This window comes from Rhizobium sp. 10N427 (assembly GCF_056394605.1).
In genome coordinates this window covers 1-54890 of sequence record NZ_JBFTID010000009.1, presented here as the reverse complement: position 1 = coordinate 54890, position 54890 = coordinate 1, and the positions used below count along the sequence as shown (strand labels likewise).

General features: G+C 61.1%; 56 protein-coding genes and 3 tRNA genes (1 of these 59 running past the window's edge). 31 read left to right on the top strand and 28 right to left on the bottom strand.

From position 1 onward, the window contains the following. Positions 1–1002, top strand: the 3' portion of a protein-coding gene (locus tag AC1DIJ_RS19410) for a GNAT family N-acetyltransferase (RefSeq protein WP_162706060.1). The gene continues 732 nt to the left of window position 1, outside the view; the window shows 1002 of its 1734 coding nt (coding positions 733–1734); the start codon falls outside the window, past its left edge; it ends in the stop codon at positions 1000–1002. Here the strand turns inward: AC1DIJ_RS19410 and AC1DIJ_RS19405 are convergent. From AC1DIJ_RS19405 to AC1DIJ_RS19395, 3 genes are all read right to left on the bottom strand, one after another. Continuing rightward, positions 999–2294 (bottom strand): DNA polymerase IV, encoded by a 1296-nt coding sequence (locus AC1DIJ_RS19405; RefSeq protein WP_112389694.1) that lies wholly within the window; start codon positions 2292–2294, stop codon positions 999–1001. The two genes, AC1DIJ_RS19410 and AC1DIJ_RS19405, sit on opposite strands and share 4 nt — an antisense overlap. 125 nt (positions 2295–2419) lie before the next feature. After that, entirely contained in the window at positions 2420–3085 is a 666-nt protein-coding gene (locus AC1DIJ_RS19400) for a hypothetical protein (protein ID WP_477831518.1), read from the bottom strand. A 2-nt stretch (positions 3086–3087) separates the two neighbouring features. Next, positions 3088–3396, bottom strand: a complete 309-nt coding sequence (locus AC1DIJ_RS19395) for a DUF3572 domain-containing protein (RefSeq protein ID WP_112389695.1) — start codon at positions 3394–3396, stop codon at positions 3088–3090. Positions 3397–3531: 135 nt separating this feature from the next. Between AC1DIJ_RS19395 and AC1DIJ_RS19390 the strand changes: the two genes are divergently transcribed. Together AC1DIJ_RS19390 and AC1DIJ_RS19385 are read left to right on the top strand one after the other, a co-directional pair. Further along, on the top strand, positions 3532–3903 hold the full coding sequence (locus AC1DIJ_RS19390; protein WP_003547430.1) for a response regulator: 372 nt from the start codon (positions 3532–3534) through the stop codon (positions 3901–3903). A gap of 18 nt (positions 3904–3921) precedes the next feature. Then, positions 3922–5295 (top strand): PleD family two-component system response regulator, encoded by a 1374-nt coding sequence (locus tag AC1DIJ_RS19385; protein WP_112389696.1) that lies wholly within the window; start codon positions 3922–3924, stop codon positions 5293–5295. A gap of 761 nt (positions 5296–6056) precedes the next feature. On the opposite strand, the gene rpmG is transcribed toward AC1DIJ_RS19385, so the two are convergent. The 5 genes from rpmG to topA form a co-directional block, all read right to left on the bottom strand. Beyond that, complete coding sequence (gene rpmG / locus AC1DIJ_RS19380) at positions 6057–6224, bottom strand: 50S ribosomal protein L33 (RefSeq protein WP_003587245.1); 168 nt, start codon at positions 6222–6224, stop codon at positions 6057–6059. A gap of 93 nt (positions 6225–6317) precedes the next feature. Further along, complete coding sequence (locus AC1DIJ_RS19375) at positions 6318–7502, bottom strand: MFS transporter (protein ID WP_112389697.1); 1185 nt, start codon at positions 7500–7502, stop codon at positions 6318–6320. A 274-nt stretch (positions 7503–7776) separates the two neighbouring features. Further along, entirely contained in the window at positions 7777–8235 is a 459-nt protein-coding gene (locus AC1DIJ_RS19370; RefSeq protein ID WP_112389698.1) for a DUF983 domain-containing protein, read from the bottom strand. Between the two features lie 18 nt (positions 8236–8253). Further along, entirely contained in the window at positions 8254–10623 is a 2370-nt protein-coding gene (gene rnr, locus AC1DIJ_RS19365; protein ID WP_112389699.1) for a ribonuclease R, read from the bottom strand. Positions 10624–10625: 2 nt separating this feature from the next. Continuing rightward, complete coding sequence (gene topA / locus AC1DIJ_RS19360; RefSeq protein ID WP_112389700.1) at positions 10626–13313, bottom strand: type I DNA topoisomerase; 2688 nt, start codon at positions 13311–13313, stop codon at positions 10626–10628. Between the two features lie 251 nt (positions 13314–13564). Here topA and AC1DIJ_RS19355 point away from each other — a divergent pair, with 251 nt between their 5' ends. Further along, a complete protein-coding gene (locus AC1DIJ_RS19355) occupies positions 13565–13744 on the top strand; it encodes a hypothetical protein (protein ID WP_112389701.1) in 180 nt (59 codons plus the stop codon). A 5-nt stretch (positions 13745–13749) separates the two neighbouring features. Here AC1DIJ_RS19355 and dprA read toward each other — a convergent pair whose 3' ends face one another. The 5 genes from dprA to AC1DIJ_RS19330 are packed head-to-tail and all read right to left on the bottom strand — an operon-like array spanning position 13750 to position 17986. Next, the gene (gene dprA, locus AC1DIJ_RS19350) at positions 13750–14895 is read right to left on the bottom strand and encodes a DNA-processing protein DprA (RefSeq protein ID WP_112389702.1); all 1146 of its coding nucleotides are present in this window, start codon (positions 14893–14895) and stop codon (positions 13750–13752) included. 1 nt (position 14896) lies between these two features. Further along, positions 14897–15517 carry a glycerol-3-phosphate 1-O-acyltransferase PlsY gene (gene plsY, locus AC1DIJ_RS19345; protein ID WP_112389703.1) on the bottom strand — a complete coding sequence of 207 codons (621 nt, stop codon included), beginning with the start codon at positions 15515–15517 and terminating at the stop codon, positions 14897–14899. 46 nt (positions 15518–15563) lie between these two features. Then, positions 15564–15731, bottom strand: a complete 168-nt coding sequence (locus AC1DIJ_RS19340) for a hypothetical protein (RefSeq protein WP_162706061.1) — start codon at positions 15729–15731, stop codon at positions 15564–15566. A gap of 12 nt (positions 15732–15743) precedes the next feature. Continuing rightward, on the bottom strand, positions 15744–17033 hold the full coding sequence (locus AC1DIJ_RS19335; RefSeq protein ID WP_112389704.1) for a dihydroorotase: 1290 nt from the start codon (positions 17031–17033) through the stop codon (positions 15744–15746). Continuing rightward, positions 17030–17986 (bottom strand): aspartate carbamoyltransferase catalytic subunit, encoded by a 957-nt coding sequence (locus tag AC1DIJ_RS19330; RefSeq protein WP_112389705.1) that lies wholly within the window; start codon positions 17984–17986, stop codon positions 17030–17032. Before AC1DIJ_RS19330 ends, AC1DIJ_RS19335 begins: the two co-directional genes overlap by 4 nt. A gap of 177 nt (positions 17987–18163) precedes the next feature. On the opposite strand from AC1DIJ_RS19330, the gene AC1DIJ_RS19325 reads away from it, so the two are divergent. Continuing rightward, complete coding sequence (locus AC1DIJ_RS19325; RefSeq protein ID WP_112389706.1) at positions 18164–19813, top strand: acyl-CoA dehydrogenase family protein; 1650 nt, start codon at positions 18164–18166, stop codon at positions 19811–19813. 3 nt (positions 19814–19816) lie between these two features. Further along, positions 19817–20434: a GNAT family N-acetyltransferase gene (locus AC1DIJ_RS19320; protein WP_112389707.1), complete on the top strand. Its 618-nt coding sequence runs from the start codon at positions 19817–19819 to the stop codon at positions 20432–20434. A 25-nt stretch (positions 20435–20459) separates the two neighbouring features. Here the strand turns inward: AC1DIJ_RS19320 and AC1DIJ_RS19315 are convergent, their stop codons facing one another. Beyond that, a complete protein-coding gene (locus AC1DIJ_RS19315) occupies positions 20460–21116 on the bottom strand; it encodes a TetR/AcrR family transcriptional regulator (protein ID WP_112389754.1) in 657 nt (218 codons plus the stop codon). Positions 21117–21227: 111 nt separating this feature from the next. On the opposite strand from AC1DIJ_RS19315, the gene AC1DIJ_RS19310 reads away from it, so the two are divergent. From AC1DIJ_RS19310 to AC1DIJ_RS19295, 4 genes are all read left to right on the top strand, one after another. Next, complete coding sequence (locus AC1DIJ_RS19310; protein WP_112389708.1) at positions 21228–22439, top strand: TCR/Tet family MFS transporter; 1212 nt, start codon at positions 21228–21230, stop codon at positions 22437–22439. Between the two features lie 133 nt (positions 22440–22572). Beyond that, entirely contained in the window at positions 22573–23223 is a 651-nt protein-coding gene (locus AC1DIJ_RS19305) for a TetR/AcrR family transcriptional regulator (RefSeq protein ID WP_112389709.1), read from the top strand. Between the two features lie 124 nt (positions 23224–23347). Then, on the top strand, positions 23348–23521 hold the full coding sequence (locus tag AC1DIJ_RS19300) for a hypothetical protein (RefSeq protein ID WP_477831517.1): 174 nt from the start codon (positions 23348–23350) through the stop codon (positions 23519–23521). Continuing rightward, complete coding sequence (locus AC1DIJ_RS19295; RefSeq protein ID WP_112389710.1) at positions 23518–23844, top strand: DUF6105 family protein; 327 nt, start codon at positions 23518–23520, stop codon at positions 23842–23844. Before AC1DIJ_RS19300 ends, AC1DIJ_RS19295 begins: the two co-directional genes overlap by 4 nt. Here AC1DIJ_RS19295 and ruvX read toward each other — a convergent pair. Next, complete coding sequence (gene ruvX / locus AC1DIJ_RS19290) at positions 23787–24275, bottom strand: Holliday junction resolvase RuvX (protein ID WP_112389711.1); 489 nt, start codon at positions 24273–24275, stop codon at positions 23787–23789. The two genes, AC1DIJ_RS19295 and ruvX, sit on opposite strands and share 58 nt — an antisense overlap. Positions 24276–24395: 120 nt before the next feature. Between ruvX and AC1DIJ_RS19285 the strand changes: the two genes are divergently transcribed. From AC1DIJ_RS19285 to AC1DIJ_RS19265, 5 genes are all read left to right on the top strand, one after another. After that, positions 24396–25100: a metal-dependent hydrolase gene (locus AC1DIJ_RS19285; protein WP_112389712.1), complete on the top strand. Its 705-nt coding sequence runs from the start codon at positions 24396–24398 to the stop codon at positions 25098–25100. A gap of 69 nt (positions 25101–25169) precedes the next feature. Next, complete coding sequence (gatC, locus tag AC1DIJ_RS19280) at positions 25170–25457, top strand: Asp-tRNA(Asn)/Glu-tRNA(Gln) amidotransferase subunit GatC (RefSeq protein WP_112389713.1); 288 nt, start codon at positions 25170–25172, stop codon at positions 25455–25457. A gap of 54 nt (positions 25458–25511) precedes the next feature. Beyond that, a complete protein-coding gene (gene gatA, locus AC1DIJ_RS19275; RefSeq protein WP_112389714.1) occupies positions 25512–26993 on the top strand; it encodes an Asp-tRNA(Asn)/Glu-tRNA(Gln) amidotransferase subunit GatA in 1482 nt (493 codons plus the stop codon). 101 nt (positions 26994–27094) lie between these two features. After that, entirely contained in the window at positions 27095–28201 is a 1107-nt protein-coding gene (locus AC1DIJ_RS19270; protein ID WP_477831516.1) for a glycosyltransferase, read from the top strand. Then, positions 28162–29694: an ArnT family glycosyltransferase gene (locus AC1DIJ_RS19265; protein WP_477831515.1), complete on the top strand. Its 1533-nt coding sequence runs from the start codon at positions 28162–28164 to the stop codon at positions 29692–29694. Before AC1DIJ_RS19270 ends, AC1DIJ_RS19265 begins: the two co-directional genes overlap by 40 nt. 78 nt (positions 29695–29772) lie before the next feature. On the opposite strand, the gene AC1DIJ_RS19260 is transcribed toward AC1DIJ_RS19265, so the two are convergent. Next, a complete protein-coding gene (locus tag AC1DIJ_RS19260; RefSeq protein WP_112389716.1) occupies positions 29773–30030 on the bottom strand; it encodes a YjhX family toxin in 258 nt (85 codons plus the stop codon). A gap of 288 nt (positions 30031–30318) precedes the next feature. Here AC1DIJ_RS19260 and AC1DIJ_RS19255 point away from each other — a divergent pair, with 288 nt between their 5' ends. Next, positions 30319–30828 (top strand): GNAT family N-acetyltransferase, encoded by a 510-nt coding sequence (locus tag AC1DIJ_RS19255; RefSeq protein WP_112389717.1) that lies wholly within the window; start codon positions 30319–30321, stop codon positions 30826–30828. Here the strand turns inward: AC1DIJ_RS19255 and AC1DIJ_RS19250 are convergent. Further along, the gene (locus AC1DIJ_RS19250; RefSeq protein WP_112389718.1) at positions 30825–31130 is read right to left on the bottom strand and encodes a DUF1294 domain-containing protein; all 306 of its coding nucleotides are present in this window, start codon (positions 31128–31130) and stop codon (positions 30825–30827) included. The genes AC1DIJ_RS19255 and AC1DIJ_RS19250 overlap by 4 nt on opposite strands. Positions 31131–31264: 134 nt before the next feature. Between AC1DIJ_RS19250 and gatB the strand changes: the two genes are divergently transcribed. The 5 genes from gatB to AC1DIJ_RS19225 all read left to right on the top strand — a co-directional run bounded on the left by gatB (position 31265) and on the right by AC1DIJ_RS19225 (position 34863). After that, on the top strand, positions 31265–32770 hold the full coding sequence (gene gatB / locus AC1DIJ_RS19245) for an Asp-tRNA(Asn)/Glu-tRNA(Gln) amidotransferase subunit GatB (protein WP_112389719.1): 1506 nt from the start codon (positions 31265–31267) through the stop codon (positions 32768–32770). Positions 32771–32831: 61 nt separating this feature from the next. Next, a complete protein-coding gene (locus tag AC1DIJ_RS19240) occupies positions 32832–33335 on the top strand; it encodes a GNAT family N-acetyltransferase (RefSeq protein ID WP_112389720.1) in 504 nt (167 codons plus the stop codon). A gap of 7 nt (positions 33336–33342) precedes the next feature. Then, complete coding sequence (locus AC1DIJ_RS19235; RefSeq protein WP_477831514.1) at positions 33343–33807, top strand: GNAT family N-acetyltransferase; 465 nt, start codon at positions 33343–33345, stop codon at positions 33805–33807. Positions 33808–33911: 104 nt separating this feature from the next. Continuing rightward, entirely contained in the window at positions 33912–34307 is a 396-nt protein-coding gene (locus AC1DIJ_RS19230; protein WP_112389721.1) for an NADH:ubiquinone oxidoreductase subunit NDUFA12, read from the top strand. Between the two features lie 118 nt (positions 34308–34425). Continuing rightward, positions 34426–34863 carry a DUF2155 domain-containing protein gene (locus AC1DIJ_RS19225; RefSeq protein WP_112389722.1) on the top strand — a complete coding sequence of 146 codons (438 nt, stop codon included), beginning with the start codon at positions 34426–34428 and terminating at the stop codon, positions 34861–34863. A 292-nt stretch (positions 34864–35155) separates the two neighbouring features. On the opposite strand, the gene aat is transcribed toward AC1DIJ_RS19225, so the two are convergent. The 5 genes from aat to AC1DIJ_RS19200 all read right to left on the bottom strand — a co-directional run bounded on the left by aat (position 35156) and on the right by AC1DIJ_RS19200 (position 38977). Next, positions 35156–35770, bottom strand: coding sequence for a leucyl/phenylalanyl-tRNA--protein transferase (gene aat / locus AC1DIJ_RS19220; protein WP_477831513.1), 615 nt, complete (start codon positions 35768–35770; stop codon positions 35156–35158). 6 nt (positions 35771–35776) lie between these two features. Next, positions 35777–37126 carry an acetyl-CoA carboxylase biotin carboxylase subunit gene (gene accC / locus AC1DIJ_RS19215; protein WP_112389724.1) on the bottom strand — a complete coding sequence of 450 codons (1350 nt, stop codon included), beginning with the start codon at positions 37124–37126 and terminating at the stop codon, positions 35777–35779. A gap of 10 nt (positions 37127–37136) precedes the next feature. Continuing rightward, positions 37137–37613, bottom strand: coding sequence for an acetyl-CoA carboxylase biotin carboxyl carrier protein (gene accB, locus AC1DIJ_RS19210; protein ID WP_112389725.1), 477 nt, complete (start codon positions 37611–37613; stop codon positions 37137–37139). A gap of 22 nt (positions 37614–37635) precedes the next feature. Then, positions 37636–38073, bottom strand: a complete 438-nt coding sequence (aroQ, locus tag AC1DIJ_RS19205) for a type II 3-dehydroquinate dehydratase (RefSeq protein WP_112389726.1) — start codon at positions 38071–38073, stop codon at positions 37636–37638. A 145-nt stretch (positions 38074–38218) separates the two neighbouring features. Next, the gene (locus AC1DIJ_RS19200; RefSeq protein ID WP_112389727.1) at positions 38219–38977 is read right to left on the bottom strand and encodes a DsbA family protein; all 759 of its coding nucleotides are present in this window, start codon (positions 38975–38977) and stop codon (positions 38219–38221) included. Positions 38978–39179: 202 nt separating this feature from the next. On the opposite strand from AC1DIJ_RS19200, the gene AC1DIJ_RS19195 reads away from it, so the two are divergent. Further along, entirely contained in the window at positions 39180–40337 is a 1158-nt protein-coding gene (locus AC1DIJ_RS19195) for an aminotransferase class I/II-fold pyridoxal phosphate-dependent enzyme (protein WP_112389728.1), read from the top strand. A gap of 209 nt (positions 40338–40546) precedes the next feature. Here AC1DIJ_RS19195 and AC1DIJ_RS19190 read toward each other — a convergent pair whose 3' ends face one another. Further along, the gene (locus AC1DIJ_RS19190; RefSeq protein ID WP_112389729.1) at positions 40547–43462 is read right to left on the bottom strand and encodes an Rne/Rng family ribonuclease; all 2916 of its coding nucleotides are present in this window, start codon (positions 43460–43462) and stop codon (positions 40547–40549) included. A gap of 733 nt (positions 43463–44195) precedes the next feature. On the opposite strand from AC1DIJ_RS19190, the gene AC1DIJ_RS19185 reads away from it, so the two are divergent. The 3 genes from AC1DIJ_RS19185 (at position 44196) to prfB (ending at position 49292) form a co-directional block, all read left to right on the top strand. Next, positions 44196–45359 (top strand): N-acetylmuramoyl-L-alanine amidase, encoded by a 1164-nt coding sequence (locus tag AC1DIJ_RS19185; RefSeq protein ID WP_477831529.1) that lies wholly within the window; start codon positions 44196–44198, stop codon positions 45357–45359. A gap of 241 nt (positions 45360–45600) precedes the next feature. Further along, the gene (locus AC1DIJ_RS19180) at positions 45601–48060 is read left to right on the top strand and encodes a penicillin-binding protein 1A (RefSeq protein WP_112389731.1); all 2460 of its coding nucleotides are present in this window, start codon (positions 45601–45603) and stop codon (positions 48058–48060) included. Between the two features lie 100 nt (positions 48061–48160). Beyond that, positions 48161–49292, top strand: a protein-coding gene (prfB, locus tag AC1DIJ_RS19175) for a peptide chain release factor 2 (RefSeq protein WP_112389732.1) whose coding sequence is annotated in 2 segments (ribosomal slippage) — positions 48161–48229 and positions 48231–49292 — 1131 coding nt in all. Because the reading frame shifts where the segments join, the coding sequence is not laid out codon by codon here. 54 nt (positions 49293–49346) lie between these two features. Here prfB and AC1DIJ_RS19170 read toward each other — a convergent pair. Continuing rightward, positions 49347–49667 carry a hypothetical protein gene (locus AC1DIJ_RS19170; protein WP_112389733.1) on the bottom strand — a complete coding sequence of 107 codons (321 nt, stop codon included), beginning with the start codon at positions 49665–49667 and terminating at the stop codon, positions 49347–49349. A gap of 236 nt (positions 49668–49903) precedes the next feature. On the opposite strand from AC1DIJ_RS19170, the gene AC1DIJ_RS19165 reads away from it, so the two are divergent. Continuing rightward, entirely contained in the window at positions 49904–50728 is an 825-nt protein-coding gene (locus AC1DIJ_RS19165) for a hypothetical protein (RefSeq protein ID WP_148194379.1), read from the top strand. A 118-nt stretch (positions 50729–50846) separates the two neighbouring features. On the opposite strand, the gene AC1DIJ_RS19160 is transcribed toward AC1DIJ_RS19165, so the two are convergent. Then, positions 50847–50922 (bottom strand) — tRNA-Thr (locus tag AC1DIJ_RS19160). 271 nt (positions 50923–51193) lie between these two features. On the opposite strand from AC1DIJ_RS19160, the gene AC1DIJ_RS19155 reads away from it, so the two are divergent. Continuing rightward, on the top strand, positions 51194–51967 hold the full coding sequence (locus tag AC1DIJ_RS19155) for an NAD kinase (protein WP_112389735.1): 774 nt from the start codon (positions 51194–51196) through the stop codon (positions 51965–51967). A 2-nt stretch (positions 51968–51969) separates the two neighbouring features. Then, on the top strand, positions 51970–52494 hold the full coding sequence (locus tag AC1DIJ_RS19150; RefSeq protein ID WP_112389736.1) for a hypothetical protein: 525 nt from the start codon (positions 51970–51972) through the stop codon (positions 52492–52494). Positions 52495–52547: 53 nt separating this feature from the next. Here AC1DIJ_RS19150 and AC1DIJ_RS19145 read toward each other — a convergent pair whose 3' ends face one another. The 3 genes from AC1DIJ_RS19145 to rlmB form a co-directional block, all read right to left on the bottom strand. Beyond that, positions 52548–52685 carry a hypothetical protein gene (locus AC1DIJ_RS19145; RefSeq protein ID WP_310298660.1) on the bottom strand — a complete coding sequence of 46 codons (138 nt, stop codon included), beginning with the start codon at positions 52683–52685 and terminating at the stop codon, positions 52548–52550. A gap of 62 nt (positions 52686–52747) precedes the next feature. Beyond that, complete coding sequence (locus AC1DIJ_RS19140) at positions 52748–52906, bottom strand: hypothetical protein (RefSeq protein WP_477831512.1); 159 nt, start codon at positions 52904–52906, stop codon at positions 52748–52750. Positions 52907–52987: 81 nt separating this feature from the next. Continuing rightward, a complete protein-coding gene (gene rlmB / locus AC1DIJ_RS19135; RefSeq protein WP_112389737.1) occupies positions 52988–53878 on the bottom strand; it encodes a 23S rRNA (guanosine(2251)-2'-O)-methyltransferase RlmB in 891 nt (296 codons plus the stop codon). Between the two features lie 203 nt (positions 53879–54081). Here rlmB and AC1DIJ_RS19130 point away from each other — a divergent pair. The 3 genes from AC1DIJ_RS19130 to AC1DIJ_RS19120 form a co-directional block, all read left to right on the top strand. Then, positions 54082–54166, top strand: a tRNA-Tyr gene (locus AC1DIJ_RS19130). 31 nt (positions 54167–54197) lie between these two features. Then, positions 54198–54271 (top strand) — tRNA-Gly (locus AC1DIJ_RS19125). 198 nt (positions 54272–54469) lie between these two features. Then, the coding region (locus tag AC1DIJ_RS19120; RefSeq protein ID WP_477831511.1) for a GTP-binding protein at positions 54470–54890 on the top strand (421 nt) is incomplete at its 3' end.

The following is a 54890-nucleotide window of genomic DNA, read 5'->3' as shown; positions in this document are numbered from 1 at the left end:
ATCATTGCCGGTTGCCGCAAGATGTTGCCCGGTTCGCTTGATGACGGATCGCTTCTGGTGCCTGTGCTTTGGGAGGGCGACAGGCCTGTCGCCATGCAGGTCCTCTATCTCGATCACAAGAAGAAGACGATGATCTGCTTCATCGGCAGCCGGGATAGCAATGCGGCCTCTCATAGCCCAGGCTTCACGCTGCATTGTTATTGCCTTCGCTGGGCAATCGAGAATGGCTACCGGAACTACGATTTCGGTACCGGAGATTTTGCCTACAAGTTCACTTTCGGCGGCGAACAGCAGCTGGTGGAGCGTCGCAGGGTGATGACGGTCTCCGAGCGCAATATCGGCGATCGTCTCGACCCGCGCTCGCTGGACGCGGCCTGTTACCGCGCCGCGCAGATGGCAGCGAAAGGCGATATCGAAAATGCCGATCTCTGCTGCCGCCAGATCCTCGCCACCGATCCTTCTCATTCCCAGGCGCTGGCGCTGGCTGAAAGCCTCGAAGCGGCACGGTGCCGGCCTGCTGCGGATGTCGAGCTGGAGGCGTTGATGCGCACCGCGATCGCAGATCACCGTGAGGGCGCCCTGGCGCGCGCCGAATCCGGCTATCGCCGCATCATCGAAGCGGTGCCTGGGCACTTTGCCGCCCTGCATCAGCTGGCGCTCGTGCTGTTGCAGCAGGGCCGCCTCGATGCCGCAAAGTCGTCGATCCTTGAGGCGCTGGCCGCCGGGCCTGGCAATGCGGCCGCCCATTGCACCTGCGGCAATATCCTTGCCGCTCTGTCCGAGGATGCTGCGGCCATCGCCAGCTATGAGCGCGCCATCGCCCTCTCGCCGTCCTATGCCGCGCCCTTCAACAATCGCGGCAATGTTCTGCGCCGGATAGGCCGGCTGGAGGATGCGGCGGAAAGCTATTCGCGAGCCCTCGAACTGGCGCCCGATCACGCCCAGGCGGCGCTGAACAAGGCGGCCGTGCTGGCGCAGATCAACGCGATGGCCGTCGCTTAGCGGTCGCGCTTGCCGCTGCCGAACGTGTAACCGGTCTCGACGGTGTTCTTGCCGAACTTTTCGCGCAGCTTGTCCATCGCCGCTTCAGCGGCGGCGCGGCGGGTCGATTGCTCGTCGATCAGATCGGGCGGATCGGCACGGCCGGGATCGCATAGATCGGAAACGCCGATCCCGATCAGCCGGAATTTTGTGCCGTCGGTCTCCCGTTCAAGCAGCTCAACGCCGGTGCGGAAGATCCGGTCGGCAAGCTGCGTCGGGTCTTCGAGCCGCCTGTTGCGCGTCCGTAGCTTGAAATCCGCAGTCTTCATCTTCAGCACGACGGTATGGCCGGCGATGTCATCCTTCTTCAGCCGCCAGGACACTTTCTCGGAGAGGTTCCGCAGGATCGGCACGAGATCCTCGTGGCGGGAAATGTCTTCGAAGAAGGTGGTTTCCGACGAGACGCTTTTCGCTGCCTCGTTGAGATGCACCTCGCGGTCGTCGATGCCGCGGGAGAGCCGGGCGAGGCGCTGGCCCATGCTGCCATAGCGGCGCATCAGGTCGGTCTCTTCCATCTGCTGCAACTGACCGATCGTCCGGATACCGTCGGCCTCCAGCGTCGCCGCGAAGGCCTTGCCGACGCCCCAGATGGTCGTTACCGGGCGCGGCGCCAGGAACTCGACAGCCTCTTCACGCCCGATGACCGAAAAGCCGCGGGGCTTCTGCAGGTCGGAAGCAACCTTGGCGAGGAACTTGCAGTAGGAAAGCCCGACCGACACGCTGATGCCGATCTCCTTCTCCACCCGCCGTACGAATTTCGCCAGCGTCCGGGCAGGGGGATCGTTGTGCAGGCGCTCGGTGCCGCCGAGTTCCAGGAAGGCCTCGTCGATCGACAGCGGCTGCACCAGCGGCGTCAACTCCTGCATCATCGACCTGACCTCGCGGCCGACCCTGACATATTTCTCCATGTCGGGCCGGATGACGATCGCCTGCGGGCAGGCTTCCAGCGCCTTGAACATCGGCATGGCGGAGCGCACGCCATGAATGCGGGCGATATAGCAGGCGGTGGAAACCACGCCGCGCTTGCCGCCGCCGATGATCACGGGCTTGTCGGCGAGCTCGGGATTGTCGCGTTTTTCGACCGCCGCATAAAAGGCGTCGCAGTCGATATGCGCCAGCGTCAGGCCGTAAAGCTCCTTGTGCCGGACAAGCCGCGGGCTTCCGCAGCTGACACAGCGGCGCGTCTCCGCCTTCTGCTCGGCAAGGCAGTCGCGACAGAAGCCGGGTGTCTTGTCAGGTGCAGCCAAAGTCATCACGGGAACAAATATTGAACATCGCGACATTACGCTCTAAGTTCTTGAGTCTCAAGACAGAGGAGCGCCGTGGCGTTGGATAACAAACGGCATTTTGGGGCCGTTGGATCGATGAAGACAGCGGATCAGCCGCGGCCACTGCCGCCGGAGGCGCCAAAGTGTTCGCCGATATGAACAGATGCCTCCGCCCACCCCTTGATCCGGGCAATGCCTTCCATGGCCGAAGGGGCAAAGCGATGAATGTCCGACTCCGGCATCAGGTGCAGCAGCAGGCAATCCTCGACATGTTCGTGGACGGAATGAAGGTTGCGGACCATGTCGTCGATAAAGGCAACGGGCACGTCCCGCGCACCGTGAAGCGCCTTGACGATCGGCCCCTTGGGCTGCAGCGACGCCAGAAGCGGGTAATGCAGCTCGAAGCGGTCGAGCAATCTGCGGCGCTGGTCGCGATAGACGGGCGGCATGGCCGTCAGGAGCACGATGTCGGCGGTGCCGGAAAGGCGCGCCAGAGTTTCCTCTGCAAGCAGAAGCGGCGCCTGCCACTCTTCCTGCCGCTCGAAAAAGGTTTCGATCAGCCGGCTGACAGTGACTTCGTCAGCCGCTGTCCCGTCCGGCGTTTCGATGTTTCCGTGCAGCTTGAACGATCGCGGCACCAGCCGGTAGCCCTCGCTCTCAAGAAAGCGTTCGAACGGCACGATGAATTGCAGCACGACGTCATCGACGTCGCAGACGATCAGGGGCCGGTCGGCGAGCCGCACATGCGATGTGTCGAGGTGCTCGATCTCGGCCACGGTCAATACTGCCCCGAATCGAGACCGGGCGACGAGAAATGCTGCCAGGCAGCCGTCAGCGCCTCGGGCGGCGTGCCGCTCGCCTGGCAGAAAGCCAAGGCTGTCGGCTCATGCTGCATGACGAAGTCGAGCATGCCGGAAAGGAAGGCCGTATCGTTGATCGCGTTGCGCACCTGGGCCGGTTCAATGCCGGTCAGCGCAAGAAAACGCGAAAACATGTCGGGTTCATTTGCAAGCCAGCCGAGTACGGCGATCGCCGTTTCATGCGGATCCCTGGCCAGTTGTTTAGAGGTCTTGAAGTTGCTTTGCATTTCGCTGGGTAAGTTACCTTTTTTTCAACCAAATACCGGTAGCTTGCCGCTATCGGTTTCGTCGAGCCGCGCGTTCGCAGGTCGCTTCTTGTCAGGCGGACATTTGCAGGGACGGAACATAGGAACGAGCTTGCCATGCCCAAACAGGTGATGATTGTAGAAGATAATGAGCTCAACATGAAGCTCTTTCGCGACCTGATCGAGGCCTCGGGATATACGACCATTCAGACCCGGAACGGCATGGAAGCGCTTGATCTTGCTCGAAAACACCGTCCGGATCTGATCCTCATGGACATTCAGCTGCCGGAAGTTTCCGGTCTCGAGGTGACCAAGTGGCTGAAAGAGGATGACGAACTGCATGTCATTCCCGTGATCGCGGTCACCGCATTCGCGATGAAGGGCGATGAGGAGCGAATCCGTCAGGGCGGCTGTGAGGCTTATGTGTCCAAGCCGATCTCGGTTCCCAAATTTATCGAAACGATCAAGACGTATCTCGGCGATGCTTAGTGCATCGGAAAGAAGCTCATGACTGCGCGCATTCTGGTTGTTGACGATATTCCGGCGAACGTGAAGCTGCTCGAAGCGCGGCTCGTCGCCGAGTATTTCGACGTGCTGACCGCTGCCGATGGCTATGAGGCGCTGGCGATCTGTGATCGCAACCAGGTCGATATCATTCTTCTCGATGTCATGATGCCGGGTCTCAACGGCTTCGAGGTCTGTGAGCGCCTGAAGGCAAACCCGAAGACCTCTCATATTCCGGTCGTCATGGTCACCGCGCTCGATCAGCCAGCCGACCGCGTGCGCGGCCTGAAGGCCGGTGCCGACGATTTCCTGACCAAGCCTGTCAACGACCTGCAGCTGATCTCGCGGGTCAAGAGCCTGCTGCGCCTGAAGACGCTGAGCGACGAACTGCGTATCCGCGCCGAAACGGCGCAGACCATGGGCATGGACGATCTGCTGCGGGCAGGCGAGGGACGCGCCGAGGACGCAGGTCAGATCCTGCTTGTCGACGGCCGCGCCAATTCGCAGGAACGCATCATCAAGACTCTGAAGCCGATCGCCGATGTGACGGCGATCTCAGATCCGCAGGCGGCTCTCTTCGAAGCGGCTGAAAATGCGTTCGAGCTGGTGATCGTCAACACCAATTTCGACGATTACGATCCGCTGCGGCTCTGCTCTCAGTTCCGCTCACTGGAGCGCACGCGCTTCCTCCCGATCCTGATCATCACCGAGCAGGGCGCCGACGACATGGTCATCCGGGCGCTGGATCTCGGCGTCAACGACTACATCATCCGTCCGCTCGATCCGAACGAGCTTGTCGCCCGCAGCCTGACGCAGATCCGCCGCAAGCGCTTCAACGACCGCCTGCGCGCCAGCGTCAAGCACACGATCGAGCTCGCGGTTACCGACGCACTCACTGGGCTGAATAACCGCCGCTATCTCGACAATCACCTGAACGTGCTCTTCAACCGCTCGATGGCGCGGGGCAAGCCGCTCTCGGTGCTGATCACCGACATCGATCGATTCAAACAGGTCAACGATACCTACGGCCATGATGCTGGCGACGAAGTCCTGAAGGAATTCGCCAACCGCATCCGCTCGACCGTGCGCGGCGCCGATCTTGCCTGCCGCTATGGCGGCGAGGAATTCGTCGTCGTCATGCCCGATACTTCCCCGGAGGTCGCGGCAGCCGTGGCGGAGCGCCTGCGGGCGTCGATCGAAGACAATGGCTTCACGTTGAAATCGGCAGGCGAGGAGCTGAAGGTCACGGCCTCGTTCGGCATCGCTTCGCGCCAATCGAGCGTGTTGACGCCTGATCAGCTGATGAAGCAGGCCGATCTCGCGCTTTACAAAGCCAAGAACACCGGCCGCAACCGAGTCGTCGCCGCGGCGGCCTGACGATACCGGGCCTGTTTAGCGGGTGGTTTTCCCAGTTTTCCACCGGCAGCGGTGAAAGATTAACAAATTTTAATGATGCCGCTGCCATATCGCATGCTGTTTTTCAACTAAGACCCCAAAAATGGAGAGCCGATACAATCGTCCAATTTGAGGGGGATTTGTGTTCGTTTTCACGAATAGAATCGTTCTCAAAAGTCAGCGTCAAGCATAAATGGTTTTGCGCCAAGAGTTGTGGTGATATTACTATTCGCGTGAGCGTAAATCGGCTACCTAACGTAACGGAAGTGCGCGATAATTGTACTGATATATATTTCCGGTGTTCTTCGATCGCGTTTTTCTTCATCAAGTAAAGAAACGTGATTCGTTCATTTCGCACCTGCCCCAAAATTGGACTTTTAACCATAGGGACAAGCTCACAAATCTAATCATTAAGAATTTGTTGATTTTCTTTCATTTTCGGGCAAATTATCGAGCCATAAGAAAAGCGCTCCCGAACATGGGATGCCGAAATACCCCATGATGCTCAGGTCCGCCGCATCTCCTGGGTCGTGGGGTCGGTCGGCTAGTTCGCAACTTTAAGCGGTTCCTCGTGCCGCGTTGCTTGCTGGCCGACCCCCTTTCGTAAAAACACCGCCCTTGCCGATAAACCGGTAGGGCGGTGTTTTTGTTTGCGCTAACATTTATCGTGACGGTAGACCGGAAAACGAAAAAGGCGCGCAGCCGTTGGGCGCGCGCCTTTTTCAAAACCCAGGGATCAAGAATTACTTGATCTTGGTTTCCTTGAACTCGACATGCTTCTTAGCAATCGGGTCGTACTTGGTCTTGGTCATCTTGTCCGTCATCGTGCGGCTGTTCTTCGTCGTGACGTAGAAGAAGCCGGTGTCGGCCGTCGACAGCAGCTTGATCTTGATTGTGGTAGCCTTAGCCATGGTCGTCCTGCCTTTAATAAAATGAATGCCGTGGCAAGCCGGATGGGCTCCACGGCAAATTCTGGCGCGAAAATACGAATCTCGCCCGAAATGTCAACCTCGCTTTCGAATGAAAAGCAGTCTTATGCCTGAAAGCAGGGCATAAATGCCGAAGAAGCCGGCGATTGCCCAGGCAAATCCGTCATTGCCGGCAACGTCGATCGCCGCGCCGATCACCTGCGGACCGGCAACGGTGCCAACGGCGTAACAGAAGACGAAGGCGGCGTTGGCGGCGGCGAGGTCGGAGCCCGTCAGCCGCGAGCCGAGATGGTTGAGCCCGACCGTGTACAGACCGGCCACACAGCCGCCCCAGAAGAGCAGGACGCCTGCCATGAGTACCCAGCTATGCACGAGCAGCGGCAGCATCAGCGAGCCGATACAGCCCATGAAAGCCATAGCTGCGAGCAGGGGGCGCTTGTCCTTCATCTTGTCGGACAGCAGGCCGACGGGAATCTGGAAGATCACGTTGCCGATGCCCATCACCGTCAGCAGCAGGGCAGCCTGCGATTCGGTAAAGGCGGCGCGGGTCGCATAGATCGGAAACAGCGCCAGGCCGCCCGCTTCGACCGCTCCGAAGATGAAGACGGCGGCGGTCGCCGTCGGCACCAGGAAGACGTAGCGCATGAAATGCAGTTCCGGCTTCTCTTCCAGCACCGGGCTTTCGTAGCGCGCGATGAAGATCGGGATCGCGGCAAGCAGGATGGCGACAGCGCCGACGGCAAAGGGAAGCACGCCGTCGCTGCCGAGGATCGAGAAGAGCAGGGGGCCGGCGGCAAAGCCAAGCGACAGCACTGTCGCGTAGATGCCGAGCACGAAGCCGCGTTTCGATCGCGGCGATGCGGCGTTGATCCAGAACTCGGACAGGATGAAGAGCGTTGTCGTCGCACCATGAAAGGCGAAGCGCAACGGGAACCACATCCAGAAGTCCTGGGCGTAGTAGAAGCCGATGGCGCTTAGTGCCGAGATCACCACCGCCCACAGCATGGTGGAGGCAACGCCGTATTTATGCGCCAGCTTCGTCGTGATCGGTGCGGCAGCCATGGCGGCAACGCCGGCCATCGCGGTGTTCAGTCCGATCAGCGTCGATGAAATACCGCGTTTCTCAAGGATGATGCTGAGCAGCGGAAGGCCAAGGCCGATCGCTATGCCGACGGCAGAGATCGACGAGACGGCGGCAACGAGCGACGGCCAATGGATTTCTTCAACATCGCCCGGCGTGCCGTTTCTCGGCTGAGACATATATCCATCCTTGAATGACTGAAACGAATCACCCGTCTCGTGTCACACAGAAGGGCACAGACATGCCAAATCCAGGTGACGGGCAGAGCTTTAAGGGAAGTCCGGCGCTGATGGCAAGAGATCGAATAGTCGAACATCAGATCAGTCAAGAAAACGCGCACCACTTTATTCGCCGGACAAAGACACAGGCAGGCAAAAAAACCCGCCACGCGCATGAGCGTTGCCCAATACAAGCGAATTATGTCTGGATGGTGAAGGTGCCTCGAAACGCGCCCTAGGGCTTGTCCCTGCCGGGAATCTCATAGACGTCGTGGTCGTCGCTATGACCGCCGAAGCCGTGCAGCCGCAGCGCCCATTGCAGGCCGATGACGCCGCCCTTGATCGGCTGGATGATGAGGAGCGCGGAGAGCAGCGTCGCCGGCGCCCAGATGGCGAAGGTCAGCCACATCGGCAGCGGCCAGACGAGATCGGTCAGCATGTAGCCACCGAGAATGACGTGGCCGATGACGAAGATCGTCAGATAGGGCGGCAGGTCGTCGGAACGGTGATGATGCATCGCCTCGCCGCAGGCCGCGCAATTGTCCACCGGCTTCAGAAACGCCCGGAAAAGCTTGCCGCTGCCGCAGTTCGGGCATTTGTTCAGCATGCCGCGGATGATCGAGCGCGTCAGCGGACGTTCGGCCGCGTCTGTGCCGCCGAATTGGACCGGGTGATCGGGTGCAGGCGTCGTCATCGCAGTCTTCCTCTGGCGTTAGCGCCGCCCGCGCGGCGGTCTCGTGCCTGCCTTCTTGCGGGCCTGCATGTTATCGCGGCGGCCGGACTTGTGGAACGAGCGCACCGCCGTCGGCATCGCCCGTCCTTCGCTGACCATCTCGAAGCGCAGCGCGCCGGCCAGCGGAATAGCCTCGGCAAGCTTGACAGTGACGGTGTCGCCCAGACGGTAGCCGAGCCCGGTCCGCTCTCCAGACAGCGCCTGATGCGCTTCGTCGTAGATGAAATAGTCGCTGCCCAGCGTAGATATAGGGATGAAGCCGTCAGCTCCATACTCGGGCAGGGCGACAAATAGTCCCGACTTGGTCACGCCGGAGACCCGACCCTCGAATTCCTCGCCGACGCGGCCGGCAAGGTGATGGGCGATCAGGCGATCGACGGTCTCGCGTTCGGCGGCCATCGCCCGGCGCTCGAAGGTTGAGATTTCGGCGGCGATATCGTCGAGCGCGGCCTCTTCCTCGGGCGTGATCCCGCCTTCGCCGAAGCCCAGCGAGCCGACCAGGGCGCGATGGACGATCAAGTCGGCGTAGCGGCGGATCGGCGAGGTGAAATGCGCGTATTTCATCAGGTTCAGGCCGAAATGCCCGATATTCTCGGGGCTGTAGATCGCCTGGCTCTGTGAGCGCAGCACCATTTCGTTGACCATCGTCTGATGCGGCGTTCCATCGGCTTTCGCAAGGATGCCATTGAAATTGTTGGCGCGCATGTTGCCGCCCTTGGCAAGCGAAATGCCGAGCGTTGCCAGAAACTCGCGCAGGATCTCCTGCTTGGCAAGCGTCGGGCCGTCATGCACGCGATAGATCAGAACCTGCTTCTTCTTCTCCAGCGTTTCGGCAGCCGAAACGTTGGCCTGGATCATCATCTCCTCGATGAGCTTGTGTGCGTCGAGCCGCGGCGGCACGAAGACGCGGTCAACGGTGCCGTCATTCTTCAGCAGGATCTTGCGCTCGGGCATGTCGAGCTCGAGCGGCTGGCGCCGCTCGCGGCCGCGCGTCATCACCGCATAGGCGTTCCACAGCGGCTTCAGGATCGGCTCCAGCATCGGGCCGGTCTTGTCGTCGGGCTTGCCGTCGATGGCCGCCTGCGCCTGCTGGTAGGAGAGCTTCGCCGCGCTCTTCATCATGATGCGGTGGAAGGTGTGGCCGATCTTGCGGCCTTCCTTCGAAAACACCATGCGCACCGCAAGTGCCGGACGATCGACGCCTTCGCGCAAAGAGCACAGATCGTTGGAGATGCGCTCCGGCAGCATCGGCACGACGCGATCCGGGAAATAGACCGAATTGCCGCGTTTCAGCGCCTCGCGGTCGAGTTGCGATTTCGGCCTGACATAATAGGAGACGTCGGCGATCGCCACGGTAACGATGACGCCATCGGCATTGTCAGGCGAGAGGTCGGTCTCGGCATAGACGGCGTCGTCGTGATCCTTGGCATCGGCGGGGTCTATGGTGATCAGCGGAACGTCGCGCCAGTCCTCGCGATGCGACATCGAAGCAGGCTTGGCAGCCTCCGCCTCATCGATGACGGCCTGCGGGAAGACATGCGGAATGCCCTGGGCGTGGATGGCGATCATCGAGATCGCCTTCTCGGAGCCAACCGAGCCGACAACCGAGAGAACCTTGGCGCGCGGCAGGCCGAAGCGGCCGAGCCTTGCGATCTCGACCTCGACCAGGTCGCCGTCCTTGGCGCCGCCGGTATATTCGGGGTCGATCACCATTTCCTCGCCGCGCCGCTCGATCGGCAGCAGCCGTCCGGCACCGCCGGGAGCGGTGCGGAATACGCCCATGCTGGCGCCGCGGCGCTTGTCGAGAACCTTGATGATGCGGGCGGTATAGGAGGGGCCGCCGCGATCGGCAGCCGGAAAGATTTTCGCGAGAACCCGGTCGCCCATGCCGGCAACGGGCGCCTTGCCCTTGCCCTGGCGTCCCGCAGGTGAGGACTGGCGGATGGCAACGGCAGGCGCGACGCCCTGATCATCGGGCCATTCTGCCGGGCGGCCTATCAGCTCGCCATCCTTGTCGCGCGTGGTGATGTCGAGAACGGTCACCGGCGGCAATGCGCCCGGGCGGATCAGCGACTTGCGGGTCTTCTGCAGCATTCCCTCTTGCTCGAGGTCACGCAGCAGATGCTTGAGTTCGACGCGCGTATTGCCCTTGAGGCCGAACGCCTTGGCGATCTCGCGCTTCGATGCCTTCTGCGGATGGTCGGCGATGAAGCGCAGTACGACTTCGCGCGACGGCATGGCGCCGTGGACGATGTCCGCTGCTGCAGGTTGGGCTTCGCTGCCCGCACGGCCAGTCTTGCCCGGACGCTTGCCCGGGCCTCTTGTCTTCTCGCGCGGTATCTTGCTCACACTCAGCTCTTCTTCGGTTTGGCAGGCGCCTTGGCCTTCGCCGCTTTCGGTTTCGCGGCAGCCTTGGTCTTGGCTGCGGCCTTCGGCTTGGCGGCAGTCTTGGTTGCCTTGCGCTCGGCAGCGGCTGCCTTCGGCTTGGCCTTGCCCTTCGGAGCCGGAGCCTTGCCGGCCTTGGCGGTGATCAGCTCGACGGCTTCCTCGACGGTGATCGCCTGCGGATCCTTGCCCTTCGGCAGCGTTGCGTTGACCTTGCCCCAGTTGACATAGGGTCCATACTTGCCGTCGCGCACGGTGATCGCACCGCCGCCAACCGGATGCTCGCCGAGTTCCTTCAGCGCTGCCGGCGTTCCACGGCCGCGGCCGCCCGGTCCCTTGGCGGCCTTTTCGGCAATCACGGTGACGGCGCGGTTGAGGCCGACGGAAAACACGTCCTCGACGGTTTCGAGGTTCGCGTAGCCGCCGTCATGCAGCAGGAACGGTCCATAGCGGCCGATCCCCGACGAGATCATCTTGCCGGTTTCCGGATGCTTGCCGATATCGCGCGGCAGCGAGATCAGCGCCATGGCCTTCTCGTAGTCGATATCTTCAGGCTTCCAGCCCTTCGGCAGCGAGGAGCGCTTCGCATCCTTGCCGTCGCCGCGCTGGATATAGGGCCCGAAGCGGCCCGAACGCAGCGTCAGCTCTTCGCCGGTCGTCGGGTCGGTGCCGAGGTTCTTCGGCTCATTCAGCGCCGTGCCTTCGCCTTCCCCGTTGTTCTCCGAGGAGAGCTGGCGGGTGTAGTTGCATTCCGGATAGTTCGAGCAGCCGACGAAGGCGCCGTATTTGCCGAGCTTCAGCGACAGATTGCCGGTGCCGCAGACTTGGCAGATGCGCGGATCGCTGCCGTCCTCGCGCTTCGGAAACACCAGCGGCGCCAGCGATTCATTCAGCGAATCGAGCACGTTGGTGACGCGCAGTTCCTTGGTGTCTTCGATCTGGGCGAAGAAATCCTGCCAGAAGTCGCGCAGAACCTGCTTCCAGTTCAGCTCGCCGGCCGAGATGCGGTCGAGCTTTTCTTCGAGATCGGCCGTGAAATCGTATTCGACATATTTGGTGAAGAAGCTTTCGAGGAAGGCCGTCACCAGCCGTCCCTTCGAATGCGGGATCAGCTTGCGCTTGTCGATCGTCACATATTCGCGGTCGCGAAGCGTGGCGAGCGTTGCAGCATAGGTGGACGGGCGGCCGATGCCGAGCTCTTCCATCTTCTTGATCAGCGAGGCTTCGGAATAGCGCGGCGGCGGTTCGGTGAAGTGCTGTGTCGAATTGATCTTCTGCTTCGCGAGGTTCTCGCGGGCATTGATCTCGGGCAGGCGGCCATCTTCGTCGTCGTTGTCGTCGCTCTGCTCGCCGTCTTCCTTCTGGTCCGTGTAGGCGGCGATGAAGCCGTCGAAACGGATCACCGAGCCGACGGCGCGAAGACCGGCCTTTTCGCCGCCCTTGTCGGCGGTGATCTCGGCGGTCGTGCGCTCGATTTCGGCCGAGGCCATCTGGCTGGCGATGCCGCGCTTCCAGATCAGGTCGTAAAGCCTGATCTGGTCGGCATCCAGGTACTTGCGCACCTCGTCAGGCGTGCGGTTGAAATCGGTCGGCCGGATCGCTTCGTGAGCTTCCTGGGCGTTCTTCGCCTTGGTGGAGTAGAGGCGGGCCTTGTCGGGAACGTAACGGCTGCCGAACTGATCGAGGATGGCGCTGCGCGCCGCATCGATCGCTTCAAGCGCCATCTGCACGCCGTCGGTACGCATATAGGTAATGAGACCGACGGTTTCGCCGCCGATGTCGACGCCTTCATAGAGCTTCTGCGCTACCTGCATGGTGCGCGATGCCGAGAAGCCGAGTTTCGAGGAGGCGGCCTGTTGCAGCGTCGACGTCGTGAACGGCGGCGACGGGTTGCGCTTGACGGGCTTCGCCTCGACGCTGTCGACGACATAGGAGGCGCCGTCGAGCAATGCCTTCAGCTTGCCGGCTTCCTCGCCGTTGCCGATGGCTCGCGGCTGCAACCGCTTGCCATTGGCCGCAACCAGCTTGGCTTCGAACTCATCGCCGCGTGGTGTCTTCAAGAGCGCCGAGATGTTCCAGTATTCTTCCGAAATGAAGCGCTCGATCTCGGATTCACGGTCGCAGACGAGGCGCAGTGCCACTGACTGCACGCGCCCGGCCGAACGGGCGCCCGGCAGCTTGCGCCAGAGGACCGGCGACAGGTTGAAACCGACGAGATAATCGAGAGCACGGCGCGCCAGATAGGCGTCGACCAGCGGCACGTCGATATCGCGCGGATCGGCCATCGCGTCGAGCACGGCCTTCTTGGTGATGGCGTTGAAGACCACGCGCTTGACGGTCTTGCCGCCGAGCACCTTCTTCTTGTTGAGCATGTCAAGGACATGCCAGGAAATCGCTTCGCCTTCGCGATCAGGGTCGGTTGCCAGGAACAGGCCGTCGGAGGATTTCACCGCATCGGCAATATCCTTCATACGCTTGGCCGAGGCCCCATCGACCTCCCAAAGCATTTCGAAATCCTGATCGGGCAGAACCGATCCGTCCTTTGCAGGCAGATCGCGAACGTGACCGAAGGAGGCGAGCACCTTGTATCCAGGACCCAGATACTTGTTGATCGTCTTTGCCTTCGCAGGCGATTCTACCACGACTACATTCATGATGATTCTCTAAAAACTGCCGCGTCCGGCGGGAGGATGAGCGCAATACTTGCCGCTTGCAGATTGCCGGTTCTCCGACATGGACAGGGAAATCGCTTCGGTCAAGGGGTTTGCTTCAATTTTACGTTTTGCAACGCGATGCAACCTGAGAGGGATTATAAACGTATTGCAATTTAAGATAATTGCGTTATCGTTTTTCAGGTGTGGTCAAGGCCCCTCCCAAGCCGCCGTCCGTCATTCAGAGACTGTCCATGTCGCCCAAGGGTTTCAACAAGAGAACCGACAAATCGGCTTCGCGCGAAAACATCGCCTTTGTCAGGCAGATGCTGGCGGAGTTGCGTCAGGTTGCCGAAAAGGAAGACGCCAGCATGCTCTGCTATCTGATCGAGATGGCCTATGTTGAGGCCGGCGAACTTCACAACCGCATGTAGTGCGCTCAGTCTCCCATCGCAAGGGAGACCATGCCGCCGGGATGCCGGTGCAGGCGCCCGGCAATATCTAGCTCCAGCAGAACCAGATAGACCGAAGGCGCCGGAAGTCCGGTGTGGCGGATGATGTCGTCAACCTCGACCGGTGCCGGACCGAGCGCATCGGTGATCCGCGCCCGCTCGGTATCGTCGGGCGGCGACAGGCCCGGTTCGTTGCCGGCCGGCTCCTCCGCCATTGGCGCCGAAAACAAGTCGAGCTGCGAGAGCGGCGCCAGTGCCTCGATGACGTCTTCGGGCGAAGTGACGATCATCGCCCCGTCTTTCAACAGGCCGTTGGTGCCCTGGCAGCGCGGATCGAGCGGCGAGCCGGGCACGGCAAAGACCAAGCGCCCGAATTCACCGGCCAGCCGCGCCGTGATCAGCGAGCCCGACCGCGTCGCCGCCTCGACGACGACGAGCCCAAGCGCGATACCGGCAATCAGCCGGTTGCGGCGCGGGAAATCCCGTGCACGCGGCTCCCAGCCGAACGGCATTTCACTGATCGCCAGTCCGCGGCCTTCGCAGATCTCATCGAGCAGCGGCACGTTTTCAGGCGGGTAGGGCTGGTCGAGGCCACCTGCGAGGGCTGCGATGGTGCCGGTATCGAGACTGGCGCGGTGGGCGGCGGTATCGATGCCGCGGGCAAGGCCGGATACGACGGCGTAGCCCGCGCGGCCGCAATCCCTGGCGATCATCGCCGCAAACTTCGCGCCGCTGATCGAGGCATTGCGCGAGCCGACGATGCCGGTTGCCGGCCGATGCAGAACGGAAACGTCGCCCTTGACGGCAATCAGCGGCGGGGCGCCATCGATCTGGCGAAGGGCTTGCGGATAGTCTGGTTCGCCGATGCCGATGAAGCGGGCGCCGAAACGCCGGGCCGTTTCCAGCTCGCGATGCGCTTCGGCCTCGGTGGCGATCCTGATCGCCCGCGTGGCGCCGCCGCGGGCCGAAAGCTCGGGCAGGGCGGCAAGTGCCGCCTCGGCGGAACCGAAATGATTGATGAGTCCACGAAAGGTGGCCGGCCCCACATTGTCGGAGCGGATCAGCCGAAGCCAGGCGATCCGTTGCCGGTCCGAAAGCGCAATTCCCTTTGGCCTTGCGCTTCCGACGTCCATCCTACCCCTTCGCCCCGATCTTGCTTTCCGTCCCGCCGATGAGCCGGGAGATGTTGGCCTTGTGTTTGTAATAGGAGATGACCGACATGATCGCCATGACGGCTGCAACCTTTTCGTATCCAAATATCCACAATGCAACCGGAATGACAAGCATTGCCGTGAGCGCTGCCAGCGACGAGTAGCGGAAGATGAAGGCCATGGTCAGCCAGACAGCGGCAAAGACCAGAACGAAGAGTGGTGCAACGCCGAGAAGCGTGCCGATGTAGGTGGCGACACCCTTGCCGCCCTTGAAGCCCAGCCAGACCGGGAAGAGGTGACCGAGGAAGGCGAAGAGGCCAGCAATGGCGCCGGCTTCAGGGCCTGCGACATAGGCCATGATCCAGGCTGCGACTGTCGCCTTCAGCGCGTCGAGCAGCAGGGTTGCCGCGGCAAGCTTCTTGTTGCCGGTGCGCAGCACGTTGGTGGCGCCGATATTGCCCGAACCGATATTGCGGACGTCACCGAGACCGGCTGCCCGCGTCAGGATCAGGCCGAATGGAATGGAGCCGAGCAGATAGCCGGCAATGGCTGCAGCAAGCGCCATGGGCAGAGTGATCTGCCAGTTGGTGAGTTCCGAAATCATGTCCCCTCCACCTTATATTCTACGGCCTTGTCCCGAAGCCGCTGTCTTAACCGTTCTCGAAGACCCAGATTTCCGCGCCACCGAGCAGCAGCGCGGCCAGCGTGCAGAGCGTCACGAATACGGTGCTCAGCACGATGGTCGACGAATAGTGCTTTGAGCCTCGCTGCTTCCGGATCGGGGCGGCATGATGACTGTCGTTCTCGTTCTCATTCATGCCGCTACCTCCTCAATCCAGCGAATGAACCTTGACCCCGCCCACATAGGTCGCAACCGCCCGGCCCGAGAAACGGGCGTCCTCGAAAGGCGTGTTCTTCGAGCGCGACAGAAGCATGTCTTTCGCAACGAGCCAAGGCTCTTCGAGATCGATCAGCGTGATGTCCGCCTTGGCGCCGGGCTTCAGCGTTCCGGCGTCGAGGCCGAAGATCTGTGCCGGGCGGGTGGACATCGCATCGATCAGCCGCATCAGGCTGACACGGCCGCTGTGGTGCAGGCGAAGGGCCGCTGCCATCATGGTTTCGAGCCCGACGGCGCCGTCTGCCGCTTCGCCGAAGGGAAGGCGCTTGGTATCGACATCCTGCGGATCATGCGATGAGACGATGATATCGATCTCGCCCTTTGCCAGCGCATCGACCATCGCCACGCGATCGTCTTCGGTGCGCAGCGGCGGGTAGAGCTTGAAGAAGGTGCGGTACTCGCCGATGTCGTTCTCGTTGAGCGCCAGATTGTTGATCGAGATGCCACAGGTGACTTTCGCGCCGCGGCGCTTGGCAAGCTGGATCGCCTCGACCGACTCAGGCACGGAGATCATCGCCGCATGATAGTTGCCGCGGGTCAGCTGGGCGATGCGCAGGTCGCGCTCAAGCGGGATCAGTTCCGCTTCCTTAGGAATGCCGCCGAGACCGAGCCAGCTCGCAAACAGGCCTTCGTTCATGACGCCTGTCGCGCCGAGATATTTGTCGCGGGTCTCGCAGGAGATGACGGCGCCGAACTCGCGGGCATAGGTCATCACCCGGCGCAGCACCTGCGTATCATGAATGCTGGAGCGGCCATCGGTAAACGCGACGGCGCCGGCTTCCATGAGAAGACCGATTTCGGTCATTTCCTCACCAGCCAGATGCTTGGTGATCGCCGCTGCCGGGTAGACATTGACGAGCGCCTTGTCCTTGGCGGTCTTCTTGACGAATTCGACCAGCGCAATGTCGTCGATCACGGGATCGGTGTCCGGCATCATGATGATCGAGGTGACACCACCGGCTGCAGCAGCACGGCTGGCGGAAGCGATCGTCTCGCGATGCTCGGCACCCGGCTCGCCGATATGGACGCGGGCATCGACGAGGCCGGGTACGGCAACGAGACCGTTGCAGTCGCGGACTTCGGCGCCATCAGGCACGCCCTGGTTCAGCGCATCCTTGCCGGCGGCAACGATCACGCCGTCCTTGACGACGATGGTGCCCGTTTCATCGAGATTGCGCGAGGGATCGATGATGCGGACATTGTTGAGGACGAGGTTGCTCATGCGCCCACTCCTTCCGTCCGCGGCCCCTGGTTCTGAGACACAAGCAGGGTCTCCATCACCGCCATGCGCACAGCGACACCCATTTCGACCTGTTCGGCAATCACGCTCTGCGGACCGTCGGCGACCTCGGAGGCGATCTCGACGCCGCGGTTCATTGGGCCCGGATGCATGACAAGCGCGTCTTCCTTCGCCGATTTCAGCGTTTCGGCATCGAGTCCGTAGAAATGGTAATACTCACGCACCGAGGGTACGAAGGCGCCGGACATGCGCTCGCGCTGCAGGCGCAGCATCATCACGACATCGGCGTCCTTTAGCCCTTCCTTCATCGAATGGAAGACTTCGACGCCCATATCGGCGATGCCGGCCGGAAGCAGCGTTGCCGGAGCGACGACGCGCACCCGGGCGCCCATGGCGTTCAAGAGCAGGATGTTGGAGCGCGCGACGCGCGAATGCAGTACGTCGCCGCAGATGGCGACGATGATCCGCGACAGCTTGCCCTTGGCGCGGCGGATCGTCAGCGCGTCGAGCAGCGCCTGGGTCGGATGCTCATGCTGTCCGTCACCGGCATTGACGACCGAGCAGGAAACCTTCTGGGCCAGCAGGGCGGCGGCACCGGCGCTCGAATGGCGGATCACCAGCACATCGGGGCGCATCGCGTTCAGCGTCATCGCCGTATCGATCAGGGTTTCGCCCTTCTTCACCGACGAATTACCGACCGACATGTTCATGACGTCGGCGCCAAGCCGCTTTCCGGCCAGTTCGAACGAGGCCTGCGTGCGAGTCGACGCTTCGAAGAAGAGGTTGATCTGCGTCAGACCTCTCAGCGTCGACGTCTTCTTTTCTCTCTGTCGGCTGATCTTGACGGCCTCGTCGGCCTTGTCGAGGAGAAGGGTGATATCCTGCTCGGTGAGACCTTTGATACCGATGAGGTGGCGGTGGGGGAAAAAGACCATGAACCTGCCTCTTGCTGTGTCGCTGGGTCTATAATGAGTGCCGTCCGCGGCTGCAAGCTTGTGCTGTGGGCAAAGCTCTGTGTCCCCATGCAATTTTGCCGCAAATCCGCTAGAGCTGGAGTTGAAATCGTCAAGTTCCGGTTTCCATTTATCTGGCTCATGCAATAGAAGCGACTCATGACTCCCGCTGAAGAAAAACTCGCCGAGCTGAACCAGCCAAGCCTCTGGTCCGGTATCAACGCCTACCGCTCCGATCCGCTGATCGTCGACCTGACGGCAGGCCTGCCGCGTGGCACGCGTGAAGACCTGGAAAACATGGGCCGCTACGTGACCTCTCCGGAGGCGCAGGAGCTGGCGCGCATGGCGAACGAGGGCGTGCCGAAGCTGCGCACCCACGGCCCGCGTGGCGAGCGTCTCGATGTCGTTGAATTCCATCCGGCATGGCACGCGCTGATGCGCCGCTCGATGTCCGTCGGCCTGCATTCTTCCGTCTGGGATCCGCAGGCCGATGCCGACGCCAAGGACCAGTCGCACAAGATCCGCGCCGCGCGCTTCTATCTGACGGCGCAGCTGGAATCCGGCCATCTCTGCCCGCTGACGATGACCAGCGCCTCCGTGGCCGCGCTCTCGGCTTCGCCTGCCGTCCAGAAGGACTGGGCGCCGAAGATCCTGTCGCGCAAATACGATTCCTCGAATAAGCCCGCCATGCAGAAGTCCGCTGTGACCATCGGCATGGGGATGACCGAGAAACAGGGCGGCACCGACGTCCGTTCCAACAAGACGACCGCCGAAAAGGTCAGCGAAGGCATCTACCGTCTCTCGGGCCACAAGTGGTTCATGTCGGCGCCGATGAGCGACGCGTTCATCATGCTGGCGCAGACCAAGGACGGCATGGGCTGCTTCCTGGTGCCGCGCCTTCTGGAGGACGGTTCCGCCAACGGCCTGCAGTTCCAGCGCCTGAAGGACAAGGTCGGCAATCGCTCAAATGCGTCGTCGGAAGTCGAGTTCAACGATACGTTCGGTTTCCTGCTCGGCGGTCCCGATGCCGGAATCCGCACCATCCTCGACATGGTGACGCTGACGCGGCTCGACTGCGCGCTGGCATCTTCGGGGATCATGCGCGCGTCGCTCGCCGAAGCCGTGCACCACACCCGCGGCCGCAGCGTCTTCGGCAAGATGCTCGTCCACCAGCCGATCATGACCCGCGTTCTCGCCGACATGGCGCTCGACGTGGCGGCGGCGACGGCGCTTTCCTTCCGCTTAGCCGATGCCTTCGACAAGGCACGCAACAACGCAGAAGAGGCAGCCTACGCCCGCGTCATGACGCCGGTAGCCAAATACTGGTGCTGCAAGATCGCCCCGGCGCTGATCTATGAAGCGATGGAATGCATCGGCGGCAGCGGCTACATCGAGGAGCGCCCGATCGCCCGGCACTACCGCGAAGCTCCGGTCAATGCGATCTGGGAAGGCTCCGGCAACGTCATGGCGCTCGATCTTCTCAGGGTTCTCTCGCGCGGCAAGGATCTGTTCGAAACGGTCTTCGCCGGTCTCGCCCGCGATCTCGGCCCGGCCGGCAAGAAGACCATCGACGTGCTGCGCGCCGCCATGGCGCTTTGCGAGCGTGACGAGGGCGCCGCCCGCCTGCTGATCGAGCAGCTGGCACTCGCTGCCGGTGCCGCCGAACTCTATCGTCTCGGCGCCGGACGCATCGCCGACGCCTTCATCGAAACCCGGCTTGCCGGCGGCTGGCGCGCCACCTACGGCATGCTCGATGCCCGCTTCGACGCGAGCTATATCGTCGATCTGCTCTATCCGCCGGCAAGCTGACCGATGGCAACGATCCGCAACGCACGCCCCGATGACCTCGAGGCGATCTACGAGATTTCATTGCTGACGGGAGAGGCCGGGCAGGATGCCTCGGCGCTCTATAACGATCGCAAGATGATCGGCCACATCTATTCGGCGCCTTACGTGACGCTGAGCCCGGAGACGTCCTTCGTCGTCGAGGATGCCGATGGTGTCGCCGGCTACGTCGTCGGCCCCTACGATACGCCTGCGTTCGAAGACCGTCTTGAACGCGAATGGTGGCCCGCCTTGCGCGCCCGCTATCCGGCGCCGCAAGGCGATCCGGAAGGCTGGAATGCCGATCAGCGCCGCAGTTTCACCATCCACAATCCGCAGCGCGCTTTCGCGGCGCGCGCCGCCGAGTTCCCGGCCCATATCCATATGAACATGCTGCCGCGGCTGCAGGGGCAGGGGCTTGGCACCAGGCTTCTCGATTGCTGGATGACGTCGGCCCGCCAGGCCGGGATCAAAGGTGTTCATCTCGGCACCAATGCGGGCAATATCGGCGGGCAGCGCTTCTGGGCCTCGCGCGGCTTCGAACGCCTCGCCCAGCCCTTCGTCGATCCCACGGATCGCTCGATCTGGTTCGGCCAATATCTCTGATGTCTCCGGATGGAGACTTGCGCCGTCAGGCGTAGAGTGTTCCCGCCATCGCGGCTTTCACGCCGGTGCTTCCCCGGTCGATCATGGCAAGGAAGAGGGCGGTCGCCTTCTCTGAATTCCCGTCCTGCCGGAATGCCCGATGTGCCTGGAGGAAGGCGACGCTCCAGGTTGCCAGCAGCAGGTTGGCGGCGAGATCGGCATCCGGGTCGGATAACTCGCGCCCCACGGTCTCCGCCAGTCCAGCGGCGACCGTCTGCGCCAGCTCATCGCGGATCGCCCGGGCACGCGCTTTCAGCGTCTCGCTGCTCTCGACCGTTGCAATGAAGCTCTGGCTGCGGTTGGAAAATTCCACATAGGGCCGCTGTTCGGCCACCAGCTGGTGGGCAAGCAGGCGCAAGGCCTCGACTGGCGGGACGGACGGATCGCGGTTTTGCAACGCATGGCGCAACGTCTCCCGCCCTTCCTCATCGCGGTCGAAGAACATGTCCTCCTTGCGCGGGAAGTGATTGAACACCGTCATCCGCCCGACATCGGCCGCAGCCGCGATGTCATCGACCGTCACATGATCGAAGCCCCGCTCGAGAAACAGCCGGTCGGCGGCAAGAGAGATGGCCCGCCGGGTGGCGAGGCGTTTGCGGGATCGCCTGTCGTCAGGCTGATTGGAATCGAAAGTCGCGTTCATGTCCGCATCGTAGCGCAGTTTATATACTGAGTACATATTTGCATTGACAGTTTGCAGTCGCAAGATTTATGTACTGAGTACATTTTAAAACTCGGTATAGCGGAGCCTGCCATGAACAAGGCACTTGTTGTCATCTTCACCACCATCGGCCTCGACGCGGTCGGGATCGGTCTGATCTTCCCCATTCTTCCGCGGCTGATCGCGGAAGTGACGCATGCAGGCAATGTCGCCGCCTATATCGGCATCATGACCTCGCTCTATGCGGCGATGCAGTTCATCTGTGCGCCGGTGCTCGGCGCTCTCAGCGACAGGCTCGGGCGGCGGCCGGTGCTGCTGATCTCGATGACAGGCGCTGCCGTCAACTATCTGATCCTGGCCTTCGCGCCGCATTTGTGGATGCTGCTGATCGGCCGTGCCGTCGCCGGGCTGACAAGCGCCAACATCTCGGTCGCCAGCGCCTACATCACCGATATCTCGGCGGAGGAGACACGCGCCCGCCGTTTCGGATTGTTCAACGCTACCTTCGGCATCGGCTTTATCGTCGGCCCGGTTCTCGGCGGCATCCTTGGCGATTACTGGCTGAGGCTGCCGTTCATAGCTGCCGCAGTTCTCAACGCCGGCAATCTGCTCCTGGCGCTGCTGGTGCTTCCGGAGTCGCGCAAACCGAGCCGTGAGCGGATCGATCTCGCCGCCCTCAACCCGCTTCGCCCGTTCCGCTGGCTGATCTCGATGCGCGGCTTGCTGCCGATCATCACTGTCTTCTTCATTTTCAGCGGCGTCGGCGAGGTCTATGGCACCTGCTGGGCTCTGTGGGGACATGACGTGTTCGGCTGGAACGGCCTGTGGATCGGCCTCTCGCTCGGCACCTATGGCGCCTGCCAGGCTCTGGCGCAGATGTTCCTGCCGGGGCCTGCCGTGAAGCTGCTCGGCGAGCGCGTCACCATCCTGACTGGCCTTGCCGGCACCTCGCTGGCGCTTGCTGTCATGGCCTTCACCACGCAACCGTGGATGATCTTTGCCGTCATGCCGGTGTTCGTGCTGGGCGGCATCGGCGTGCCGTCGCTCCAGTCCATGGCGACACGCATGGTGAGCGGCGAACAGCAGGGGCAGTTCCAGGGCCTGCTCGCCTCGGTCGTCAGCCTCTCGTCGATCGTTGCGCCGCTTGGCTTCTCCAGCTTCTATTTCGTCGTGCAGCAGCAATGGCCGGGCGCAATCTGGCTTTCGGCGATCGCCGTTTACGCGATCACCGTACCGATCGTCCTCGGCCTCAGCATTCCCCGAATGCGGACGGCCGAGGCCGTCCGAGGGCAGACGGGGCCGTGATCGTTGCATCACGGTCTCACCAATCTCCTGAAAACCATGGGATTATCCACAATCTATCAAGGCCTTGTCCGTTGCCGGGGCAGGGTGCCGTTGTTACTCACCTTGTAGTGACAAGAACGGAATCGGCTTCGATATGCTTGACGACACCATGGTTTTGGCACCCGTTGCCGCCGAACCCGAGAAGCGCATCCGCGACCGCGGCGCGACCGAAAAGACAATTCTGAAGGCCGCCAAGGCTCTGCTGGCCGAAGAGGGGTTTCAGAATTTCGGCATCAACGCCGTCGCGCGCCGCGCTGGCTGCGACAAGCAGCTGATCTACCGCTATTACGGCGGCCTCAACGGTCTCGTCGAGGCGATCGGCGCCGATCTCGGCACCTGGGTCAAGGACCGCATCCCCGAAGATACCGGCGGCATGTTCCTGCTGACCTATGGCGATCTGATGGAGCGCCTGTCGCTGCTCTTTCTCGAGGCCCTGCGCGACGACCCGCTCGTCCGCCGCATCGTCGCCTGGGAAGTCTCGGAAAATACCGAGCAGGTGAGGCGTCTCTCCGAAGCCCGCTCCAAGGCGCTGGCGCAGTGGCTGGAGCGCATGCGCGGTTCGCTGACCCCGCCGAAGGGCGTCGATCCCGTCGCCACCAATGCGATTCTCTTCGCTGCGATCCAGCATCTCGTCCTTTCTGCCTCGGCTGGCGGGCAGTGCGCCGGGCTGACGCTGAAGACCGCCAAGGACTGGGACAAGGCGGCGACGGCGCTGAAGCGCATCGTTCGCGGCGTCTACGGCTGACGGGCGGCCGGCTCATCCACAGGCAGACGCCCGGCTGTTAACCTTAACAAATGGTTTACGTTGCACCCTCGGCGTTAAGGCGACAGGGTACGGACAGTTAAATTCTTAGCTGTCAGGACCCATGATGGGAACCAGAGCCGCCAAAGCTGCGTTGCTTGTTGCCGCGATGATGTTTTTCGCGGTGCTCGCCCTTGATATCACCGTTCCCGCGGTCGTCCTGAGCGTGATGGCATTGTCGACCTGGGTTATCGGTCTCGAAAGTCCGGCTGCCTGGCGTCATCGAGGGGAGGCCGCATGAAGTGGTTCCTGATCTTCTGGTTGGGCCCGATCGTTTTCCTGAGCGGCTGGTACTGGCTTTCCTATTACGACATCAACTTCGGCATCTTCATGCTGAGCCGTCAGGTCCATGACCTGACCTTCGAAGTCTATGGCCAGGTTCTGGGCGTGCCGCCGGAAACCATTCCGCCGCTCGTCGCCCGCGCCATTGCCGTCGACAGTCTTGTTGTTCTGGCGATCATCGCGTTCCGCAAGCGCAAGAAGATTGCCGCCTGGTGGGCCGCCCGTCAGGCGTCGAAATCATCCGCTCTCGAAAGCGCCGACAGCCTGTCCAGGGCGCCCTGAAGAATGAAGCTCGCCGCAGCGGAATCGATCCGCTCGGCCCGCTTGGCGCGCGACACGTCCATCTCCAGCAAAGCCCGCTCGGCAGCGACCGTCGATAGCCGCTCGTCCCAATAGACGAAGGGAAGGGCGGTCTTCTGCTCCATGTTGCGCACGAAGGCGCGCGTTGCCTGCACGCGCGGACCGGCCGACCCGTCCATGTTCATCGGCAGCCCGATGACGAAGCCGGCAACCTTTTCCTTCTTGGAAAAAGCCAGCAGCACCTCGGCGTCGATGGTGAATTTCTCGCGGCGGATGACAGGGCGCGGCGTCGAGAAGCGTCGTCCGAGATCAGACATCGAAAGACCGATCGTCTTGGTACCGAGATCGAGCCCGGCGATCGCCTGTCCGGGCTGCAGGAATGCAGCCATCTCTTCGATCGTCATCACTGTCATCGGCGTTTCATCCCGTCAAAACAAATTGAAGCCTGTGGCGGCTTTTCTTTGCAGCCATATCGGCTATGTCCATAACAATCGAGACCCGCTTTTGCATCACATAATCAAGGGACGCTTTTCATGAAGATCACCTGGCTCGGCCACTCCGCCTTCCGCATCGAAACCGGCAAGGCAAAAATCCTCCTCGACCCCTTCCTGACCTACAATGCCTCCTTCGAGGGCCAGGACATCAAGGATGTGTCGGCAGGCATCACCCATATCCTGCTGACCCACGGCCATGGCGACCATGTCGGCGACACCATCGCGCTCGCCAAGGAAACCGGCGCCACCGTTCTCGCCAATGCCGATCTCGCCTCCTGGCTTGCCGCCAAGGGCGTCTCGAAGATCGAAATGGGCAATACCGGCGGCACGATTGCGCTCGGCGGCTTCTCGGCGACCTTCACCAATGCGCTGCATTCCTCCGCACAAGTCACGGAAGACGGCATTGCCCATGCGCTCGGCAACGCCAACGGCCTGATGCTGCATTTCGACGATGAAGCCTCGATCTTCGCCATGGGCGACACCGACATCTTCTCCGACATGGCGCTGATCAACGAACTGCACCAGCCGGATATCGGTCTCGTTCCTGTTGGTGACCGCTTCACCATGGGCGGTGCGGTGGCGGCTCTTGCCTGCCAGCGCTATTTCAACTTCAAGACCGCCATCCCCTGCCATTACGGCACCTTCCCGATCATCGACCAGACCGCCGACAAGTTCGTCTCCGGCATGGAAGGTTCGAAGACGGAAGTGAAGGCGATCAAGCCTTCCGAGAGCTTCTCGATCTGACGAAAGCCCGTTGCACAAGGCGGACATGGTCTTTATAGCGAGTGGGAAATTTCCCTTTCGGAGTATGCCATGTCCGTCGATCTTGCCACCGTTAAGCGCGTTGCGCGCCTTGCCCGTATTGCCGTCTCCGAAGACGAGGCAAATCGCATGGTCGGCGAGCTGAATGGCATTCTCGGCTTCGTCGAACAGCTGTCCGAAGTGAATGTCGAAGGCGTCGAGGCCATGACCTCGGTCACGCCGATGGCGATGAAGAAGCGGACCGACCAGGTGACTGATGGCAACAAGGCCGACGACGTCGTCGCCAACGCCCCCGTCACCGACCACAATTTCTTCCTGGTGCCGAAAGTCGTCGAATAAGCGCTGCCGCTTTTTCCGATCCCCGCTGCCATCAAAACGATCCGAGTAAACACCATGAGCGAACTCACCAGCCTGACCATTGCCGAAGCCCGCGAGAAGCTGCGCGGCAAGGAGATCACCGCCACCGAACTGACCGAAGCCTATATCTCGGCGATCGATGCGGCGAACGGCGCGCTGAACGCCTATATCAAGACCACGCCCGATCTCGCCCGCGCCATGGCCAAGAAGTCCGATGAGCGCATCGCGGCCGGTGAGGCAGGCGATCTCGAAGGCATCCCGCTCGGCATCAAGGATCTGTTCGCCACCGTCGGCGTCCACACCCAGGCCTGCAGCCATATTCTCGACGGCTTCGAGCCGCGTTATGAATCGACCGTCACCCAGAACCTCTGGGACGACGGCGCCGTCATGCTCGGCAAGCTGAACATGGACGAGTTCGCCATGGGCTCGTCGAACGAAACCTCGCATTACGGTGCGGTGATCAACCCCTGGCGCGCCTCCGGCTCCAATCAGCAGCTGGTTCCGGGCGGCTCTTCGGGCGGTTCTGCGGCTGCCGTTGCTGCCCATCTCTGCGCCGGTGCGACCGCGACCGATACCGGCGGCTCGATCCGCCAGCCGGCAGCCTTCACCGGCACCGTCGGCATCAAGCCGACCTACGGCCGCTGCTCGCGCTGGGGCACTGTCGCCTTCGCCTCGTCGCTTGACCAGGCCGGTCCGATCGCCCGCGACGTGCGGGACGCCGCGATCCTCCTGAAGTCGATGGCCTCGGTCGACTCCAAGGACACGACCTCGGTCGATCTGCCCGTTCCGGATTACGAAGCCGCACTCGGCAAATCGCTGAAGGGCATGAAGATCGGCATTCCGAACGAATACCGCGTCGACGGCATGCCCGAGGAGATCGAAACGCTCTGGCAGCAGGGCATTGCCTGGCTGAAGGATGCCGGTGCCGAGATCGTCAACATCTCGCTGCCGCACACCAAATATGCGCTTCCGGCCTATTACATCGTCGCCCCCGCCGAGGCCTCCTCGAACCTCGCCCGCTACGACGGCGTCCGCTACGGCCTGCGCGTCGACGGCAAGGACATCGCCGACATGTACGAGAAGACCCGCGCTGCGGGCTTCGGCAAGGAAGTCAAGCGCCGCATCATGATCGGCACCTACGTGCTGTCGGCCGGTTACTACGACGCCTATTATATCAAGGCCCAGAAGGTTCGCACGTTGATCAAGCGCGACTTCGAGATCGTCTTCGACGCCGGTGTCGATGCGATCCTGACCCCGGCCACACCGTCGTCCGCTTTCGGTGTCGCCGACGAGAACCTCGCCGCCGATCCGGTCGCGATGTATCTGAACGACATCTTCACGGTCACCGTCAACATGGCGGGCCTGCCGGGCATCGCCGTTCCCGCCGGTCTCGACCACAAGGGCCTGCCGCTTGGACTGCAGCTGATCGGCAAGCCCTTCGACGAGGAAACCCTCTTCAAGACCGCCCATGTCATCGAACAGGCAGCCGGCAAGTTCTCCCCTGCCAAGTGGTGGTAAGATTGAAGCGCTCCGCTTGAGGTAAGCGGGGCGCTCTGCCGGTGGTTGTATGCAAATCGCTATTTGGGGTAGATTTCGCTTGGCTGCCCTGCTAGGCGGAGGTGAATTTCGATCAGGTTCAACCCGTGCCGCAAAAACGTCTATCGATCATCGCCCCAACTTACAATGAAATCGGAAATGTGATTCCGTTTGCCGAGCGTGTAAAATCCACGCTAGCTGGCATCGACTGGGAAATACTGTTCGTTGATGACAATTCCGCGGACGGAACTGCGCGGAAGGCGTTCGAATACGCCGCAGACGATGCCCGTATTCGAACTATCATCAGATTGGATGATCGTGGCCTTGCCAGGTCCAGCATTCAGGGCATGTTGTCAGCGCGTGGCGATTTGCTGTGCGTGATGGACGTTGACGGTCAGCACGATCCGGCAGTCTTGGTTGACATGATCGCGCGCCTTGAAAGCGATAATCTCGACATCGTCAGTGCTGCTCGCCGCCTCGAGGCCGATCGCGCCCTGGAGGGACTTTCACCGCTTCGCCAGAGGCTGTCCACATTTGGCAATTGGCTGAGCAGCTTGGTTCTTGGACGAAAGCTGTCCGATCCGCTGACCGGCTTCTTTGTAATGCGTCGCAGCAGCTTCCTCGATGTGGCACCAAGACTCGGAGATCCTGGCTTCAAGCTGCTTCTCGACATATTGTATTCCAACAAGAAGCTTCGCCATGGTGAGGTTCCATTCGACTTCGGCGTGCGAACTCATGGCGAATCGAAGCTCGACATCTATGTCGTATGGAAATTCGTGACATTCTTGCTGAGCAAGATGACCGGCGGCCTTCTCCCGGTCAGCCTCATTTCCTTCTTGTTCGTTGGTGGCTCGGGCATTTTCGTTCATTTTGCCGTGCTCTATTCGGTCTTGGCATTTGCGCTGCCTTTCATCGCCGCACAAACGGTCGCGACGCTGGTCGCTGCTACTAGCAATTTTCTGCTCAACAACCTTCTGACCTTTCAGGACAAACGGCTGTACGGATGGAAAAAAGCCTTGGGTTACCTCAAATTTCTGGCTGTTTCCGCAGTCGGAATCGTTGCCAATGTTTCCGCCGCCACACTGGCTTATGAGCGGCTCGTGCATGTCGTGTTCCTTGCCACGCTTGCTGGTATCGCGATCGATACGGTGTGGAAATTCGTAATCGCGAACAGGTTTATCTGGAAATGACTATTTCGGCTTCCGGCGCCCCTGGGCCTCAGACCCTATCCCGCAAGGTGATGACGTCGCTTTGGATTTTGCTTGCTGCCTCCGTATGCTCGTTGCTGCTTGTCAAACTTGTTCAGCTTTCTTTCTACTTTGACGGCGGCATCTACGCTGGAGTCGCCAGAAATATGGCCGAAGGGGTCGGTTCGGCCTGGAGCCCGTATTTTTCACAGACACTCTTCCCGGTCTTTGCGGAACACCCCCCTTTCATGATGTGGGTTGAATCCTTGGGATTCATGGTCTTCGGTGACACGATTGCAGTCGAAAAGAGTTTCTCGCTGCTGACTTTTGCAGTCGCAGGCGTTCTCCTGTTGAAAATGTGGATGCGGTTGCACGACGGCGATGTTGTCATGCAGCGCGCGGCGCCGATTGCCTTGTTCATGGTACTGATCGCCGGCCGCATGAAATGGGGTTTTGCCAATGGTATGTTGGAAAATCAGCTAATTATCTTCACGTTGAGCGCCGTCTTACTGATCGTAACGGCCTACGACCGGCGCTTGGGTGTTTCCAGTTTGTCGCGTATATCGCTGATCGCATGCGCCGGGCTGGCGATTTCGCTGGCCGTTTTTACAAAGGGCCCGGTTGGCCTGTTTCCATTAGCCACGCCGGCGATTTACTGGTTTTGTTTTCGGCGCCCGTCTTTCGCCGCCGTGGTGCTCGATAGCCTGATACTTGTCGCCATTGTCGTGCTTCTGTTTCTCGTGCTCTGGTCTTTCGACGCTTCGCGCGAAGCGACACAGCGCTATTTGGCTGCTCAGCTGTTGCCCAGTCTGGCAGGAGATCGCGGAAACTTCGGCGGCGGTCTCTCGGCCGTTCGCAATCTCATTGGCGTCAACGGCTATTCGTTCGCGATCACCGCGCTTGTTCTCGTTGTTTTCCGCCGGTGGGACATGGCGGTACCGGACGCGGTTTTGCGGAAGAAACGAATGCAGAGTGCAGCATTCCTGTTGCTTGTCGGGTGTTCGGCCTCATTTCCAATTCTCGCCAGTCCGCGTGTCACGAACTTTTACTTCAATCCTTCGTTGCCGTATTTTTCGACAGGATTCTGCGTGTTGTGTGCGCCTGTTCTGCTAGGCGGTCTCAGCCGGCTGGGAGAGCGATGGCAGAATCGCTTGTGGATCGCGTCGAGCGTTGTTCTTGCTGCATCCGTGGTGATTGTTGGTCTGAATTTTGGCCGTATGGGCGGCGACAAGCAGGTTATCGAAAACGCATCTGCAATTGCCGAAGCCGTTTGTGGTGCCAGCAAGACCGCGTGCCGCGAGACCGTTAGCGCCTGTGGCAAGGTTTGGGAGGATTGGCCGCTTCATACGTATTTGCAGCGCTACTACAAGGTGAGTATGGCGCCGGAGCCCTCCGCTGCGATCAAGTACTTGGTAGCCGACGAAAGCTGCCAGTTGGACTCCACCTACGCTGATACAGGCGTGAAACTCTTCCCATACCGTTTGCTGCAACATTGAGTGTGCGGTTCGATCGTGGGCTTGGTTCGATAGGATATTGAAGGACCGGCTCTCCTATGAGAGCCGGTCCTTCTGCCTTCATCGATTATCCTGCTCCGCCCTCACCAGCACCAGTCCCCGCTCGGTAATCCGGTAGGGCTTGCCGCCCTGTGAGCGGATGGCCCGTTTCTGCTTGAGCTTGCGGAAGGTGAGGATGTCGATGCCGGAGAAGACCCAGCCTTCTCTGGTGAAAAGTTGAAGCTTCTCGATGACGCGGTCTTCGCCGCGGGTGAGTTCGATCCGGCCGCCCTGGGCGAGCAGGTGCAGGATGCGCTGTTCGGCGCGTGAAATGTCCATTGTTGTGTTGATCCGGTCTGGCGCTCGAAAGCGCACAAAAAAACGATCCGTCGTTCAAGGCGAACGGCGGGGCTTCGTTTTTTCTGGCCCATGCGCGCAAGCAGCTTGCGGGCAGGGCCCTTAGCGGGTCTCAGACGAGTTCAACATAAGGTTTGCCTAACCCACGCACAGGTTGCCGTCAAGCGCGCCAGATTCGCAACTCGCCTGCAAAAACGGTGCGAAAGCCGCGCAAACCGATGGAAAAACTGGCGATTCGGTGTTCTACTTTGATCATTGAACGGGGGTTCCATGATCCACATTCGCAATGCCCGCGAGGGCGAGGCGGACCTTCTGAGTGAGATCGGCCTCAGAGCCTGGCAAAAGGCGATGGTGGCCATGGGCGAGACGGACGCGCTGCTCGATGCGGCGCGCAGTGCATTTTCGAATTTCACCCGTAACAGCTGGCTGACGATTACGGTGGCCGAACTCAACGGCCAGATTGTCGGCTGGGGCGCCCGGGAAAAATTCGACGAAACGATCTCGGATTTCTGGATCGACCCGGCCTTCACCCGCCAGGGTGTCGGCGCCGCGCTGCTGGCGCAGATCGAGACGGATATCGCCGACCAGGGTTTCTCCAGCGCCGGCATGCAGACGCATTCGGGTAACAACGAGGCTATCAACTTCTTCCAGAAGCACGGCTATAGCATCCACTGGCTGTCGATCGTCTACAACCCGAAGCTCGACCGCGACGTACCGTCCGTCGGTTTGACCAAGCCGCTCGAGAGCGGGGGTGACGGCACTTACGGGCCGGACTTCTAAGTAAGCCCCAATCGTCCGGCTGCGACGAAGACGGCAAGCCCACCGCATACCACGGCATGAAGCAGCGCAATTCCCATAAGAAGCGTGCGAAACGGCTCCTTCTGCGTCTTGTGCCGCAGCAGGCGCTGGGCTGTGATCGCGCCCGGGCTGCCGCCGAACAATGCAAGCATCAGCAAGGTCCGCTCGCTGACGCGCCGGTGTCCCAGACGGGCGGCGCGCTTGTCGATGAAATAGGTGGCGAAGACGAAGAGATTGTAGGCGAGAAGCAGGGCACCGAGTTGAAGCGCGTGGGCGGAGATCATACATCCATGCTAGCGCGCCGCTGTTAACAGCGCGAAAACGGGAGCTGTGCCCCAGACACGCCGAAAGCCTTGCACCGGCAGGCCATTTCCGTTACCTCACCAGATGAAAAGAACAGCCTCCCGAAGAGTATCACATGACCCTTGTCGACGTTCGCACGCCTGATCCGAAACGCTTCATTCCCGGCGCCACCGGCGATTGGGAAGTCATCATCGGCATGGAAGTCCATGCGCAGGTGCTGTCGAATTCGAAGCTCTTCTCCGGCGCCTCGACGGAATTCGGCAAGCCGCAGAATTCGAATGTCTCCCTCGTTGACGCCGCCATGCCCGGCATGCTGCCCGTCATCAACGAGGAATGYGTCCGCCAGGCGGTGCGCACCGGTCTCGGCCTGAAGGCGCAGATCAACAAGCGCTCGCTGTTCGACCGCAAGAACTATTTCTATCCCGACCTGCCGCAGGGCTATCAGATCTCGCAGTTCAAGGATCCAATTGTCGGCGAAGGCCAGATCGTCATCTCGCTCGGTCCGGATCGTCAGGGCCAGTTCGAAGACATCGAGATCGGCATCGAGCGTCTGCATCTGGAACAGGACGCCGGCAAGTCGCTGCATGACCAGCACGCTACCATGTCCTATGTCGACCTGAACCGTTCTGGCGTCGCGCTGATGGAGATCGTCTCCAAGCCCGACATGCGCTCGTCCGATGAGGCCAAGGCCTACATGACGAAGCTGCGCTCGATCGTCCGTTACCTCGGCACCTGCGATGGCAACATGGACGAAGGCTCGATGCGCGCCGACGTCAACGTTTCCGTGCGCCGTCCGGGCGAGGGCTTTGGGACGCGCTGCGAGATCAAGAACGTCAACTCCATCCGCTTCATCGGCCAGGCGATCGAATACGAAGCCCGCCGCCAGATCGGCATTCTGGAAGACGGCGGCTCGATCGATCAGGAAACCCGTCTCTTCGACCCGAACAAGGGCGAGACGCGCTCCATGCGCTCCAAGGAAGACGCGCATGATTACCGCTATTTCCCGGATCCGGATCTGTTGCCGCTCGAGTTCGATGACGCCTTCGTCAGCGCGCTGGAAAAGGACCTGCCGGAGCTCCCTGATGACAAGAAGGACCGCTTCGTCCGCGAACTCGGGCTGTCGATCTATGACGCGTCGGTACTGGTGTCCGAAAAGGCGATTGCCGCTTATTTCGAAGCCGTTGCCGAAGGCCGCGATGGCAAGACGGCTGCTAACTGGGTCATCAACGACTTGCTTGGCGCCTTGAACAAACTCGGAAAAGATATTGAATCGACTCCGGTTTCCCCGGCTCAGCTCGGCGGCATCATCGACCTGATCAAGGCCGAAACGATTTCCGGCAAGATCGCCAAGGACGTCTTCGAGATCATCCTCAACGAGGGTGGCGATCCCGCTGAAATCGTCGAAAGCCGCGGCATGAAGCAGGTGACCGACACCGGCGCCATCGAAAAAGCTGTCGATGAGATCATCGCCGCCAACCCCGATCAGGTTGCCAAGGTTCTCGCCAAGCCGACGCTGGCTGGCTGGTTCGTCGGCCAGGTCATGAAGTCGACCGGCGGCAAGGCCAACCCGCAGGCCGTTCAGGCGCTGGTCAAGGCCAAGCTCGGCATCGTCGAGGAATAACCGGCATCAGCCGAAGAGCGTGAGCGGCCCTGGATCCCAGCGCCGCCAGGAGAAAGCCTTGGTGTATTTTGTCCGCACCGCCGGTGAGCGCGATCTGGAGAAGATCCGCGCCGTGCTGGTGGAAAGCTTTCATGCGACCTACGACCGCTTCTATGGCGTGCCGAAGGTCGATGAACTGATCGCCCACCTGTTTTCGCCGGCGGCGCTGAAAACGCGGCTGACAAAGAAGAATGCCGAATTCGTTGTCGCCGACAGCGGCAAGGATATCGGCGCAGTCGGCTATGCGGCAATGTCCGCCGATTTGGCAAAGACGGCGATCCTGCATCTTCTCTACGTGCGTCCGGCGCTGCAGCGTCAGGGCATCGGCCGCGACATGTTTGCCGAGCTGGAAACCTGCTTTCCGGATGCGGAGATCATGCGTCTCGAAGTCGAGCCGAAGAACGAGGATGCGATCGGCTTCTACAGTAAGCTCGGTTTCATCGAGGCGGGCCGCAACGAGAATGTCGGCCTCGGCCAGTCGGGTATTGCGACGCTGGTGCTTGAAAAACATCTTCCCGCCCATTGAGACCATCATGACCGGCAAGCTCATCATCCGCGAGGCCAGGCAGGACGATCTTGCCGCGTTGATCGCGCTCTTCGCCGCCGACGATATTGGCGGCCATGGCGATACGACCGACGAGAGCGCTTACGCGGACTACCTCAAGGCCTTCTCGGCGATCGCCGCAGCGCCGGACCAGACGCTCTATGTCGGCGAACTGTCCGGCGATGTCGCCGGCACGTTTCAGATTTCGATAGCGACGACTCTGACCGGCCGTGGTGCGTCCTTCATGATCATTGAGGCGGTGCAGACGCGCAGTGACTTGCGCGGGCAGGGCATCGGCAAACAGATGATCGAGTTCTGCATCGCAGAGGCAAAAAGCCGCGGTCTCGTCCGCGTCCAGCTGATCTCGAACGGCAAGCGCAAGGATGCCCACCGGTTCTACGAGCGCCTGGGCTTCGAGCCATCGCATCTCGGCTTCAAGATGGCCTTGAAATGAGCCTTTGCAAATCTGGAATCACTGGACAATCCGGTCTTCCGGCGGCATAAGCGAGTGAACGAATTCCAGTCCCGCTTGACCTCTGGCAAGCACAAGGAACAGACATGAAGAACTTCCTGCTGCACATTTTCACCTGGTGGAACCACTACACGCTGGGAACACGGTTTGCGCTTCGCGGTTTCAAGCGTGTTGGCGAAGATGAGCTCGGCAATGTCTATTACGAAGGCGGCCTGTCTTCCTATGGCCTGCCGAAGCGCTGGGTGATCTACAGCGGCTATGCCGAAGCCTCGGCCATTCCTCCGGGCTGGCACGGCTGGATGCACCACCGCACCGACACCCCGCCATCGAAGGAAAACTACGCCGCCAAGGAATGGGAAAAGGCGCATCGCGCCAACCCGACCGGCTCGCCGCAGGCTTACCGCCCGCCGGGTTCGCTGTCGGCCACCGGCGAGCGTCCGCGTGTTACCGGCGACTACGACGCCTGGACGCCTGGTAACTGAGTTCGCCGACCGCAAAGCGGGCCGTCCGGCCCGGCTTTTGGCCACAATTGACCTTTACCCGCAGGTTGGCCGCAGAAGCTGCGGCCATTATCATGAGATGCGGTGGAGACGGGTAGATATGCAGCTTTTCACGCGGAACCAGGTCCTGCGTGCCGCCGGGGTCGCCCTGGCGCTTGGCTCGCCGCTGTTGCCGCAGATTGCTTCTGCCGCGCGCATCGAAAACCCTGTCGCCGTCTTCTCGGGTCTCGACAAGATCACCGGCCGCATCACCACCTTCGACGTCTATGTCAACGAAACGGTCCAGTTCGGCGCGTTGCAGGTGACGCCGAAGGCCTGCTATTCGCGCGACCAGTCGGAGGCGCAGAAGATCGACGGTTTCGTCGAAGTCGATGAAATCACCCTCGACCGCAAGATCCGCCGCATCTTCACCGGCTGGATGTTTGCCGACAGCCCGGGTCTGAACGCCGTCGAGCACCCGATCTATGACGTCTGGCTGAAGGACTGCAAGGCGCAGTCGGACGTGCCGGCGCCGGATGGCGCGGCGAAGGCTAAGTAGAAATCTCTCTTGTTGGTTGGCCTTGGTGGCCGGCCCTCGTCCTTCGAGGCCCTTCGGGCACCTCAGGATGAGGGGCGGAGTGGCTGTTGGTGTTGGAAGTACCCGTCGCTGGTTTTGATCTGGCTCCAAGCGGAGGCTTCCAAGAGAGCCCTCATCCTGAGGCGGGAGCGAAGCGCCCCTCGAAGGACGAGGGAGGGCACACCCATCCCGCAATCCCGCGGTAAGCCAACTTCACGAGAGCCCTCCTCCTGAGGTGCCCGAACGGCCTCGAAGGACGAGGGCGGGCGCTCCCCTAAAACTCCAGATGCGGCGAATCCATCGCTGCATCCAGCATCACCGCATATTCATCCTTCGGCACGTCGATCGCCCCGAAGGTCTTCAGATGCTCCGTGGTGAACTGCGTATCAAGCAGCCTGAACTCTTTGTCCTTCAGACGCTCGACCAGATGCACGAGGCAGATCTTCGAGGCGTCGGTGCGCCGCGAGAACATGCTCTCGCCGAAGAACGCCGCGCCCAGCGAGACGCCATAGAGTCCGCCGACAAGCGTATCGCCCTCCCAGGCCTCGACCGAATGCGCATGGCCGATGCGGTGGAGGGTCGAATAGAGCTGCCTGATAGTGCCGTTGATCCAGGTGCTCGGGCGCCCGGAGGTTTCCGCGGCGCAAGCCGAGATCACCGCATCGAAATCATGATTGAACCGGATGTCGAACGGTTTGCGGCGAATGGTTTTCGCAAGGCTTTTGGAGATGTGGAAATCGGCGAGCGGGATGACGCCGCGAAGTTCGGGCTCGACCCAGAAGATCTCCGGGTCATCGGCCGATTCGGCCATCGGGAAGAGGCCGATGGAGTAGGCGCGCAGGAGGATCTCCGGGGTAATTCCTGGGGACTTCCTGCGCGACCCTGYCATTCGTGATCAGGCCGGCTTGGTGCTGGCGAGATATTGTTCCAGCCAGTGGATGTCGTAGTCGCCATTCGCGATGTCCTGGTTCGAAACCAGATCCTGGAACAGCGGCAGCGTGGTCTTGATGCCATCGACGACGAATTCGTCCAGCGCGCGGCGCAGACGCATCATGCATTCGACGCGGGTGCGCCCGTGCACGATGAGCTTGCCGATCAGGCTGTCGTAGTAAGGCGGGATCTTGTAGCCCTGGTAGGCGCCGCTATCGATGCGAACGCCGAGGCCTCCCGGTGCGTGGAAATGCGTGATCGTGCCGGGCGAGGGCACGAAGGTGCGCGCGTCTTCGGCGTTGATACGGCATTCGATGGCATGGCCCTCGAAATTCACTTCCGCCTGCGTCACCGACAGACCGCCGCCCGAGGCGACGCGGATCTGTTCGTGCACGAGGTCGATGCCGGTGATGGCTTCGGTGACCGGGTGTTCCACCTGCAGACGGGTGTTCATTTCGATGAAATAGAACTCGCCGTTTTCATAGAGGAACTCGATCGTGCCGGCGCCGCGATACTTCAGCTTCTTCATGGCGTCGGCGCAGACCTGGCCGATCTTCATGCGCTGCTCGACATTGAGCGCCGGGGAATTGGCTTCTTCCCAGACCTTCTGGTGGCGGCGCTGCAGCGAGCAGTCGCGTTCGCCGAGATGGATCGCATTGCCTTCGCCATCGCCGAACACCTGAACTTCGATGTGGCGCGGCTTGCCGAGATATTTTTCCATGTAGACGGCTTCGTTGCCGAAGGCGGCAGCCGCTTCGGTGCGGGCCGTCGACCAGGCTTCGATCACGTCGGCTTCGGATTTCGCGACCTTCATGCCGCGTCCGCCGCCGCCGGCGGTTGCCTTGATCAGAACGGGATAGCCGATTTCGGCCGCCGTCTTGATGGCGTCTTCTTCGGTCTTCACTTCGCCGTCGGAGCCCGGAACGACGGGGATGCCGAGTTCCTGCGCCGTCGTCTTGGCGGTGATCTTGTCGCCCATGATGCGGATGTGATCCGCAGTCGGGCCGATGAAGGTGATGCCGTGGGCCTCGAGAATATCCGCAAACTTGGCGTTTTCGGACAGGAAGCCGTAACCGGGATGCACGGCATCGGCACCGGTGATTTCGCAGGCTGCGACGATCTGGTGGATGTTCAGATAGCTGTCGCGCGACGGCGGAGGGCCGATGCAGACGCTCTCGTCGGCAAGGCGTACATGCATGGCGTCGGCATCGGCGGTGGAGTGAACCACGACGCAGGGAATGCCGAGCTCCTTGCAGGCGCGCAGGACGCGCAGCGCAATTTCGCCGCGGTTAGCAATGAGGATTTTCGAGACCATGATGCCCGCCTTATTCGATGACGACGAGGGCCTGGCCGTATTCGACGGGGCTGCCGTCTTCGACGAGGATTTCCGTGACCTTGCCTGACTTCGGCGACGGGATCTGGTTCATGGTCTTCATCGCTTCGATGATGAGCAGCGTCTGGCCTTCCTTGACGGTCGAGCCGACTTCGATGAAGGCGCGTGCGCCCGGAGCCGGTGCCATATAGACGGTGCCGACCATCGGGGCGCTGACCGTATTGGCCGGGTTGCGGGCCGGGGCAGCGGCGGCTGCCGGAGCGGCCGCAGGTGCGGCGGCTGCAGGCGCAGGCGCATAGGCCGGAGCGCCGCCGATCGGCGCCTGGACATATTGAACATTGCCGCCGCGCGAGACGCGGATGCGCAGATCTTCCTGCTCGACTTCGATTTCCGTCAGGTCCGTGTCGTTCAAGATGTTCGCGAGGTCACGGATCAGTGCCTGGTCGATACCCGATTTCTTTTCAGCCATGAGTGTTTGCCCTGTCTTCTTCTTATGCCGTAAGGTTCTTCAGCGCGTGAAGCGCCAGAATGTAGCTGTGAGGCCCGAAGCCGGCGATCACACCCTTGCAAGCGGGGGCAATCATCGACTTGTGGCGGAATTCTTCGCGTGCATGCACGTTAGAGATATGGAGCTCGATCACCGGAATGGAAATGGCCTTGATCGCATCATGCAGTGCAATGGATGTATGCGTGTAGGCTCCGGCATTGATCGCAACGCCTGCAGCCTTGTCGTTTGCTTCATGAAACCAGTCGACGAGCGCGCCTTCGTGGTTGCTCTGGCGGAAATCGATATCGAGACCGAGTTCCTGGCCCGCAGCCCTGCAATCCGCTTCGATGTCCTTGAGCGTCTTGCCGCCATAGATGCCGGGCTCTCTTTTGCCCAGCATGTTCAGGTTGGGCCCGTTCAGGACGAAAATGGTTTGCGTCATCGAGTGTTCCATTAAATGCACGAGGGCAACCTATAGACTCCCCATGCCCTTAATGAAAGCCCTTTGGGGTGGGCAGCCGGAATCGTGCCATATTTGTCCACATGGCTGAAACGCTTAGATTTTGGCGATTTGATGAGCGTCGCTCTCAGCAGCTCGTCTTGCCGCAGGTGCGCATGTTCTTGACCTTGGCTTCCAGGTCGTCGAAACCGACCGCGCCCTGCACCAGCTCGTTGCCGATGACGTAGGAGGGCGTGCCGGTGATGCCGAGCTTCTGGGCAAGGTCATAGGCATTCTGCACCGAAGACGTATCGGGGCTCTTTTCCATCTCGGCGCGGATCTGCTTTTCGTTGACGCCGAGCGAGGAGGCCACTTCGATGGCGCTGTCTTCGTCGGCGCGGCCTTCGCTGCCGAGCAGAGCCATGTGGAACTTCTCATATTTTTCAGGCGCCAGCTTGCGGAAAGCGTCGGACACCTTGTGCGCGGCAACCGATTCCGGGCCGAGGATCGGGAATTCCTTGAGCACGAAGCGGACGTTCTGGTCCTTCTTCAGCATCGTCTGCATGTCGGTCAGCGCGTGACGGCAATAGCCGCAATTGTAATCGAAGAACTCGACGATGGTGACGTCACCCTTCGGGTTGCCGATCGAGATATCGTCCTTGGCTTCGAAAATGCTCTTGCTGTTTTCGCCGATCACCTGGTTGGCTTTGACGAGGCGGGCCTCTTCCTGCTTCTTCTGCAGGGCGTCCTGAACGTCGAGCATGATCTCGGGATTCTGGATCAGGTATTCCTTGATGAACTCGCCGAATTCCTTCTTCTGCGCATCGTCGAGAGCGGCAGCGGGAAGGGGCATCGCAAAGCTGGCAGCGAGCGCAAGGGCGGTGAAGGTTTTCGGAAAGAGAGCCATTGTGTCCTCGTCGGCTGATCGAATGCGATGCCGCTTCATAACATCGCCCGGTTAATGGGCTGAAACGTTCCGCATCAAATTACGGTGTGCGGCCCGGCCATCAAACAGGATTTTTCTGGATCGCGGTGCAATCGCGGGATTGTGATGCACGTGATAATGCGGCAATTGTCTGGCCGCAATTGAATATCCGGAGTTTTAGCCCTTGTTTTCCGTATCGAAGCGCAGCGAAGTCGAGCCTTTCCACGCCATGGACGTTCTGGCCGAGGCGACCAAACGGCGTGCCGCCGGTCACCCGGTCATTTCCATGGCGGTCGGCCAGCCGTCTCATCCGGCACCGCAGGCAGCACTCGACGCGGCCCGCGCGGCGCTGACGGAAGGCAAGATCGGCTATACCGATGCGCTGGGTACGGCGCGGCTGAAACACGCGCTCGCCTGGCATTATCGCGATCGCCATGCGTTGGAGATCGATCCGGCGCGCATCGCCATCACGACCGGTTCCTCGGCCGGTTTCAATCTCGCCTTCCTGTCGCTTTTCGATGCCGGAGATGCGGTGGCTATCGCCAGGCCCGGCTATCCGGCCTATCGCAATATCCTTGGCGCACTTGGCCTGAAGGTGATCGAGGTCGCAGTGACGGCCGAGACGCATTTCACGCTGACGCCCGAAAGCCTTGAAGCGGCGCAGCGGGAGAGCGGCGTCAAGCTCAAGGGTATCCTGCTCGCGAGCCCGGCAAATCCGACCGGAACGGTCACCGGCAGGGCGGCGCTGAAGGCGCTTGCCGATTATTGCGCCGCTCAATCGATCGCCTTCATCTCCGACGAGATCTATCACGGCCTGACCTTTGCGGGCGAGGAGACGAGCGCGCTGGAACTGACCGACGAGGCGATCGTCATCAATTCCTTCTCGAAATACTATTGCATGACCGGCTGGCGGATCGGCTGGATGGTTTTGCCGGAACGGCTGGTTCGCCCGATCGAGCGCGTTGCCCAGAGCCTCTATATCTCGCCGCCGGAACTGTCGCAGATCGCCGCGACGGCGGCGCTTGGAGCCGCTGCCGAGCTCGATGTCTACAAGGCGAGTTACGCCGCCAATCGCGATTTCCTGCTCCGCCGTTTGCCCGAAATCGGCCTGCCGGTGGCATCCCCGATGGACGGTGCCTTCTATGCCTATGTCGACGTGACGCGGTTCAGCAACGACAGCATGGCCTTTGCCAAGCGGATGCTGGCGGAGATCAATGTCGCCGCGACGCCGGGCCTCGATTTCGATCCGCTCGAAGGCAACAGGACGATGCGCATGTCTTACGCCGGCTCGCAAACTGAGATCGTCGAAGCCGTCGAGCGCATGGCCCTCTGGCTGAAATAGAGTCCGCGCTCAAGCGCTTAGACGCATTTCCTGACTCATTTTGCCAGACAGGTGAATCAAGATCTGAAGAGGCTTGCTGCCGCGAGACAAAGCCGGATTGGCCTTCTCGACTTATCTCGGATGCCCCTTTCCAATCTCTCCCGGATACGGAATCAAAAAAGCCGGCTGTGTCACCACAGCCGGCTTTTCATTGATCAATCAGCGGTCTCTCAGAAGAAGCCGCGGCGCTGCCACCAGCCGGCCTTCTTCGGCTTGCCGTCGCCCTCGGGCTCGGCAGCTTCGCTGCGCGTCGATTTGACGGTCGGCGAGGAGGAGGAGACGTTCGAGCCGCGATTGGCGCGGGCCGACTTTGCTTCTTCCGTTGCCGGAGCGTCGAGATCGGCAGAGGCTTCCACCGTCTCGGCTTCGGGTGCAGGTTCGGCAGTTGCTGCGGCAGCCGGAGCTTCCTCGGCAACGACAGGCTCTTCCACTGGCGAAACCTCGACAGCCTTCTTGCGGCCACGGCCGCGGCCCTTGGCGGGCTTGACGTCCTCGGTGACGAAGGCGCCGGTTTCGACAGCTGCCATAGCCGTCTGGCCTTCGGCCGCATCTTCGGAAACGGCCTCGATGACTTCAGCCTGCGTCTCGGCTGCCGCGCTTTCGGCAGCGTCACCTTCGCCGGCTTCGCCATCAGCGTCCGTCTCGCTGTCGGTGCCTTCGGCACTCAGTTCGCCGTTTTCGTCACGGTTGCGGCGTCCGCCACGCTTGCCGCGGCGGCGGCGCTTGCGGCGCTGTTCGCTCTCGCTGTCGGTTTCGGCGCGGGCTTCCGCGGTGCCGGCAGCGGCTTCGTCGCCCTCTGCGCCTGCATCATCCTCGTCGCCTTCACCGTCGTCGCCCTCGTCGCCGGAAGCGTCGTTGGCCGACTGCTGTTCATTTCCGCCACGTCCGCCACGGCGGCGGCGGCGCCGCTTGCGCTTGCGGTTGCCGGCTTCGCCATCGCTCTCGGCGCGTGCCTGCTGGGCAGGACGCTCGCTTGCGGCTGGCTTTTCTTCCAGTTCTTCGTCTTCTTCTTCGTCCACCTCGATCACGACATCGTCGTCGTCATCTTCAGGGATGGCCGCGAAGTTGAACAGGGTTTCGATCTTCACCGGATTTTCGACCGGCTCGCCGCGATCAATCGCAAAGTGCTGCGATCCGACGCTGTTGTCGGCGCCGATGATGATCGCCACGCCGAAGCGGGTCTCGTAATCGACGATCGACTGGCGCTTGTGGTTCAGAAGATAGAGCGCGATGTCGGGCGTGGTGCGCACGGTGATATCGTGCGTCGTGTTCTTCAGCAGATATTCCTCGATGCCGCGCAGCACATGCAGGGCGACCGAAGACTGCGAACGGACGTGACCGGTACCGCCGCAATGCGAGCAGACCTGGGTCGTCGATTCCAGAACCGAGGCACGGATACGCTGGCGCGACATTTCCAGAAGGCCGAAATGCGAGATACGGCCGACCTGAATGCGGGCGCGGTCGTTCTTCAGGCATTCCTTCAGACGCTTCTCGACAGCGCGGTTGTTGCGCTTTTCTTCCATGTCGATGAAGTCGATGACGATCAGGCCTGCAAGGTCGCGAAGGCGAAGCTGGCGCGCGACTTCGTCGGCGGCTTCGAGGTTCGTCTGCAGAGCCGTGTCTTCGATCGAATGCTCGCGGGTCGAACGGCCGGAGTTGACGTCGATCGAAACCAGCGCTTCCGTCTGGTTCATGATCAGGTAGCCGCCCGACTTCAGCGTCACCTGCGGCTGCAGCATGCGGTCGAGCTGCGCTTCGATGCCGGAGCGCGAGAAGATCGGGTGGATGTCGCGGTAAGGCTGAACCACCTTGGCGTGGCTCGGCATCAGCATCTTCATGAAGTCCTTCGCTTCACGATAGCCTTCTTCGCCGGCAACGATGACTTCGCCGATATCCTTGTTGTAGAGGTCGCGGATCGAACGCTTGATCAGCGATCCCTCTTCATAGACGAGGCAAGGGGCTGTCGACGCCAGCGTCAGCGTGCGGACGTTTTCCCAGAGACGCATCAGATATTCGAAATCGCGCTTGACCTCGACCTTGGTGCGGTTGGCGCCGGCCGTGCGCAGGATGACGCCCATGCCCTGCGGCACTTCGAGCATCCGGGCGATTTCCTTCAGGCGCTTGCGGTCCTGCGGATTGGTGATCTTGCGGGAGATGCCACCGCCACGCGCCGTGTTTGGCATCAATACCGAGTAACGGCCTGCGAGCGACAGGTAAGTGGTAAGAGCTGCACCCTTGTTGCCGCGCTCTTCCTTGGCGACCTGCACGAGCAGGATCTGGCGGCGCTTGATGACTTCCTGGATGCGGTACTGCTTGCGCGGCTTGCGCTGAACGCGATCGGGAACTTCTTCCATCGCGTCTTCCGCGCCGACCGATTCGATCACTTCTTCCTCGTGATCATGATCGTCGTCGTCATCGTCGTCATTGCCGCGGCGGCGGGAATCGACGTCTTCGGAAATCGAGTCGGTCTCGACCATGGCAGCCATCGAACTGCCGTTCGAGTCGTCGTCGCTATCGACGGAAGCAACCGGCGCTTCGACATCGGTCGGAACGGCATCTTCGGTCGCGGTGGTCTCGACAACCTTCTTGCGGCTGCGGCGCGGCTTTGCAGCCTTCTTTACCGGAGCGGCGTCTTCAGCGGCCGGCGCAGCTTCCGCTTCGATCGCGGCAGGGGCCTCGGCCGTAACGTCCGCTGCCGGCTCGTCCTTGGCGACGATGCCGATGTCGGGCTGGTCCTGGTTGGCCGGATCGTTCATCGGCGCGGTTTCGACGTGCTCGACGTCATCGTCGCGGCGATGCTCTTCGGCTTCCGCGCGCAGCAGCGCCTGGCGATCGGCCAGCGGGATCTGGTAATAATCAGGGTGGATTTCGGCAAAGGCCAGGAAGCCATGCCGGTTGCCGCCGTAATCAACGAAGGCGGCCTGTAGCGAGGGTTCTACCCGCGTTACCTTTGCAAGATAGATGTTGCCGCGAATTTGCTTCTTGTGCTGCGACTCGAAGTCAAATTCTTCTATGCGGTTCCCGCGAACGACAACGACGCGCGTCTCTTCCTCGTGAGACGCGTCGATAAGCATTTTGTCTGCCATGTAAGCTGTGCTCCTCGGCGCAGCCTCATACGCGCATCCCCGCCAGTGTCTGAGACAGGCGGGGTGCGGTCAGGAGGGGTTGCGCCGGATAATGAAAGTCGCGCTTGGTTCGGGAGGGCAGGCAACAGCCAGGCAACAGCGGGGAAGATATTCTCCCGGGGCCTGTAGACTTTGGATAAAACCTGCTGCGACACCATTATGACCAAGCGAGATCGACAATACTAAGACCCGTAGGTCCGATGAGTTTGCTCCTCGGAGCGGTTGGTGGCTATCCACCGATGAAGTTTCCGCATACGCCGGAAAAATCAGAATCCAGTTCACTCGGAAAGAAACACGTATGACGGCGGACGATTGCCGGTTGCGGCGCCAGGTCCTCTCAGGGGTTGGCAGCCTTCGCGGCGACTCTATCCCGTCAGCACTTCTAACCTGAAATCGTTGTATGGTTTCTCTGTCACAATAGCAAGGGAAAAGCCAAATGTGCCATAATATTGATGGATTTCGTCACGCATAGAAAATCGGGGATCCGCGGTCCCGATTCGATGCGCTATGCTCGGCGCCGGGCATCGGGCAGGCGCCGCCGGGCGGCGGGGATCATGTGCCCCGGGGACATATGCAATGACAAATAGGGTGTGGCGGTCGATTGTTTAAGAGGGAGCGGCCCGTAGCGGGGCAATCCGGCAACCGGAAGAATGTTTTTGCGGCGGCGCTCGCTGCCGCGGCGCTGTGTCTCGGGATGGCGACCGCGATCGCAGCCGACGGCGCCAAGCCCGAGCCGCTGCTGGCCTACGGTGCCCGGATTATCGGCGATGACGCCCGCACCCGCATCGTCATCGATTTCGACCAGGCCCCCAGCTTCTCCATCCATTATATTGCCAATCCCGAGCGCATCGTCGTCGATCTCCCGGCGACCGCCTTCGGTTTCGATACCAAGCAGCTGGAAGCGCGCGGTCTCTTCAAGGATATCCGCTACGGCGCGATGGGCGAGGGCAGCGCGCGAATCGTGCTCACCGCCATCAAGCCGGTGAAGCTGGCGATCGCCAAGGTCCAGCAGGACGAGGACGGCAAAGGCCACCGCCTGGTGCTCGATGCCGAGATGACGTCGAAGGAAGCTTTCGCGGCGCTCGTCAAGGCTCAGACCTGGAACGGCGCCGATGACCAGCAGGTGACTAGCGCCATTCCGGCAGCAGAGGCCGCCAAGCCCGGCGATTTCGTCATCGCCGTCGACGCCGGTCACGGCGGCATCGATACCGGCGCGATCGGCGTCGATACGAAAACCGAAGAAAAGCAGGTGACACTGGCCTTCGCCAAGGCGCTGGCCGACCGGCTGAACCGCGAGCCCGGCATCAAGGCGTTTCTGACCCGCGACAACGACGAGTTCCTCTCGCTTTCCGAGCGCGTGCAAATTGCCCGCCAGAACCATGCCGGCCTTTTCATCTCGCTGCATGCCGATACGCTGAAGCAGAAAGATATCCGCGGGGCGACCGTCTATACGATCTCCGACAAGGCATCCGACAAGCTCGCCGCCGATCTTGCCGAACGTGAAAACCTCTCGGATCAGATTGCCGGCAAGGAAACCGTCGCCGAGCCGCCCGAAGTGGCCGATATCCTGCTCGACCTGACGCGGCGCGAGACGCAGGCGTTTTCGATTTCGCTGGCCGAAAGCGTCCTGAACTCGTTCAAGGACCAGATCGGCACCATCAACAATCCGCACCGCCATGCAGGTTTCCAGGTTCTGCGGGCGCCCGACGTACCATCGATCCTCGTCGAACTCGGCTTCCTCTCCAATGTCGAAGACGAGAAGCTGCTGCTCGATGAGACCTGGCGCGGAAAGATGGCGGACCTGATGACCGATGCGGTCAAGCGCTATCGCTCGTCGGTCGTCGCCAATGGCGGCTGACGCCGTGGCGAACATGTAACAGCGTGGACTAAAGCCGGGAACGGGACTGGAATGGGGCAGGGGAGCCCTATTTTGCTCACATTCAGGCCGTTACTCGCCGCTATGTTTCTGACCCGAGAGGCGGATTCGGCTTGTCGCAGTGCCGCTCATGGAGTAAGCCGCGCGCAATGTGTAGATTGCGCGCTCCGATGCGATGATATCGCCTGTGCCGATTGAAGATTTGGAATACCGGTAGCCCAATATGATCAGACTTCTTGGATATTTCTTCGGCATTGCTTGCGTCATGTTTCTTGGTGCCGCAGCTGTCGTTGCCGTCTATTTGGCAAACGTCGCGAAGGATCTCCCCGATTACGCCGTGCTGAACAGCTATGCGCCGCCGGTCACCACCCGCGTGCATGCCGGCAATGGTGCGCTGATGGCCGAATATGCCAAGGAAAAGCGCCTGTTCCTGCCGATCCAGGCAATCCCGGACCGCGTCAAGGCGGCTTTTCTTTCGGCCGAAGACAAGAACTTCTACAATCACCCGGGCGTCGACCTGACCGGCCTCGGCCGCGCTATCCTCGTCAACCTGCAGAATTTCGGTTCCGGCCGCCGCCCGGTCGGCGCTTCGACGATCACCCAGCAGGTCGCCAAGAACTTCCTTTTGACCTCCGACCAGACGATCGACCGCAAGATCAAGGAAGCGATCCTCTCCTTCCGCATCGAGCAGGCCTATTCGAAGGACAAGATTCTCGAGCTCTATCTCAACGAGATCTTCTTCGGCCTGAACTCTTACGGCATTGCCGGCGCGTCACTCACCTATTTCAACAAGTCGGTCACCGAGCTGACGATCGCCGAAGCCGCCTATCTGGCGTCGCTGCCGAAGGGCCCGGCGAACTATCATCCGTTCCGCCACCCCGAAGCCGCTCTCGAGCGCCGCAACTGGGTCGTCGACCGCATGGTCGAGAACGGTTACGTCAGCAAGGAAGATGGCGAAGAGGCGAAGAAGCAGCCGCTCGGCGTCACCGCACGCAGCACCGGCCCGTCGCTCTTCGCATCCGATTACTTTGCCGAAGCCGTCCGCCGCCAGCTGATCGATCAGTATGGCGAAAAGACGCTGTATGAAGGCGGTCTTTCCGTCCGCACCTCGCTCGATCCGCAGATGCAGCTTGCCGCCCGCAAGGCGCTGCAGGACGGCCTGACCACCTATGACGAACGCCGCGGCTTCCACGGCGCGCTGAAGACCATCGACACGACATCGGATTGGGGCAAGGCGCTGGCCGATATCCCGGCGCTCTCCGATGTCCCCGAATGGCGCCTGGCCGTCGTTCTGGCGGTTTCCGACGATGGCGCGGACATCGGCCTGCAGCCACCGAAGGATGGCAGCGGCAAGATCGGTGCCGAGCGCGAGCGCGGTACAATAACCGCCAAGAACATGCAGTGGGCCTACCGTTCCTCGACGGGCGACCGCAAGACCGCCAAGTCGCCGGAAGGCGTGCTGTCTCCTGGTGATGTGGTTTACGTCGCGCGTCAGGGCGACGAGACCTCGACATCCTACCGCCTGCAGCAACCGCCGAAGGTTCAAGGTGGCCTCGTCGCCATGGACCCGAAGACCGGCCGCGTGCTCGCCATGGCCGGCGGCTTCTCTTACGGCCAGTCTGAATTCAACCGTGCGACGCAGGCGATGCGTCAGCCGGGCTCATCCTTCAAGCCCTTCGTCTATGCTGCCGCCATGGATAACGGCTATACGCCGGCCTCCGTGATCATGGACGCGCCGATCGAGATCGTTTCCGGCGGCCAGGTCTGGAAGCCTGAAAACTACGGTGGCGAAGTCGGCGGCCCCTCGACGCTGCGCTCCGGTATCGAGCATTCGCGCAACCTGATGACGGTGCGCCTCGCCAATGACCTGGGCATGAACATCGTCGCCGAATATGCCGAGCGTTTCGGCATCTACGACAAGATGCCGCCGCTGCTCGCCATGTCGCTGGGTTCCGGCGAAACCACGGTGCTGCGCATGGTCTCGGCCTATTCGGTTCTTGCCAATGGTGGCAAGCAGATCAAGCCGACCCTGATCGACCGCATCCAGGACCGTTACGGCAAGACCATCTTCAAGCATGAAGAGCGCGTCTGCGACGGCTGCAATGCCGGCGACTGGCAGAACCAGGAAGAGCCCAATATCGTCGACAACCGCGAACAGGTTCTCGATCCGATGACCGCCTACCAGATCACCTCGATGATGCAGGGCGTCATCACCCGCGGTACCGCCGCAGGCAAGGTCGATCTCGGCGGCCGCGACGTTGCCGGCAAGACCGGTACGACCAACGACGAGAAGGACGCCTGGTTCGTCGGCTTCACGCCGGATCTCGTCGCCGGTCTCTATATGGGCTTCGATACGCCGGCTCCGCTTGGCCGCGGCGGCACGGGTGGCGGCCTCTCTGCGCCGATCTTCAACGAATTCATGCAGGCCGCCGTCAAGGACATGCCGCCGTCGAAGTTCGTCATTCCGCAGGGCATGAACCTCGTCGCCATCGACCGCAAGACCGGCATGGCGGCGCAGGAAGGCGATCCGAACACCATCATCGAAGCCTTCAAGCCGGGCACCGGCCCGGCCGACAGCTTCTCGGTCATCGGCATGGACGGCACCATGGCACCGGAGGAAATCCTCAAGACCTCGCCACAGGCCAATCAGGCGGTGCAGTCCGGCGCCGGCGGCCTGTATTAACATCATCCGCAGAGACGGTGCGGCGGCCGCGGGCTTTACATCCTCGGCCGCCGCAACTATTTGACGGGCCAGCTCAAGACCAACGCAAAGAAGCAGGACAATGCGCGCCGAGATCATAAACGTAGTCGATGAAACCAAGCAGGCTATCACCCTGCTGAGGAGGCATCTTTGACTGGGACCAGGCGATAAGACGGCTGGACTGGTTGAACAACAAGGCAGAGGACCCAAACCTCTGGAACGATGCCCAGGAAGCCCAGAAGCTGATGCGCGAGCGCCAGCAGCTGGATGACGGCATCAATGGCGTGAAGCAGCTCGAACAGCAGCTGAACGACAATATCGAGCTCATCGAAATGGGCGAGGAAGAGGGCGACGAAGGCGTCGTCAAGGACGCCGAGGATGCGCTGAAGGGCCTGAAGGCCGAAGCTGCGCGCCGCCAGGTGGAGGCAATGCTCTCTGGCGAAGCCGATGGCAACGACGCCTATCTGGAAGTCCATTCCGGCGCCGGCGGCACCGAGAGCCAGGACTGGGCCAACATTCTGCTGCGCATGTACACGCGCTGGGCTGAACGTTCGAAGTTCAAGGTCGAGCTTCTCGAAGTTCACGATGGTGAAGAAGCGGGCATCAAGTCGGCGACGCTGCTCGTCAAGGGCCACAATGCCTATGGCTGGCTGAAGACCGAATCGGGCGTTCACCGCCTGGTGCGTATTTCGCCATACGACAGCAATGCACGCCGCCACACGTCCTTCTCGTCCATCTGGGTCTACCCTGTGATCGACGACTCGATCCAGATCGACATCAACGAAGGCGATTGCCGCATCGATACCTACCGCTCATCGGGCGCCGGCGGCCAGCACGTCAACACCACCGACTCGGCCGTGCGTATCACGCATATGCCGTCGGGCATCGTCGTGCAGTGCCAGCAGGAACGTTCGCAGCACAAGAACCGCGCCAAGGCGTGGGACATGCTGCGCGCCCGTCTTTACGAAGCCGAACTGAAGAAGCGCGAAGACGCGGCCAATGCCGAAGCCGCCTCGAAGTCGGATATCGGCTGGGGCCACCAGATCCGCTCCTACGTGCTGCAGCCCTACCAGCTGGTCAAGGACCTGCGCACAGGTGTTGCCAGCACCGCTCCGGGCGACGTGCTCGACGGCGAGCTCAACGAGTTCATGGAAGCAGCACTCGCGCACCGCATCAGCGGCAAGCCCGATGCCGTCGTTGACGACATCGACTGAGCCCCGCAGGCCGGACAATCAAAAAAGCCCCGGACATCCGGGGCTTTTTTCGTTCTAGAGGTTCAGGCGGAAATAGACGCCGTTCCGATGCGGCCGGTAGTAGCGGTCGCGATACCGCCAATCGCGATCACCCCGCCAGCGCCGCTCGGCCCGCCAATCCCGGTGATGACGGCGCTCATAGCGCCAGCTGTCGCGATAACGCGGGCGGTGATCCCGGTAGTAGCGGCGATCCCGGTGCCGGACCTGAACCACATCGCTCTTCTCAACGGCAGCGACCGGCGCCTGAGACCGCGGCATCGCCGCCGCAGGCTCGACGGCAACGAAGGCCGAACCGATGGAAAGAACAGCAGCAACCGCCAAATGGACGATTTTCATAGCGCATCTCCTTGCTATTTCATGACCAAAGGTGACCCCACGGGCCTGAACTCGCTCTGAAGACGGGCTTCATGTCCGGTTCATCGAAGAGGACAAGAGACAGAGCGGCTTGAGCAACGAGAGATGCGACGGCGCACAGATAGCATCAGCGTCGTCGTGGCTTGCCTGCTCGATCGCAAGCCCGGCAAAAGCCTTCTATCGTTTAACAGTGCTTGGCCTATTCGATGGAGACGGACATGGATGAACCATTTCCCGCTATGTTCGAGCAATATGTGCTCCTGCTGACCGCAAAGCGCACGATGCTGAGAGCCGAGGCGGCGGGTGTCGCCACGCTCGTTGCCGGTTCGTCACATGGCGATTTCGGCTTCGATCCGGCGTATCTGCCCGGATCTTTCAACCTGTGCTGCCGATCACAGGATCTGAAATACTCCTACTTTCTCTACAAGACCCTTTCGGAGCAACTCGAGGCGCTCCGCACCATCGTTGTCTTCTATTCGGTTTTCTCACCGGGATGGGTGCTCGATCGCTCGCGATCCGAAGGCATGATCTCGGTGGCTATCAATGAGCTGTTCAATCTTGGATTGGACTACGAGGATCCGGCGCTTACCAGCCTCTACGAAACCGTGGTGGGCAAACTTGGGGATTTGTCGGTAGACGTTTCGGGGCGCTCCGGGTTTCTGCCCGACTATAACAAGAGCTTCATGCCTCCGCGCATGACGACGGAACAGCGCGTCGCAGATCATATGAAGTTCAATCGGCGGGAAAACGCACTTCCTTATCTCGACATGTTGATCAGCTTGTCGGCGCAAAACCGCCACAGGCTGCTCGTCGTCGTTCCCCCAGTCCGAAGCGATTTCCGGATTCGCGCCCCAGGTGCAGAATTGTTTCGCGGTCTGAAGCAGCGAACCGATGGGCATGCTCACGTCCAGGTGCTTGATCTCTATGACCACGATGATTTTGAAGACGGCTTTTTCGGAGATATGGATCATCTCAAGCCGTTGGGTCCAGGCACGGCGCTGCTGTCGCGTCTGGTTGACGAGGCCTTGAGCCGCGGGTCATGAGCGGGGCGCAATCGCGCCGTGCGCCATGTTTTGGGAGCGCAGCGTCAAATTCTGGAACAGGCACCCGCCTACGGAGCAGGCGCCATCCGGCTACGCTTCTGATTTCGCTATGAGTGAGTGGTGCCCCCGGCAGGGTTCGAACCCGCGACCCCCTGATTACAAATCAGGTGCTCTACCAACTGAGCTACAAGGGCAATGCGTGCCAACTACCAGATTCTGAATTCGTGTAAAGGCAAAATCCGGCATCGGCGCGAATTCGTGAACGGTTTCGGCTGCAGAATCATGGAAATCGTGCTGGGCGACAACAGCGGTTGGCGGAAACTATCGCGCCCCGCCGGGGCCGTTTCGCGGAAATGCCGGATGCTCACACTTTGTCGCGTTTCCGCACTTTGTATTGATGTGCAAAACACCTTGTCGCACAAGCCCTTTATCCTTTAGCTAGGCGAGCATAACAAAGGGCATTGAATGGGCCGGTCATTTCAGACGCTTGGTTTTCTGGCTTCCTCCACGACTGAAGCGCTTGCTGCGCGCGAGGAGCTGATTCGGATCTACGGCGACGTGCCGGCCGAAGAGGCGGATGTGATCGTCGCGCTCGGCGGCGATGGCTTCATGCTGCAGACGCTGCATGGAATTATGAACAGCGGCAAGCTGGTCTATGGCATGAACCGCGGCTCCGTCGGCTTCCTGATGAACGATTACCGCACCGAAGACTTGCAGCAACGCATCTGTGCTGCTGTCGAAAACGTCTTCCGTCCGCTGCAGATGACGACGGCCAATGCCGATGGCACGAATTCCGAGGCGCTCGCCATCAACGAGGTGTCGCTGTTTCGCCAGTCCTATCAGGCAGCCAAGCTTCGCGTCGAGGTGGACGGCCATGTCAGGCTGCCGGAATTGATCTGCGATGGCGTGATGGTGGCGACTCCGGCGGGCTCCACCGCCTACAATCTTTCCGCACACGGCCCGATCCTGCCGCTGGAAGCGCCGCTTCTGGCGTTGACGCCGGTCAGCGCCTTCAGGCCGCGGCGCTGGCGTGGCGCGTTGCTGCCGAACAAGGTGACGGTCGATATCCATATCCTTGAGGCCGAGAAGCGGCCGGTGAACGCCGTTGCCGATAATTCCGAGGTCAAGTCGGTGCTGCATGTGCGCATCGCCCAGTCGGAACACATGACCGCCCGCATCCTCTCCGATCCGGATCGTTCGTGGTCGGACCGCATTCTGGCAGAACAGTTCGAGGACTAACGATGAGGGCAGGGACTTTTCTATTGGCGGCCACGCTCCTGACGGGCGCAGGGATTGCCAAGGCGGCTCCAGGCACAGAGACGATCCTGCCGTCCGCTGTCACTTTCGCCACCAGCACGGGATATTGGGAAGAAAGCAAGGCTGACATCGCTATCGAGCGCACGCCCGAGACGTCAGGCAAACCCGTATCTGCCGATCAGGCGGCGGCAAAACCCGGAGAGTCGCGTCATGGCTATTACAAGCTCTTCTCCGTCCGCCAGGATGACCGCACATCGAAGGTCTACCTGCAGCAGGTGGCGCAGACCGATGGCGGGCCGCAGATCGTCTCCACGGTTGAACTGCACGAATTCACCGATCTCAAACCCTATGTCACCGATATCCGTCCGGAGAACTCGACTGGGATCATCAAACAGCCCGGACTGTTCGCCACCGTCTATTTGAAGACCGATCCGGATGCCGAGCCGGATGGCTGGACCGTGCTGATCGACGAGTTCGGAGAAATTTCCGTCGAAAAGGCGACCAACTGACAAAAAAGCCCCAGCGATACCGGGGCTTTTCTTTTGCTCGGCGGGGGGCCGGCCTACTGCTGCACAGGCTCGTTGATGCTTGCCTCGATCTTGGCGCCGTTGCCGGTCTGTCCGGTGCCGGATGGCGCCATCATCACGATGCTCAGCACCGAGCCGACCATTAGAACTACGACGGCGATCATGATTCGCATGCGTTCTTCCTTGCATTAACCTGCGGGACAAACGCGCGGAGATGTTTGAGGTTCCGGAAGCCCTATTGCACAGGGGCTGGTGCAGAGGGGCCGGGGGCCGAGGGGGCCAGCGGATCGGGCTGGCGCACCGGATGGGAGGGATCGACCCAGACGAGGCTGAGAATGATGCCGACGAAGACTGCGACGAACAGAATGCCAAACAGGAGGGGCCGGATTGCCATGCCGGATCGTTTCCTTCTCTCTTGCTGTTTTCGGTTCGCCGCCATCTAGCCCCGGCATGCGTTCATTTTGAGACCCCGGTCCTATTTCGCCAGATACTGCCGGGCCGCATACATGGCGATTGCAGCCGCGTTCGAAACGTTCAGCGACTTGATGGCGCCGGGCATATCGAGACGGGCAAGCGCGTTAACGGTTTCGCGGGTCTTCTGCCTCAGGCCCTTGCCTTCAGAGCCGAGAACGAGCGCCACCTTGTCACCTGTGAACGTTCCCTCAAGCGGAGCCGGCCCTTCCGAATCGAGGCCGATCGTCACAAAACCGAGCTTGTGCAGCTCGCCGACGGCGTCGGCCAGATTGGTGATCTGGATATAAGGAATCAGTTCCAGCGCCCCGGAGGCCGATTTCGCCATCACACCTGATTCTGTCGGGCTATGTCTCTGGGTGGTGATAACCGCACCGGCATTGAATGCCACTGCCGAGCGCATGATGGCGCCGACATTATGCGGATCGGTCACCTGGTCGAGAACCAGAAGCAACGGGCTGTCCTTCAAGGCTTCCAGCCGGCGGACGGGCAGGGGCCGCGTCTCCAGCATTACGCCCTGGTGGATCGCATCGGGGCCGAGCATCTTGTCGATATCCTGCGGCGAGACCATCTCGACCGGGATCTTCATGTTCTCGGGATTGATCTCGAGGCGCGCCAGCGCATTCTGCGTCACGGACAGCTTGATGTTCTTGCGCTCGGGATTTTCGAGCGCCGCGCGAACCGTGTGCAGGCCATAGAGATAGACCTGCTCAGGCGCCAGAACCGGCGGCTTCCAGTCGTCGCCGCCGCGCTTGCGCTTCTGCGGGCCGGGGGTCGGTATGTCGCCGCGCTCGCGCTTTGCATCGCGGTGCTGGCGGCGCAAGGTCGCATAATGCGTATCCTTGGCGGTTTTGTCGGTGTCGGGCTTGCCGGTGAATTTGTTGTCTTTGCTCATGCGGCTTTTATAACGGCGGCAACTCTCCGCGCATAGGACTTCTTTCACAGAGGGCCTTTCAACAGGCGATGAAATTTTTCACATTTTTTCCGCAGTCATCGTGTTGACATGAGGAAATCGTCCGGTCATATACGCGGCGCAGACCGAGGGGCGGCAACGCCAGACGGTCGCAAGCTTGGTCTTCCGATCCAGACGAAACGAATGGAGAGATGCCCGAGTGGTTAAAGGGGACGGACTGTAAATCCGTTGGCTCAGCCTACGTTGGTTCAAATCCAACTCTCTCCACCATTCGTTCTCTGGTCGGGCCAAGACCAATCCCGCGGGTATAGCTCAATGGTAGAGCAGCAGCCTTCCAAGCTGAATACGCGGGTTCGATTCCCGCTACCCGCTCCAGTTTTTCCTTTTAGCTTCAGGTTGTTGCGCCGCGCTTTTGGCGGTGGATCTTGCGTTGCGTCAATTGCTTCCCATATGGGCAGCAAACCCCGGAATGCCGTTCGCAATTAGGTCTTGCGCAATCTCGCCGAAAGCCTTAAACGGCGGCACTAAACCGGTTCGCCGGGGTCACCCATTTCGTTCACAGGAAGCATTCAAATGGCAAAGAGTAAGTTTGAGCGCAACAAGCCGCACGTAAACATCGGCACGATCGGCCACGTTGACCACGGCAAGACGTCTCTGACGGCAGCGATCACGAAGTATTTCGGCGAGTTCAAGGCGTATGACCAGATCGACGCTGCCCCGGAAGAAAAGGCACGCGGCATCACCATTTCGACGGCACACGTCGAATATGAAACGCCGAACCGCCACTATGCGCACGTCGACTGCCCCGGCCACGCCGACTACGTCAAGAACATGATCACCGGTGCCGCACAGATGGACGGCGCGATCCTGGTTTGCTCGGCAGCTGACGGCCCGATGCCGCAGACCCGCGAGCACATCCTGCTCGCCCRCCAGGTTGGCGTTCCGGCAATCGTCGTGTTCCTCAACAAGGTTGACCAGGTTGACGACGCTGAGC

Bases quoted from the DNA above. Each gene is read 5' to 3' on its own strand.
- AC1DIJ_RS19405 (WP_112389694.1), bottom strand. From the start codon at position 2,294: ATGACTTTGGCTGCACCTGACAAGACACCCGGCTTCTGTCGCGACTGC.
- AC1DIJ_RS19395 (WP_112389695.1), bottom strand. From the start codon at position 3,396: ATGCAAAGCAACTTCAAGACCTCTAAACAACTGGCCAGGGATCCGCAT.
- AC1DIJ_RS19390 (WP_003547430.1), top strand. From the start codon at position 3,532: ATGCCCAAACAGGTGATGATTGTAGAAGATAATGAGCTCAACATGAAG.
- AC1DIJ_RS19385 (WP_112389696.1), top strand. From the start codon at position 3,922: ATGACTGCGCGCATTCTGGTTGTTGACGATATTCCGGCGAACGTGAAG.
- rpmG (WP_003587245.1), bottom strand. From the start codon at position 6,224: ATGGCTAAGGCTACCACAATCAAGATCAAGCTGCTGTCGACGGCCGAC.
- AC1DIJ_RS19375 (WP_112389697.1), bottom strand. From the start codon at position 7,502: ATGTCTCAGCCGAGAAACGGCACGCCGGGCGATGTTGAAGAAATCCAT.
- AC1DIJ_RS19370 (WP_112389698.1), bottom strand. From the start codon at position 8,235: ATGACGACGCCTGCACCCGATCACCCGGTCCAATTCGGCGGCACAGAC.
- topA (WP_112389700.1), bottom strand. From the start codon at position 13,313: ATGAATGTAGTCGTGGTAGAATCGCCTGCGAAGGCAAAGACGATCAAC.
- AC1DIJ_RS19355 (WP_112389701.1), top strand. From the start codon at position 13,565: ATGTCGCCCAAGGGTTTCAACAAGAGAACCGACAAATCGGCTTCGCGC.
- dprA (WP_112389702.1), bottom strand. From the start codon at position 14,895: ATGGACGTCGGAAGCGCAAGGCCAAAGGGAATTGCGCTTTCGGACCGG.
- plsY (WP_112389703.1), bottom strand. From the start codon at position 15,517: ATGATTTCGGAACTCACCAACTGGCAGATCACTCTGCCCATGGCGCTT.
- AC1DIJ_RS19340 (WP_162706061.1), bottom strand. From the start codon at position 15,731: ATGAATGAGAACGAGAACGACAGTCATCATGCCGCCCCGATCCGGAAG.
- AC1DIJ_RS19335 (WP_112389704.1), bottom strand. From the start codon at position 17,033: ATGAGCAACCTCGTCCTCAACAATGTCCGCATCATCGATCCCTCGCGC.
- AC1DIJ_RS19330 (WP_112389705.1), bottom strand. From the start codon at position 17,986: ATGGTCTTTTTCCCCCACCGCCACCTCATCGGTATCAAAGGTCTCACC.
- AC1DIJ_RS19325 (WP_112389706.1), top strand. From the start codon at position 18,164: ATGACTCCCGCTGAAGAAAAACTCGCCGAGCTGAACCAGCCAAGCCTC.
- AC1DIJ_RS19320 (WP_112389707.1), top strand. From the start codon at position 19,817: ATGGCAACGATCCGCAACGCACGCCCCGATGACCTCGAGGCGATCTAC.
- AC1DIJ_RS19315 (WP_112389754.1), bottom strand. From the start codon at position 21,116: ATGAACGCGACTTTCGATTCCAATCAGCCTGACGACAGGCGATCCCGC.
- AC1DIJ_RS19310 (WP_112389708.1), top strand. From the start codon at position 21,228: ATGAACAAGGCACTTGTTGTCATCTTCACCACCATCGGCCTCGACGCG.
- AC1DIJ_RS19305 (WP_112389709.1), top strand. From the start codon at position 22,573: ATGCTTGACGACACCATGGTTTTGGCACCCGTTGCCGCCGAACCCGAG.
- AC1DIJ_RS19300 (WP_477831517.1), top strand. From the start codon at position 23,348: ATGGGAACCAGAGCCGCCAAAGCTGCGTTGCTTGTTGCCGCGATGATG.
- AC1DIJ_RS19295 (WP_112389710.1), top strand. From the start codon at position 23,518: ATGAAGTGGTTCCTGATCTTCTGGTTGGGCCCGATCGTTTTCCTGAGC.
- ruvX (WP_112389711.1), bottom strand. From the start codon at position 24,275: ATGACAGTGATGACGATCGAAGAGATGGCTGCATTCCTGCAGCCCGGA.
- AC1DIJ_RS19285 (WP_112389712.1), top strand. From the start codon at position 24,396: ATGAAGATCACCTGGCTCGGCCACTCCGCCTTCCGCATCGAAACCGGC.
- gatC (WP_112389713.1), top strand. From the start codon at position 25,170: ATGTCCGTCGATCTTGCCACCGTTAAGCGCGTTGCGCGCCTTGCCCGT.
- gatA (WP_112389714.1), top strand. From the start codon at position 25,512: ATGAGCGAACTCACCAGCCTGACCATTGCCGAAGCCCGCGAGAAGCTG.
- AC1DIJ_RS19260 (WP_112389716.1), bottom strand. From the start codon at position 30,030: ATGGACATTTCACGCGCCGAACAGCGCATCCTGCACCTGCTCGCCCAG.
- AC1DIJ_RS19255 (WP_112389717.1), top strand. From the start codon at position 30,319: ATGATCCACATTCGCAATGCCCGCGAGGGCGAGGCGGACCTTCTGAGT.
- AC1DIJ_RS19250 (WP_112389718.1), bottom strand. From the start codon at position 31,130: ATGATCTCCGCCCACGCGCTTCAACTCGGTGCCCTGCTTCTCGCCTAC.
- AC1DIJ_RS19235 (WP_477831514.1), top strand. From the start codon at position 33,343: ATGACCGGCAAGCTCATCATCCGCGAGGCCAGGCAGGACGATCTTGCC.
- AC1DIJ_RS19230 (WP_112389721.1), top strand. From the start codon at position 33,912: ATGAAGAACTTCCTGCTGCACATTTTCACCTGGTGGAACCACTACACG.
- AC1DIJ_RS19225 (WP_112389722.1), top strand. From the start codon at position 34,426: ATGCAGCTTTTCACGCGGAACCAGGTCCTGCGTGCCGCCGGGGTCGCC.
- accC (WP_112389724.1), bottom strand. From the start codon at position 37,126: ATGGTCTCGAAAATCCTCATTGCTAACCGCGGCGAAATTGCGCTGCGC.
- accB (WP_112389725.1), bottom strand. From the start codon at position 37,613: ATGGCTGAAAAGAAATCGGGTATCGACCAGGCACTGATCCGTGACCTC.
- aroQ (WP_112389726.1), bottom strand. From the start codon at position 38,073: ATGACGCAAACCATTTTCGTCCTGAACGGGCCCAACCTGAACATGCTG.
- AC1DIJ_RS19200 (WP_112389727.1), bottom strand. From the start codon at position 38,977: ATGGCTCTCTTTCCGAAAACCTTCACCGCCCTTGCGCTCGCTGCCAGC.
- AC1DIJ_RS19190 (WP_112389729.1), bottom strand. From the start codon at position 43,462: ATGGCAGACAAAATGCTTATCGACGCGTCTCACGAGGAAGAGACGCGC.
- AC1DIJ_RS19185 (WP_477831529.1), top strand. From the start codon at position 44,196: ATGGCGACCGCGATCGCAGCCGACGGCGCCAAGCCCGAGCCGCTGCTG.
- AC1DIJ_RS19180 (WP_112389731.1), top strand. From the start codon at position 45,601: ATGATCAGACTTCTTGGATATTTCTTCGGCATTGCTTGCGTCATGTTT.
- AC1DIJ_RS19170 (WP_112389733.1), bottom strand. From the start codon at position 49,667: ATGAAAATCGTCCATTTGGCGGTTGCTGCTGTTCTTTCCATCGGTTCG.
- AC1DIJ_RS19165 (WP_148194379.1), top strand. From the start codon at position 49,904: ATGGATGAACCATTTCCCGCTATGTTCGAGCAATATGTGCTCCTGCTG.
- AC1DIJ_RS19155 (WP_112389735.1), top strand. From the start codon at position 51,194: ATGGGCCGGTCATTTCAGACGCTTGGTTTTCTGGCTTCCTCCACGACT.
- AC1DIJ_RS19150 (WP_112389736.1), top strand. From the start codon at position 51,970: ATGAGGGCAGGGACTTTTCTATTGGCGGCCACGCTCCTGACGGGCGCA.
- AC1DIJ_RS19145 (WP_310298660.1), bottom strand. From the start codon at position 52,685: ATGCGAATCATGATCGCCGTCGTAGTTCTAATGGTCGGCTCGGTGCTG.
- AC1DIJ_RS19140 (WP_477831512.1), bottom strand. From the start codon at position 52,906: ATGGCAATCCGGCCCCTCCTGTTTGGCATTCTGTTCGTCGCAGTCTTC.
- rlmB (WP_112389737.1), bottom strand. From the start codon at position 53,878: ATGAGCAAAGACAACAAATTCACCGGCAAGCCCGACACCGACAAAACC.